56 protein-coding genes, 1 pseudogene and 1 other annotated feature (1 of these 58 only partly in view) are annotated in these 57,671 nt (G+C 38.6%); of the genes and pseudogenes, 19 read left to right on the top strand and 38 right to left on the bottom strand.

What is annotated here, in order from left to right; translation table 11 throughout:
- Positions 1 to 602, bottom strand: a pseudogene (locus tag MKZ18_RS04350) (spore germination protein); it reaches 702 nt to the left of the window's first position.
- Between the two features lie 482 nt (positions 603 to 1,084).
- On the opposite strand from MKZ18_RS04350, the gene MKZ18_RS04345 reads away from it, so the two are divergent.
- Positions 1,085 to 1,762: a DUF421 domain-containing protein gene (locus tag MKZ18_RS04345; protein WP_025908636.1), complete on the top strand. Its 678-nt coding sequence runs from the start codon at positions 1,085 to 1,087 to the stop codon at positions 1,760 to 1,762.
- A gap of 62 nt (positions 1,763 to 1,824) precedes the next feature.
- Here the strand turns inward: MKZ18_RS04345 and MKZ18_RS04340 are convergent, their stop codons facing one another.
- On the bottom strand, positions 1,825 to 2,067 hold the full coding sequence (locus tag MKZ18_RS04340) for a hypothetical protein (RefSeq protein ID WP_061785614.1): 243 nt from the start codon (positions 2,065 to 2,067) through the stop codon (positions 1,825 to 1,827).
- Positions 2,068 to 2,230: 163 nt separating this feature from the next.
- On the opposite strand from MKZ18_RS04340, the gene MKZ18_RS04335 reads away from it, so the two are divergent.
- On the top strand, positions 2,231 to 4,540 hold the full coding sequence (locus MKZ18_RS04335; RefSeq protein WP_061785615.1) for a UvrD-helicase domain-containing protein: 2,310 nt from the start codon (positions 2,231 to 2,233) through the stop codon (positions 4,538 to 4,540).
- 147 nt (positions 4,541 to 4,687) lie between these two features.
- Here MKZ18_RS04335 and MKZ18_RS04330 read toward each other — a convergent pair whose 3' ends face one another.
- From MKZ18_RS04330 to MKZ18_RS04305, 6 genes are all read right to left on the bottom strand, one after another.
- Positions 4,688 to 6,046 (bottom strand): IS1182 family transposase, encoded by a 1,359-nt coding sequence (locus MKZ18_RS04330; RefSeq protein WP_144594447.1) that lies wholly within the window; start codon positions 6,044 to 6,046, stop codon positions 4,688 to 4,690.
- Positions 6,047 to 6,162: 116 nt separating this feature from the next.
- Positions 6,163 to 6,423: a stage VI sporulation protein F gene (locus MKZ18_RS04325; RefSeq protein WP_025908120.1), complete on the bottom strand. Its 261-nt coding sequence runs from the start codon at positions 6,421 to 6,423 to the stop codon at positions 6,163 to 6,165.
- Positions 6,424 to 6,642: 219 nt separating this feature from the next.
- A complete protein-coding gene (locus tag MKZ18_RS04320) occupies positions 6,643 to 6,762 on the bottom strand; it encodes a YjcZ family sporulation protein (protein ID WP_076512614.1) in 120 nt (39 codons plus the stop codon).
- An 82-nt stretch (positions 6,763 to 6,844) separates the two neighbouring features.
- The gene (locus MKZ18_RS04315) at positions 6,845 to 7,024 is read right to left on the bottom strand and encodes a hypothetical protein (RefSeq protein ID WP_025908121.1); all 180 of its coding nucleotides are present in this window, start codon (positions 7,022 to 7,024) and stop codon (positions 6,845 to 6,847) included.
- 70 nt (positions 7,025 to 7,094) lie between these two features.
- Positions 7,095 to 7,253, bottom strand: coding sequence for a hypothetical protein (locus tag MKZ18_RS04310; RefSeq protein WP_167556173.1), 159 nt, complete (start codon positions 7,251 to 7,253; stop codon positions 7,095 to 7,097).
- A gap of 70 nt (positions 7,254 to 7,323) precedes the next feature.
- The gene (locus MKZ18_RS04305; protein ID WP_025908122.1) at positions 7,324 to 7,773 is read right to left on the bottom strand and encodes a hypothetical protein; all 450 of its coding nucleotides are present in this window, start codon (positions 7,771 to 7,773) and stop codon (positions 7,324 to 7,326) included.
- Positions 7,774 to 8,026: 253 nt separating this feature from the next.
- Between MKZ18_RS04305 and MKZ18_RS04300 the strand changes: the two genes are divergently transcribed.
- A complete protein-coding gene (locus tag MKZ18_RS04300; RefSeq protein WP_340842918.1) occupies positions 8,027 to 8,758 on the top strand; it encodes a hypothetical protein in 732 nt (243 codons plus the stop codon).
- A 107-nt stretch (positions 8,759 to 8,865) separates the two neighbouring features.
- Positions 8,866 to 9,723: a hypothetical protein gene (locus MKZ18_RS04295; RefSeq protein WP_340842919.1), complete on the top strand. Its 858-nt coding sequence runs from the start codon at positions 8,866 to 8,868 to the stop codon at positions 9,721 to 9,723.
- Between the two features lie 46 nt (positions 9,724 to 9,769).
- On the opposite strand, the gene MKZ18_RS04290 is transcribed toward MKZ18_RS04295, so the two are convergent.
- From MKZ18_RS04290 to mgtE, 5 genes are all read right to left on the bottom strand, one after another.
- Positions 9,770 to 10,105, bottom strand: coding sequence for a DUF1360 domain-containing protein (locus tag MKZ18_RS04290; RefSeq protein WP_100348003.1), 336 nt, complete (start codon positions 10,103 to 10,105; stop codon positions 9,770 to 9,772).
- Positions 10,106 to 10,168: 63 nt separating this feature from the next.
- A complete protein-coding gene (locus MKZ18_RS04285; protein ID WP_025908126.1) occupies positions 10,169 to 10,642 on the bottom strand; it encodes a CotO family spore coat protein in 474 nt (157 codons plus the stop codon).
- Positions 10,643 to 10,772: 130 nt separating this feature from the next.
- Positions 10,773 to 11,555 (bottom strand): enoyl-ACP reductase FabI, encoded by a 783-nt coding sequence (fabI, locus tag MKZ18_RS04280; RefSeq protein WP_025908127.1) that lies wholly within the window; start codon positions 11,553 to 11,555, stop codon positions 10,773 to 10,775.
- Positions 11,556 to 11,888: 333 nt separating this feature from the next.
- Positions 11,889 to 13,748, bottom strand: a complete 1,860-nt coding sequence (locus MKZ18_RS04275; RefSeq protein WP_025908128.1) for a monovalent cation:proton antiporter family protein — start codon at positions 13,746 to 13,748, stop codon at positions 11,889 to 11,891.
- A 109-nt stretch (positions 13,749 to 13,857) separates the two neighbouring features.
- Positions 13,858 to 15,234, bottom strand: coding sequence for a magnesium transporter (gene mgtE / locus MKZ18_RS04270; protein ID WP_318757735.1), 1,377 nt, complete (start codon positions 15,232 to 15,234; stop codon positions 13,858 to 13,860).
- A 221-nt stretch (positions 15,235 to 15,455) separates the two neighbouring features.
- Here mgtE and prpE point away from each other — a divergent pair, with 221 nt between their 5' ends.
- Complete coding sequence (gene prpE / locus MKZ18_RS04265; RefSeq protein WP_318757734.1) at positions 15,456 to 16,190, top strand: bis(5'-nucleosyl)-tetraphosphatase PrpE; 735 nt, start codon at positions 15,456 to 15,458, stop codon at positions 16,188 to 16,190.
- Between the two features lie 38 nt (positions 16,191 to 16,228).
- Here the strand turns inward: prpE and MKZ18_RS04260 are convergent, their stop codons facing one another.
- Genes MKZ18_RS04260 through MKZ18_RS04245 form a run of 4 tightly spaced genes read right to left on the bottom strand, consistent with a single transcriptional unit; the run spans position 16,229 to position 19,047 of the window.
- Positions 16,229 to 17,131 (bottom strand): RluA family pseudouridine synthase, encoded by a 903-nt coding sequence (locus MKZ18_RS04260; RefSeq protein ID WP_100348006.1) that lies wholly within the window; start codon positions 17,129 to 17,131, stop codon positions 16,229 to 16,231.
- A 15-nt stretch (positions 17,132 to 17,146) separates the two neighbouring features.
- The gene (locus MKZ18_RS04255; protein WP_338157763.1) at positions 17,147 to 17,941 is read right to left on the bottom strand and encodes an NAD kinase; all 795 of its coding nucleotides are present in this window, start codon (positions 17,939 to 17,941) and stop codon (positions 17,147 to 17,149) included.
- Positions 17,942 to 17,999: 58 nt separating this feature from the next.
- Entirely contained in the window at positions 18,000 to 18,641 is a 642-nt protein-coding gene (locus MKZ18_RS04250; RefSeq protein ID WP_025908133.1) for a GTP pyrophosphokinase, read from the bottom strand.
- Positions 18,642 to 18,660: 19 nt separating this feature from the next.
- Entirely contained in the window at positions 18,661 to 19,047 is a 387-nt protein-coding gene (locus MKZ18_RS04245; RefSeq protein ID WP_025908134.1) for a UPF0738 family protein, read from the bottom strand.
- A gap of 303 nt (positions 19,048 to 19,350) precedes the next feature.
- On the opposite strand from MKZ18_RS04245, the gene MKZ18_RS04240 reads away from it, so the two are divergent.
- The 5 genes from MKZ18_RS04240 (at position 19,351) to MKZ18_RS04220 (ending at position 22,535) form a co-directional block, all read left to right on the top strand.
- The gene (locus tag MKZ18_RS04240) at positions 19,351 to 19,941 is read left to right on the top strand and encodes a CYTH domain-containing protein (RefSeq protein ID WP_025908135.1); all 591 of its coding nucleotides are present in this window, start codon (positions 19,351 to 19,353) and stop codon (positions 19,939 to 19,941) included.
- Positions 19,942 to 19,945: 4 nt separating this feature from the next.
- Positions 19,946 to 20,590, top strand: coding sequence for a lytic transglycosylase domain-containing protein (locus MKZ18_RS04235; RefSeq protein WP_340842920.1), 645 nt, complete (start codon positions 19,946 to 19,948; stop codon positions 20,588 to 20,590).
- Between the two features lie 220 nt (positions 20,591 to 20,810).
- Positions 20,811 to 21,221, top strand: a complete 411-nt coding sequence (locus tag MKZ18_RS04230; protein WP_061785625.1) for a globin domain-containing protein — start codon at positions 20,811 to 20,813, stop codon at positions 21,219 to 21,221.
- Positions 21,218 to 22,102 carry a ClpXP adapter SpxH family protein gene (locus MKZ18_RS04225; protein WP_061785626.1) on the top strand — a complete coding sequence of 295 codons (885 nt, stop codon included), beginning with the start codon at positions 21,218 to 21,220 and terminating at the stop codon, positions 22,100 to 22,102. Before MKZ18_RS04230 ends, MKZ18_RS04225 begins: the two co-directional genes overlap by 4 nt.
- Before the next feature lie 256 nt (positions 22,103 to 22,358).
- On the top strand, positions 22,359 to 22,535 hold the full coding sequence (locus tag MKZ18_RS04220) for a hypothetical protein (protein WP_090752849.1): 177 nt from the start codon (positions 22,359 to 22,361) through the stop codon (positions 22,533 to 22,535).
- A gap of 40 nt (positions 22,536 to 22,575) precedes the next feature.
- On the opposite strand, the gene pepF is transcribed toward MKZ18_RS04220, so the two are convergent.
- The 4 genes from pepF to mecA all read right to left on the bottom strand — a co-directional run bounded on the left by pepF (position 22,576) and on the right by mecA (position 28,303).
- Positions 22,576 to 24,396: an oligoendopeptidase F gene (gene pepF / locus MKZ18_RS04215; protein WP_078990186.1), complete on the bottom strand. Its 1,821-nt coding sequence runs from the start codon at positions 24,394 to 24,396 to the stop codon at positions 22,576 to 22,578.
- Between the two features lie 150 nt (positions 24,397 to 24,546).
- On the bottom strand, positions 24,547 to 25,734 hold the full coding sequence (locus MKZ18_RS04210) for a competence protein CoiA (protein ID WP_340842921.1): 1,188 nt from the start codon (positions 25,732 to 25,734) through the stop codon (positions 24,547 to 24,549).
- A 287-nt stretch (positions 25,735 to 26,021) separates the two neighbouring features.
- Positions 26,022 to 27,539 carry a cardiolipin synthase gene (cls, locus tag MKZ18_RS04205; RefSeq protein ID WP_025908143.1) on the bottom strand — a complete coding sequence of 506 codons (1,518 nt, stop codon included), beginning with the start codon at positions 27,537 to 27,539 and terminating at the stop codon, positions 26,022 to 26,024.
- An 80-nt stretch (positions 27,540 to 27,619) separates the two neighbouring features.
- Positions 27,620 to 28,303 carry an adaptor protein MecA gene (gene mecA / locus MKZ18_RS04200; protein ID WP_061785448.1) on the bottom strand — a complete coding sequence of 228 codons (684 nt, stop codon included), beginning with the start codon at positions 28,301 to 28,303 and terminating at the stop codon, positions 27,620 to 27,622.
- Positions 28,304 to 28,624: 321 nt separating this feature from the next.
- Here mecA and MKZ18_RS04195 point away from each other — a divergent pair, with 321 nt between their 5' ends.
- Both MKZ18_RS04195 and MKZ18_RS04190 read left to right on the top strand, forming a co-directional pair.
- On the top strand, positions 28,625 to 29,287 hold the full coding sequence (locus MKZ18_RS04195; RefSeq protein WP_025908145.1) for a TerC family protein: 663 nt from the start codon (positions 28,625 to 28,627) through the stop codon (positions 29,285 to 29,287).
- A gap of 128 nt (positions 29,288 to 29,415) precedes the next feature.
- A protein-coding gene (locus tag MKZ18_RS04190) for an IS3 family transposase (protein ID WP_206833833.1) occupies positions 29,416 to 30,566 on the top strand; the annotation gives its coding sequence in 2 pieces (ribosomal slippage) (positions 29,416 to 29,689 and positions 29,689 to 30,566; 1,152 coding nt in all).
- A gap of 80 nt (positions 30,567 to 30,646) precedes the next feature.
- Here MKZ18_RS04190 and spxA read toward each other — a convergent pair.
- Entirely contained in the window at positions 30,647 to 31,045 is a 399-nt protein-coding gene (gene spxA / locus MKZ18_RS04185; RefSeq protein WP_341344499.1) for a transcriptional regulator SpxA, read from the bottom strand.
- 561 nt (positions 31,046 to 31,606) lie between these two features.
- Here spxA and MKZ18_RS04180 point away from each other — a divergent pair.
- From MKZ18_RS04180 to MKZ18_RS04165, 4 genes are all read left to right on the top strand, one after another.
- Complete coding sequence (locus MKZ18_RS04180) at positions 31,607 to 32,830, top strand: efflux RND transporter periplasmic adaptor subunit (RefSeq protein ID WP_025908147.1); 1,224 nt, start codon at positions 31,607 to 31,609, stop codon at positions 32,828 to 32,830.
- Positions 32,817 to 34,505 carry an efflux RND transporter permease subunit gene (locus MKZ18_RS04175; RefSeq protein ID WP_341344498.1) on the top strand — a complete coding sequence of 563 codons (1,689 nt, stop codon included), beginning with the start codon at positions 32,817 to 32,819 and terminating at the stop codon, positions 34,503 to 34,505. The genes MKZ18_RS04180 and MKZ18_RS04175 overlap by 14 nt, the downstream gene beginning before the upstream one ends.
- Positions 34,441 to 35,907 (top strand): efflux RND transporter permease subunit, encoded by a 1,467-nt coding sequence (locus tag MKZ18_RS04170; protein ID WP_341344602.1) that lies wholly within the window; start codon positions 34,441 to 34,443, stop codon positions 35,905 to 35,907. Before MKZ18_RS04175 ends, MKZ18_RS04170 begins: the two co-directional genes overlap by 65 nt.
- A gap of 152 nt (positions 35,908 to 36,059) precedes the next feature.
- Positions 36,060 to 36,635, top strand: a complete 576-nt coding sequence (locus MKZ18_RS04165) for a GNAT family N-acetyltransferase (RefSeq protein ID WP_061785444.1) — start codon at positions 36,060 to 36,062, stop codon at positions 36,633 to 36,635.
- Positions 36,636 to 36,892: 257 nt separating this feature from the next.
- Here the strand turns inward: MKZ18_RS04165 and MKZ18_RS04160 are convergent, their stop codons facing one another.
- The 5 genes from MKZ18_RS04160 to MKZ18_RS04140 form a co-directional block, all read right to left on the bottom strand.
- Positions 36,893 to 37,810, bottom strand: coding sequence for an ABC transporter ATP-binding protein (locus MKZ18_RS04160; protein ID WP_340842922.1), 918 nt, complete (start codon positions 37,808 to 37,810; stop codon positions 36,893 to 36,895).
- Position 37,811: 1 nt separating this feature from the next.
- Positions 37,812 to 38,882 carry an ABC transporter ATP-binding protein gene (locus MKZ18_RS04155; RefSeq protein ID WP_025908151.1) on the bottom strand — a complete coding sequence of 357 codons (1,071 nt, stop codon included), beginning with the start codon at positions 38,880 to 38,882 and terminating at the stop codon, positions 37,812 to 37,814.
- Between the two features lie 13 nt (positions 38,883 to 38,895).
- Positions 38,896 to 39,813: an ABC transporter permease gene (locus MKZ18_RS04150; RefSeq protein ID WP_025908152.1), complete on the bottom strand. Its 918-nt coding sequence runs from the start codon at positions 39,811 to 39,813 to the stop codon at positions 38,896 to 38,898.
- 6 nt (positions 39,814 to 39,819) lie between these two features.
- Positions 39,820 to 40,755, bottom strand: a complete 936-nt coding sequence (locus MKZ18_RS04145) for an ABC transporter permease (protein ID WP_025908153.1) — start codon at positions 40,753 to 40,755, stop codon at positions 39,820 to 39,822.
- A 96-nt stretch (positions 40,756 to 40,851) separates the two neighbouring features.
- A complete protein-coding gene (locus MKZ18_RS04140) occupies positions 40,852 to 42,486 on the bottom strand; it encodes a peptide ABC transporter substrate-binding protein (RefSeq protein ID WP_340842923.1) in 1,635 nt (544 codons plus the stop codon).
- Positions 42,487 to 43,022: 536 nt separating this feature from the next.
- Positions 43,023 to 43,221, top strand: a binding site (T-box leader).
- 55 nt (positions 43,222 to 43,276) lie between these two features.
- Between MKZ18_RS04140 and trpS the strand changes: the two genes are divergently transcribed.
- Positions 43,277 to 44,263 carry a tryptophan--tRNA ligase gene (gene trpS / locus MKZ18_RS04135; protein WP_025908155.1) on the top strand — a complete coding sequence of 329 codons (987 nt, stop codon included), beginning with the start codon at positions 43,277 to 43,279 and terminating at the stop codon, positions 44,261 to 44,263.
- Positions 44,264 to 44,306: 43 nt separating this feature from the next.
- Here trpS and MKZ18_RS04130 read toward each other — a convergent pair whose 3' ends face one another.
- From MKZ18_RS04130 to MKZ18_RS04115, 4 genes are all read right to left on the bottom strand, one after another.
- Entirely contained in the window at positions 44,307 to 45,056 is a 750-nt protein-coding gene (locus MKZ18_RS04130; RefSeq protein WP_025908156.1) for a YjbA family protein, read from the bottom strand.
- A 196-nt stretch (positions 45,057 to 45,252) separates the two neighbouring features.
- Complete coding sequence (locus MKZ18_RS04125) at positions 45,253 to 46,023, bottom strand: DUF2268 domain-containing protein (RefSeq protein WP_163071184.1); 771 nt, start codon at positions 46,021 to 46,023, stop codon at positions 45,253 to 45,255.
- A gap of 187 nt (positions 46,024 to 46,210) precedes the next feature.
- Positions 46,211 to 47,452 carry a beta-ketoacyl-ACP synthase II gene (gene fabF / locus MKZ18_RS04120; protein ID WP_061785439.1) on the bottom strand — a complete coding sequence of 414 codons (1,242 nt, stop codon included), beginning with the start codon at positions 47,450 to 47,452 and terminating at the stop codon, positions 46,211 to 46,213.
- A 34-nt stretch (positions 47,453 to 47,486) separates the two neighbouring features.
- Positions 47,487 to 48,425: a beta-ketoacyl-ACP synthase III gene (locus tag MKZ18_RS04115; RefSeq protein WP_025908159.1), complete on the bottom strand. Its 939-nt coding sequence runs from the start codon at positions 48,423 to 48,425 to the stop codon at positions 47,487 to 47,489.
- Between the two features lie 277 nt (positions 48,426 to 48,702).
- Here MKZ18_RS04115 and MKZ18_RS04110 point away from each other — a divergent pair, with 277 nt between their 5' ends.
- The gene (locus MKZ18_RS04110; protein ID WP_025908160.1) at positions 48,703 to 48,894 is read left to right on the top strand and encodes a hypothetical protein; all 192 of its coding nucleotides are present in this window, start codon (positions 48,703 to 48,705) and stop codon (positions 48,892 to 48,894) included.
- Positions 48,895 to 49,194: 300 nt separating this feature from the next.
- Here MKZ18_RS04110 and MKZ18_RS04105 read toward each other — a convergent pair whose 3' ends face one another.
- The 3 genes from MKZ18_RS04105 to MKZ18_RS04095 form a co-directional block, all read right to left on the bottom strand.
- Positions 49,195 to 49,389, bottom strand: coding sequence for a ComZ family protein (locus MKZ18_RS04105; RefSeq protein ID WP_025908161.1), 195 nt, complete (start codon positions 49,387 to 49,389; stop codon positions 49,195 to 49,197).
- A 112-nt stretch (positions 49,390 to 49,501) separates the two neighbouring features.
- On the bottom strand, positions 49,502 to 50,377 hold the full coding sequence (locus MKZ18_RS04100; RefSeq protein WP_025908162.1) for an NAD-dependent epimerase/dehydratase family protein: 876 nt from the start codon (positions 50,375 to 50,377) through the stop codon (positions 49,502 to 49,504).
- Positions 50,378 to 50,442: 65 nt separating this feature from the next.
- Complete coding sequence (locus MKZ18_RS04095; RefSeq protein ID WP_062686724.1) at positions 50,443 to 51,180, bottom strand: alpha/beta hydrolase; 738 nt, start codon at positions 51,178 to 51,180, stop codon at positions 50,443 to 50,445.
- 246 nt (positions 51,181 to 51,426) lie between these two features.
- On the opposite strand from MKZ18_RS04095, the gene MKZ18_RS04090 reads away from it, so the two are divergent.
- The gene (locus MKZ18_RS04090; protein WP_025908164.1) at positions 51,427 to 51,615 is read left to right on the top strand and encodes a YjzD family protein; all 189 of its coding nucleotides are present in this window, start codon (positions 51,427 to 51,429) and stop codon (positions 51,613 to 51,615) included.
- 31 nt (positions 51,616 to 51,646) lie between these two features.
- Here the strand turns inward: MKZ18_RS04090 and MKZ18_RS04085 are convergent, their stop codons facing one another.
- From MKZ18_RS04085 to MKZ18_RS04070, 4 genes are read right to left on the bottom strand one after another with little or no spacing between them, the layout of a single operon-like run.
- Positions 51,647 to 53,641, bottom strand: a complete 1,995-nt coding sequence (locus MKZ18_RS04085) for a beta-galactosidase (protein WP_340842924.1) — start codon at positions 53,639 to 53,641, stop codon at positions 51,647 to 51,649.
- 59 nt (positions 53,642 to 53,700) lie between these two features.
- Entirely contained in the window at positions 53,701 to 55,236 is a 1,536-nt protein-coding gene (gene galT, locus MKZ18_RS04080) for a UDP-glucose--hexose-1-phosphate uridylyltransferase (protein WP_340842925.1), read from the bottom strand.
- A 58-nt stretch (positions 55,237 to 55,294) separates the two neighbouring features.
- Positions 55,295 to 56,293, bottom strand: a complete 999-nt coding sequence (galE, locus tag MKZ18_RS04075) for a UDP-glucose 4-epimerase GalE (protein ID WP_061785434.1) — start codon at positions 56,291 to 56,293, stop codon at positions 55,295 to 55,297.
- A 14-nt stretch (positions 56,294 to 56,307) separates the two neighbouring features.
- The gene (locus MKZ18_RS04070) at positions 56,308 to 57,486 is read right to left on the bottom strand and encodes a galactokinase (protein WP_061785433.1); all 1,179 of its coding nucleotides are present in this window, start codon (positions 57,484 to 57,486) and stop codon (positions 56,308 to 56,310) included.
- Between the last annotated feature and the right edge of the window lie 185 nt (positions 57,487 to 57,671).

The raw sequence follows: 57,671 nt of genomic DNA, 5'->3' as shown, positions 1-57,671 counted from the left end.
GGTTTTCGTTATACAACCTATTTTTAAAGACTCCGTCCGTAAGTCAGGACTCTTAATAATCCGCCTTACCAGTGCTAGATTTACTCCTATAGACTCTGTAAACGCAGCTTTTGGACCACGAACAACCATTTCAGTAGTCGATTCAGAAATAGCTCGAGTTTCTCCCCCAGCAGCACTGGCGCTTAGCACTTTATTTATCCCATCTACTAGTAATTGTGTCACCTGTTGTTAAGGATAAAAACACGCCTTCCCACTTATTCATAACGGATAAATCATCCATCCGTGGTTATGATACTTTCCGAAATGACGTCTAAAGCATTATTTACAGTTATATTTGTTTTGCTCGGCTCTTTGGTTATAGAATCAATTAAAGAATCTTGAATAGATTGATTGTCTACAATTCCTTCTATATAAATAATTGCAACTTCTATCTCCAAATTCAGCCCTAATTTTAAATGTCTAACAACTATATCCGAACTGTCACCCATTTTCTGTGCGATGTACTGACGGTTTGCTTCTAGAGAAGATTCTACACAAGAATTAGAATCATTGGCCGTATGCGAATTCTTTTGTTTTTTTTGTTTCTTAAAGAACGAAGGCATGAAATGAAACACCTTTCTTTTTATTTCTATTATCTTAACCTTACAGGGATTTCTTATGTGAGATTTTGCATTTTATATCTTTTTATAAATTGAGATAAAAAGGGAAAGTTACTTAAATGGAGTGTGTAAGCGATGAAAATTATAGGTATTGCTTTTCTAGTGTTAAGCTGTTTAATAATATTTTCCTTGGTTATTGATATTTCTCAACAATTCACTATTCATGAGGCGCTAAACAATGCCATAAGTCCCTTTCGCGTAATGAGCATTGGAGAAACATTTACTCTTTGGTTTCTTGTCTTTCTTTTTTTTGTCCAAGCATTTTATTTCTCCTGGAAGGACAAACGCAAAAAGAAGTAGGTACGCCTTGATGTAGATACAAGTAAAAATCCTCTTTGGATACATGGCTTTTTCATGTCAAATTTCATTGGATAAAAGAGCATTTATCTTTCCATACTAATAAATAAATATGGAAACAAGGTGAAATAATGGAATTTATAAGAATTGCTTCAGAGTTATTTGTAGGCTTTATTTGCTTGTTTTTTTTGACGAAATTATTGGGGCGTGCGACCATCACACAGCTCACAACGTTTGATTTCATTTCAGCGCTTGTGCTAGGTGAACTGGTTGGAAACGCGCTATATGATTCTGAAATAGGTATTGGAAGGATTGTATTTGCTGTAGCTGTTTGGGGCGCACTCATTTACTTTACGGAAGTTATTACACAAAAAAATATTCCTTTTCGTTTGTTTCTAGAAGGACGACCTTCCATTATTATTCGGAATGGGAAGGTTTCTTACAAAGAGCTGCAGCGTAATCGATTAGATATTGATCAACTATTGCACATGCTCCGCTCTAAGAACGCTTTCTCTATTCGTGAAGTAGCATATGCCATCTTAGAAACGGACGGCACAATGAGCGTTTTATTAAAGTCAGACTATGCTGCTCCTACCAAAGGTGATTTTCAATTACCTGTTACACAACCGACTCTTCCAATTGCCTTTATCAGTGACGGCCGTATTTTGACTAAAAATTTAACGGAGTCAGGCTTTACAGAGGAATGGTTACATCAAGAAATCGGAAAGCAAGGAATTCCTAGTGTTAAACAAGTATTATACGCAGAATGGCAGCAAGGCGATGCACTTTTTATTCAAAAGTATTAGCGTTTGTTAATACAGAATAAAAGCATCGCCTTCTTTTTTTTAGATTAACACAACGAGAATGTTTAGGCTTTCTCGTTGATATACGTTCCTTTTGGAACATCTTGCTCAATGAATTGTGGAGCTTTTCTATGCTGATAGCGCACGTAGTTGTTCATGGAAGATAAAGGTAATGTAGAGTTTCGTTTATTTTGTAAGCTCGCAATTGGTTGGACATTTTGCACGGTTAGCGGCGTGTTGTTTTTCAGCTGACTTCTTTGCGCATATTGAATCGATTGATACGGTGTAATAGGTAAGATATAACCCATATTCTCTCCTCCTTTTATAGGTTTTTTCCCGTTTTAACAAGAGATATTCGACATTTTACATAAACAGTTGTTTCACCTTCTACCTATTCGACAGTCATTTGAATATGGTATGATAGTCTTTAGCTGTTTTAACCGAAATGAAACGACAAAGGAGGTCAGCGGTATGCAAACTGCTCTACGTAACGGGAAGAATATTACACTGGACACATTAGGTCGCAACCAGTTTCAACTGATTTATGAAGCAGGAATTCGAAATGAATTAACTTGTGCTCATTGTAAGGAACCCGTTCATCTTGCAATTGGAATCCATCGAGCTCCATATTTTTATCATCGTAACGCTCCTCACGAACGCTCAGAGTGTATGAAACCATCTCCCAAAAAACAACCCGTTTCTGTGCTGGCTTCAAGTGCAAGCTATGAAGAACAAGGAGGATTTCGGATTCCAAAAGGCAGAGCAATTGGGAAAAACGAAGTAAAAAATGAGCCTCAGTGGAAAAATTCTACTTTTTTCACCCCAATTCCTGCTTTTTCAGCATCAAAAGCGGAAGTGAAAGAAACGAATTCACCCTACTTTCATACATTGAAAGAACATCAAATTACGTTAGATACAAATCAGTGGAGCTCAGTTACTCACTCTGAAGGACCTCTTCTAATTTTAGCCGGGGCAGGAAGTGGAAAAACAAGAGTCTTAACCGCTCGTACTGCTTATATGATTCAAGAGCATAAAATTGATCCGCGTTCAATTATGCTCGTAACGTTTACATCAAAAGCAGCAAAAGAAATGAAAGACCGTTTAGCATCTTACCCTGGAATATCACCATCAATTATTAGGCAGATGCTCGTCGGTACATTTCATAGTATTTTCCTTCGGATGGTTGTTCATCATTCGCTTGAGTCTTGGCAAATGAATCGATTGTTAAAATGGGATTGGCAAAAAGAACAGATTTTAAAAGAAGCAGGCCGAGAAATAAATCTGGATGAAAAAGATTTCCCATTTGACCAAGCCATTCAACAGATCAGCTATTGGAAAAATACGCTTTTGGGTGTGAAAGATGTTCGCCCTGTTAGCCAGTGGGAAGAGCAAGTTCACCATTTGTATGTTCACTACGAACAAACAAAACAAACGCAAGGGCTGTTTGATTTTGATGACATGCTAGACGGTTGCTATCAAATGCTTAGAGATAACCCTGAGCTGCTTGTTCGTTATCAAAAGCGATTCCGATACTTTCTAATTGATGAATTTCAAGATATTAATAAAGTTCAGTATGCTATTATGAAAATGCTAAGCGCAGACTCTAAAAATTTATGCGTTGTAGGTGATGATGATCAGTCCATCTATGCGTTTCGTGGCAGTGACCCAAGCTTTATCTTAAATTTCGAAAAGGATTTTCCTGGAACGAAAAAAGTAACGCTTCACCAAAACTACCGCTCTGCTCATTCGATTGTGTCAGCCGCCAATAAGGTCATTGAGCGCAATACGGAGCGTCATACAAAAAATATGAAGGCACAGTTTCACCATGATCATGTGCCAACCTTTTTCTTCCCTTATGATGAAGAAGAAGAAGCCACAATGATTGTGCGAGATATAAAAGAAAAGGTTCAAGCAGGTGCGTCCCCTTCTGACTTTTCTATTTTATACCGTACTCATGCTTCTTCACGTGCGGTTTTTGAACGGCTGTCCCAGTCAAACCTTCCGTTCACCATTGAGCAAGATGCAGATTCATTTTATGAACGTCGGATTGTGAGAACGATGCTTGCTTTTTTACGTCTTAGCTTAGATCCAAACGATAATCAGTCGCTTACTAGTATCGTACAGGCACTATTTTTAAAGAAAACCATCTTAAATGACTTAAAAGCAATGAGCATTTTAAATGACGTATCATTTGTCGAAGCGCTTGGTCACCTAAAGGATTTAAAGCCGTTTCAACAAAAAAAGTTACAAAAGATTATTCCGTTGTTTTCAAGCTTAAAAAAGATGAAGCCTGTTAATGCCATTGAAACCATTTCAAAAGATATGGGCTTTGATGATTTTGTCAAAAAGCGTGGAAATGAAGGAAATGCCATGGAAAAAGGATCAGACGACGTTCGAGACTTAAGAGTTGTTGCACGTAAATTTTCAACTGTCCAAGAACTGCTTGACCACGCAGATCATATGATTGGCATGAACAAAGAAATGAAGGTTTTAAGTAAGCAGTTTAATGAGAGCGTTCATTTAACAACCATTCACCGTGCTAAGGGCCTTGAATATAAGCACGTATATGTTTTAGGTAATGTAGATGGCGGTATTCCTCATGACTACGCGCTGGAAGCGTATCGAAACGGTGAGATTGGTGCATTGGAAGAAGAAAGACGCTTACTCTATGTAGCGATGACGCGAGCAAAAGTATCCTTATACCTATCAGTTTTACAAACACGACGAGGAAAAACAGCGTACCCTTCTCGCTTTTTAAAACCTTTTTTAAAAGCGTATTAGTCATTGAATAATAAAGAGCTGGGGACTCCCCAGCTCTCAGTTTGTCGACAAAAGGGATTCGGAATGGTCTCATTCCGAACCCCTTTTTAGCTTTTTATGGGATTTGAAGCTATTTAATAAAAAGACAGACCTCTTCGAGTTCATCATTTAGGCCATTTTTGGACCTTGCCACGTCCAGTTGGCCATCTTCTTCAGGTTCATGGCAGCGAAAGTAAGCATCGCCTGCATCGACAATTTTTTAAGTCCCCTTAACGTTGTCCAACGCATGCCATGCTTTTCTTTTCCATCTGCGAATACACGCTCAATGGTTTCTTTACGTTTGGCATAAATCTCTTTCACCTCTGCGTGATAGCGAAGATGGTCTGCCTCTTCTACGTATTCCTGCCAAATATGACGCGTCACCACTTTCTGGTGGTCTTTACTCTCCGTACATCTGGCTAAAAATGGGCATGTCGCACAAATCTGTTTTGGCGATTTGTACTCCCGATATCCTTCTTTATTCGTTGTCGAGTAGGCCAAGATCTCACCTGCCGGGCAAAGATAACAGTCAAAGTATTCGTCATACACATAGTCATGTTTTCGGAAAAAACCTTTTTTCGTACGTGGTCGTGTGTATGGCAAGGCAGGGGTCATCCCCTGTTCCAATAAGTAACGGGTAATCGCAGGAGTTTTGTACGCGGCATCTGCGGCGACCGCTTCAGGCTTTCCGACTCTCTCGATGACCTTTCCGACCAATGGCTCTAAAATCTGACTATCATGTGTGTTGCCAGGTGTGACCATGGTGCCAAGCACAAAACCGTTACGATCCGCGGCTGCGTGAAAAGAATAGGCGAACTGCTTCGTCCGTTCATCCTTCACATAGTAACCACTCTCTGGATCGGTGGTGCTTTCTTTGATTTCTTTCTTCTCTTCCTTCTCAAACTTGTCCGGAGGAAATGGTTTTTTTCCGTGATCTTCCCGGTCCTGGTTAATCTCTTCTTGAAGGCGTTCCTGATACGCGCGTGTCTCTTTGCGAACGACTTTCTTTTCAAATTTGCGTTTGTTCGCACTCGCTTTAACATGGGTCGAATCCACGAAAACGTGCTCGGCACTGATTAGCTTTTTCTCGGCAGCTTCCTTTAAGATGCGATAGAAAATCTGTTCAAACAGATCGGTATCTTTAAAACGGCGTTCATAGTTTTTTCCGAACGTAGAGAAATGAGGCACTTTATCGTGGAAACCATACCCAAGGAACCAGCGATAGGCCATATTGGTTTCCACTTGTTCAATCGTTTGGCGCATGGACCGGATTCCAAACGTGTATTGAAGGAAGGTCAATTTAATTAAGATGACAGGATCAATACTGGGACGACCGATTTCTGAATACATGTCCTTCACCAAGTCATAGATGAACGAAAAATCAAGTGCTGCCTCTATTTTACGAACCAAGTGGCTGGCCGGTACCAATTGATTTAACGTAATCATTTCTAATTGATCTCGTTGAATGGGATTATGTTTCGAAAGCATGTCAATCACCTCAAGTTATGTAGTACTTCCATTGTAAAATAAAAAAGACTGTAGGCAAACTGGATTTCTTCCAGTTTGTCTACAGTCTGAGAGCTGGGGACTCCCCAGCTCTTTATTTATTTCTTCTTCTCATTCAGCATTTTAGAAATGGTACTAAAGTCAATGGACTGATTATTGCTAGCAAGTGCTTTGACAATCTGATCTTCTTTTTGTTTTGAAATTGGTTTATTTGCAATTTGAGCTACACGTTTGACAATATTGCGCACGGTTTGTTCATCTTTAAAGTTTGCATTTTGTACGGAGTTCGCTAGCTCGAAAATATCCTTCATATTAACGCCTGTTTTCTTTTCAATATTCTTAAACATATTGTTATCCATTTACATTGCCTCCTTTGGCATATAAAGCTTATGAAACCAAATTGCCTCTAGCCGCCATATTGTGTGAGAAGAAGCGGTTCTGTACGGAATACTCTATCGTATGCAGCAGCTGCCCAGATGGTGACCACTTTCAATCGACGGTTTGTGAGGTACACTATCAAAACAAAGTACGAGTGAACGTTCACTCGTACTCTTCTTTACTATATTCAGTAGAAGGGATTAGTTGTAACAAGCACAACCAATGATAACTAATAAAATAAATAGTACTACGATTAACGCAAAACCACCGCCGTAACCACCACCGTAGCCACAGCCATATCCGCTGTATCCAAAGCCCATAATTACACCCCCTCTGTCCTTCTTCTCTATACAATATGTGAAGCGGAATGGATTGGTATGGGCTTTTGGTCAAGAAATATTTTCATTGTCCAAATGGGTCATCATTATACAAATCATCAATTTGCTTTTCTTGCTTTTGTAATTGACGCTCGTGCTTTTCAAACTGGTGAGATAACTTTTCTACTTCATCCATCTTCTTTTCATGAGAACCAATAATTTGCTCTTCAAAAAACTTCTCTAATTGCTCAAAAAAATCTGCCATGGCATTCACCTCCTTCTATACTATGTATAGAAAGAAAAAAAGTACTGCCAAGATAGGCAGCACTAATGACTTAACGCTTCGGTAATTTAGCTCCGCAGCCACAGCCACCTTGCTTTGGCATTGGCTTTTGCACAGGCTTTGAAGGATATTTTACTGCTTTTTTCATCACCGGCTGCTGATAGTAATGAGGGTGCAGGTGAGGGTATGCTTGATTTTGATTATAATACATCCTATGGTCCCTCCTTTTCACAAAATGCAATCTATGACATTATATTCAGTTTCCAGCAAGAAGTTCAGTATTATTTGTCCATTTTACGCTGCAGCTTTAAAAACAAGTCCTGATTGCTAATTTCACGCTCACGGCTCGCCGACTGCTGCCTCATCTTATGCCTTTGAACGCCACTTAGCTTTTGCTGAAGTTCACTGAGCCCTTGATCAATCGTTTTATCAAATGATGGGTGTGCATTTACAACTTCCTTCTGTTTTGCAGGTTCTTTTGGCTTTACAGCTTCTTTTGCTTCTATCTTTGACTGCGCTTTTTTCTCCTGCTCTTTTTGTTCGTTGATCATTGCTTTTAACCAATCAATTTCTTCAACTAGCTTTTTATTTTTCTCTTTATAACTCTCTAAGTCTTCCCGAAGTTCTTCGTAATTTAGCTCTTCACTCTTATATTTTTGATATTCTTCCTTATAGAACTCTAATTCAGCTTTTAAACTTGCAATATATTCTCTTACTTTTACTTCAGCCACAGCGCTTCACTCCTCCATGTCAGCTAGTTACTCATAAAATTTCTTTCTAGATGAATAACACATTTTCTTAATATGAATATGCTGTAAGTGAGTTTATTATTTCCTTCAAATTTTATGCATAAAGCGAACTTTTCTAAATTCCGCTTTTGTCACGGTCACACAAAACCGGGTCATTCATACACTATAGTAGTCCGATACCTAGTTAACGAACAGCATAAAGGAAGGACAATTACGATTAGGAGGTAAAAAAAGAATGGGAGAACATTTAGAATCATTATGTATTCGCGTTCCTAAAGTATATGATTGGGTGAAACGTGAAATTGAAGTAGCACGTATTTTTAGTTCAGAAGATTTATCATTTGGCGCTTTCGATCCTGCATCACCTTTTGTAGATGTGGAAGTTATCTTAACAGATGAAGCGGGTAACCCAGTTGATCTTAGCGACGAAAATTCAATCGCAGAAGTATTAGAAGTCTCAACTGCTAGAGGAACTGGCCGCAGAGAAAGAGAAATCTTATTACCTGATGGAGAAACAGTAACGCTACACGAAGTAAGATTATCTATCAGTGGTTTCTACCGCATTAAGTTTACAAGAGATGAGTTTGGCTGTGACGATACTGGAGCACCAGCTTGCTTCTTATCAACCGTATTACCATGGTCTACAACACAACGCTTCTACTTATGTGCACCAGAAGGCACGTATCCAGCTGTACGTTTAGATCACTTTGAAGGTCAAGGAAACATTCAACTATCATCAGCAGGTTTATTCCAAGGTTTAGATTTAGACATCATGCTCTGCATCAGTGTGCAAGTAGAACGCTTTGTAAATATTGAAGTTGAAGGTAGCTATTGTCACCCTCGCCCAGAACTTCTAGAAACATTAGGATGCGGACCAACCGTTCATCCACCACAATGTCACGATTTATTCCCTGGCACTCATCATTCTCATTGTGATGATCACGGCGGAGAATACGAATTCGAATAAGTCAATGCATAATCAGAGGAGAATTTTTCTCCTCTTTTTTCATTGATAGCTGTTGATTTGCATACATATGGAATATCGATAGCTACGTCACGAAAGGAGATTACAAGATGTCCCCTTCATCTAAAGATGACTCAATGCTAATGCGCCAAAAGCTCATTCACTATAAATCCGAACTGAAAAATTTTGAAAATCAAATGAGACAGCTGGAAAGAGCGCTAGACCGCGAAAAAGAAAACGCCTTATTTTGGAAAAATAAGCATGCGGAAGCCTATTCAGTCAATGACAAAGATGCGGAATTAGAAGAACTTGAAAAAGAACTTTATCAGCTTAAAAATGAGCACTCCGAACAAGCCATTATCATTGAATCGCTCAAAGAGAGAATTTCTCGTAAACAGCCGATTATTGAAGAGAAAGTGATTGAAAAAATCATTGAAAAGCCTGTTGAAAAAATAGTTGAAAAGCAAGTTAAAGTAGAAGTTGATCGCTTTCAAGCAACTGACATCATCAGTTATTTTCAACACTCTGTCTTGTTACCAACTCCAGATGAGGAAGAAATGATGATTCTTGGAAACGCTGTGGTTACAAATCAAACAAGCAAATCGCTTGTCTCACCAATTATCTGCTTAAAAGTGAAGCCTCATGAGAATGTATCGCTAACGGGAAAGGTTATTGATGAAAAGGAAATTGAAGATTCCACCATTCCCTCATCAGCGCTTCAATGGCAGTATGCCCACCCAAAATGGCGAGAAAAAATAAAGCAAGATGGCGAATACTGGATCAGGCCCACTCGTTCTGCCCAGCTAGCACCCAATCAGCTAATGCGTTTTGAATCGTTTCAGCTTCTCATTCCAAAAGAATTAAACTCATCTTTTGTCATTGTAGAAGGATATTTTTACAGTGAGGAGTGGAAGCAAGGCATTCCTTTCCTCAATAAAATCGTGCTTACTCTTCCAACAGAAGAATAAAAAAACAATCGGCTGTAAGTCGATTGTTTTTTCTATGCCCGTCCATTTATTTCATAAATGATTCAACAATCCCTGCACACCCGGCAATCGCTAAAACAATAATTGCAGGAATTGCAATCTGCGGAAAAAACGTATAGCCTGCATAAACCGCGATTGCACACCACATGCCCGTACACCAATAGCAGCTTAAGAGTTCTCCAATCCACTTTCTAAGCCCTTTTCCTTTTACCGTTAAGTAAGTAATCTCATTTCCTTGTTCATCAGGCTCTGTAACCATTTCATGAAACGGCTTACGAATAAATCCTGTAATCTTATCAAATACAATCAGCCTTGTGAGGCGAAACGTAGCAAAAACGAATAAAAATAAATAAATCCAGGTCATTTTAAACCCACCTTTACTGAAAAAAGCTAACAAGAAAAATTCATTTGTTAGCTTTTTACTTCTTTAAATCTTAACAATTGAAATCGTTACGATATCTTTGACAGGCACCCGATTCGGCTTATCATGTGGAGGAGCTAAAATTGATACTTCACCGTCTACAAATTCCACAATTGTTCCAATAAACGAATTTCCTTCTACACTTATTTCACAAATTGGCTGCGACATATGTTTTGGAAACCCACATAGAAAATTAAGTTTTTCACTAATGTTCATATATTGAAATGCTTTATTTGGTTTTTTTTGCTCTTTCTGTTTATGAACATTTGCAGGTAACCCAGCTTTCTCAGGTTTAACTTCCTGTGACTTTACGTCTTCAATTGGTGAGAAAGTTGGTTCTTCTTTTAAGGGCTCCTGCTCTTTTTCATTTTGCTTCGAGCTATAAAAATATTGCATAGATCTTGTTGTTTGTGCTTGGTTCGGCTGCACAATGTACATTAAAGGCTCGTTGTCTTCGGACCTTGAGCGAGAGTCAGTCATGAAGCATACCTCCCATTGCTTGTTATCGTTCTCTTAAAAATGTATGCTTGCTTGCTAGAAAACTTGTTTCTTTTTTTATAACGACAAAAAAAAAAGAGCGCTACATGCCGTAGCGCTCTTACAAGAACGATTAACGTCCGATAATATGGAAACCAGAATCCACGTGTAGGTTTTCACCTGTAATTCCACGTGATAAATCACTGAATAAGAATGTTGCCGTATCGCCAACTTCTTCTGGAGTCGTTGTGCGACGAAGCGGTGCACGCTCTTCAATTTGTTTTAAAATTGAGTTAAAGTCGCTAATTCCTTTTGCAGATAACGTACGAATTGGTCCTGCAGAAATTGAGTTAACGCGAATACCGTGCTGACCTAAGTCTGAAGCTAAGTATCTTACGCTAGCATCTAAAGAAGCTTTGGCTACGCCCATTACGTTATAGTTCTGAACAACGCGCTCTCCACCTAGATAAGTTAGCGTTACGATGCTTCCGCCTTCTGTCATTAGTTCTTTTGCTTCACGAGCAACAGCCGTAAGTGAATATGAGCTGATATTGTGAGCTAAAAGGAAACCATCTCGAGATGTATCTACAAAATTACCGTCTAAATCTTCGCGATTTGCAAACGCGATACAATGTGCTACGCCGTGAATATGGCCTACTTCTTCTTTAATTTTTGTGAAACATGCTTTAATATCTTCATCTTGTGTTACGTCACAAGGTAATACAAGCGTATCTTCACGCTCTAATGAAGCTGCAAGATCGCGAACGTTCTTCTCTAAGCGTTCTCCCGCATATGTAAATACTAAACGTGCGCCTGCTTCGTGCAGTGAGCGAGCAATACCCCATGCAATGCTTCGTTTATTTGCTACTCCCATAACAACAAATGTGCGATTCTCTAAGGATAAGCTTTTTAACATCTTTTAATATCCTCCTACTTATTACAAGTTATTAGTACCTGGTATTAATATAAGTATAACATAGAAAGAGCAAAAAAAGCTATCATTTATATAGACAAAGAGACTGAAGGTTGGTGAAGTGCTTGCTTCTGAAAAGAGGAAGCTAAATCCTTCTCACTGCGCTACTGGGTCTCAGTCTTTCCTATCGTTCGCGCAGGAGTCACGTATCTTATGCTCCATTTCACTTTTCTTTAAACGTGGTTTCCGAATCAAAAAATCCGAACAATTGAGAGTTACCTCTTAATTGTTCGGATAAATTATTGACTAGGTTACTTCCATCTAAGTCTTATTTCACTAACGAATTTTATATTCCAACAGCATTTTCAGCTCGTTTACATATGAGCGCGATCCCGTTACAATCAGCCGGTCATCTAACGCTAGTTCCGTATCACCGTGAGGAACGATGGAGTCTTTACCTCTAAAGATACGAACAAAGATGACATCGCCCGTAAATGGGAATTTACGAAGTTCTACCCCTTGGTATTTTGGGTTACGCATATTGATTTGATAAAGAGCCGACTCTTGGTTTGTTAAGATATTTAAAACCGTCGGTGACTCAATTAACGCTTTTAATAGTGCTGTTGTTGACAATAGTACGGAGAAGACTTCCACTTGGTTTGCTTTTAGCTTTTCATCGAGCTCTGGCGTTTCAACACGCGCAATGACTCGACCTGTCCCATATTCTTTGGCAGCTAATGCAATCGATGTATTGCGCTCTTCTTCTCCTGTTGTAACAACGAGTACATCCGTATCTAAAATACCTTGTTTTTGTAGATATTCTACATCATAAGATTCAATATCATTAATATTAAAAACAGAGTCAGACGTACGGTTATCCAACTTTTCATTCGACGTATGATAAATCGTTACGTCATACATATTTAAATCAAGATCACGAATTACTGGTAGGGTAAATTGATTCGCACCAAGCATGTTAATCTTAAGTTTCTTCTCATTGATCTCTGGCTTTGGAAACAGCTTTCTAAAGACGATTGGCGTAATAATACACGTAATGACCGCTACTAGAATGAGGGCTCCTGACATCTGTGAATCAATGACACCAATATTTTCACCAACCGTAGCTGCTGCAATAACAAGTGAAAGCGTTGATGTTAATAAAAAGCCTGATGCTAACACTGTTTTTGTATCGTACCAAATGCGCATAATCATTACTGGTAACAGCTTTGATAACAATAAAGCTAAAAGCAATAAAGGCATTAGAATAAGTACTTTTGAATCTCCAAACAGCGACCAAACATCAAGGTCTACCCCAACCATTACGAAAAAGATAGGGATTAAAAAGCCATATCCGAAGGAATCTAGTTTATGCACAAGATTCTTATCTGGAGCAAGCAGTGATACAAGTACGCCGGCTAAAAACGCTCCTAAGATATTTTCCGCTCCAATTGATTCAGAAAGTCCCACTAGGATAATAATAAGCGCAAATACTGCTCGCGTATCAATCTGAACTGTTCCTTTAGACATCGTTTCAAGGAAAGAACGATGCTTAAACTGCTTACCGATAAAGTAGAATAGAACACCGGCAGCAAATAGAATAAGCAGTAGCCATGTGTTTCCTCCTCCCGATTCTGCATAAATTGATGCAAAAACAGCAAGAAGAATCATCGTCACAAGGTCTGCAATAACAGCAATTAGTAGGATTGTTTGCCCAATGGACTTTTTCATAATTTGGGCATCCTTTAAGGTTGGAACAACAACTCCAAGTGAAATGGTTGAAATAATAAGCGTCATTAGAAACGCATTGTCAATAAATCCTGTCCAGACAAAAATATAGGATAATAACAAGGAAACAGCAAAAATAGCAAGAAATACAATGGTTGATACAGCAAACGAATTCGGAATCGTTTTACCAGATTTCGTTTTTTCCTTTTTTTGTCCACCTGCAAATGCAGAAAAATCAATTTCTAGCCCGCTTAAAAACATTAAAAAGATAAATCCGAGGGTAGACAACGTCTCTAACCACATATCTTGTTGAACTAAATCAAATCCACTTTTCCCGATAATTAACCCCATAATAATTTCAGCTACTACGACAGGGATAACGTTGAGTTTAAAGCGATGAAGTAGAATTGGTGTTAAAAAAGCGACCGTAATTACGATGACAAGAGAGGTTACGGATGCATGATGTTCCATCTACTTCTCCCTCCTTTTCCTTCACTTGCTTAGTATAATAAATGCATATTAAGCTAGTGTTAAATTTGAATGTCAAGCATAAAAGGGAATGCTCAATCTGTCAACAACTCTATTTTAAATAACCCATAAAAGTTGTCGCTAATCCGAAATAAATTAAAATACTAATAAGATCATTAATCGTCGTAATAAACGGTCCAGATGCTACCGCAGGGTCAATCTTCAAACGATGCATAAATAGCGGAATAAATGCGCCTGTTAACGTTGCAACAATCAGCGTAGCAAATACAGAAATACCAACTAACGCTCCAAGAATAAAATCACCTTGCCATACATATACAACTAGCGTTACGGCAATACCACAGGAACCTCCTGTAATGACACCTGTTAAAGCTTCTCGAACGAGTAGCTTTAGCTTTCCTTCTTCCTGAATTTCCCCTGTTGCGATACCACGAACAGCTACCGCTAATGCTTGAGTACCCGTGTTTCCAGCCATCCCACCAATCAGAGGAATAAAGATTGCTAAGATGGCTACTTGGTTTAATGTGTCTTCAAAGCGGCCAATTAAGCTTGCCGTCATCATCCCTAAGAACAGAAGAATAATCAGCCAAGGCAATCGCTTTTTAGCTGCGCCGAACGGACTGTTCCCCGCCGTATCGTCCACGTCGCTAATACCCGCAAGTTTGGAATAATCGTCAGATGCTTCTTCGTCCATTACATCAATTACATCATCGACGGTAATGATTCCGAGAAGGTGCTGCTGAAAGTCTACTACCGGTAATGCCAGGAAATTATAGTCCCTCATAATTCGAGCAACTTCTTCTTGGTCTTCCGCAACAGAAACCGCTACAACACGTTCACTCATAACATCACTAATCATCGTTTCTTCATCTGCAACAATTAAGTCTCTTAACGAAATAACGCCTACCAAATGCTTTTGTTCGTCCACAACAAACGTATAATAAATCGTTTCAGCTCCGGGAGCTTCTCTCCTTAAAATTTGCATCGCAGAGCGAACCGTTTGGTTTGCTTTAATAGCGATAAATTCTGTGGTCATGATACTACCGGCCGTGTACTCTTCATAGTGAAGCAGTTCTTTAATTTCATCCGCTGCTTCTTCATCCATAATGGTTAAATAGCTCGCTACTTGCTCTTTATCTAGTTCGTTTAAAACGTCAACGGCGTCATCCGTTGACATCTCAGCTAGCATATCAGCAGCAAACATTGGATGCATCTCTGAAAGTAAATCTTGATAGTCTTCTTCCGGTACTTCTACTTGTTCGAAAATATTAGCCATTTCTTCTGGTGAAAGCATTTCATAGAGCGCAAATCGCAAATCTTCGTCTAGCTCTTCAAAAAACTGGCCTTGATCATATGGATGCATATCTAGAAATTCTTCTCGAAACGCATCAATTTCATTTTCTTTGAGCAAGTTAATTAATTGCTCCTGAAGTCTCTTTTGCTCTTCTCTTTCCATTGATTCAGTCATAAACATTTCCTCCTCTCAGAACAAAACTTCTCTTACTTTATTATGAAATGAACTAGATTTCAACTCATAACTCGTAGTAAAATTTTAAAAACTTCTGTTTATCTAATTATTATGTGATAAATCTTATCGATAGTTTGCACAATATAGAATGAAATTTCTACACCCTAAAAGGTTTATTTTTCAAACGATACGAAATTCATTGGAAAAGAGCGTGAAGAAATGTGAAGCTAGACATAATTGGAGATATTCATGGCTGCTACGATGAGCTTGTAGAATTAACAACTAAACTGGGCTATAGCTGGACCTCTACCTACCCTACCCATCCAGAAAAGAGGCATTTAGCCTTTGTAGGAGACTTGATGGACCGAGGACCTCACTCCTTAAAAGTAATCGAGCTTGTTTGGAATCTTGTCGTCAAACAAAAAAAAGCGTATTACTGTCCTGGAAACCACTGCAATAAGCTTTATCGATTTTTCAAAGGAAATAAGGTCCAAATTAAGCATGGGTTAGAAACAACCGTAGCTGAATATAATGACCTCTCCCAAGCACAGCAGCAAGAAATCAAACATAAGTTCATGGAACTTTATGAGAATGCCCCTCTTTATGTTCACTTAAAACAAGAACAGCTTGTTATTGCACACGCTGGAATTCGGGCAGACTATATCGGACGAAACGACAAAAAAGTAAAAACATTCGTTTTATATGGAGACATTACTGGAGAAACACACCCAGATGGTTCACCTGTGCGCAATGACTGGGCTAAACACTACAATGGGACACCATTGATTGTTTACGGGCACACACCGATTAAATCTCCTAAGCTACGTAACAATACAATCAACATTGATACAGGAGCAGTATTTGGTGGCAAATTAACTGCGTTTCGCTACCCTGAAAAAGAGCTTGTTTCTGTTCCCTCTTCCATGCCTTATGTGGCTGAAAAGTTTAAAGAATAGCATAAGAGCACTACTCGCAAGTAGTGCTCTTATCGTATTTACCCTCTGTTTTGTTGAACTAAACGCTGCATATCCTCAGGAAGCGGTGATTGAAATGCTAGTTCACGTTGCAAAATAGGGTGAAAGAACGTGAGCTTATAGCTATGTAGCGCCTGTCTGCTTATCTTCTCTCTGTTCCCACCGTATAGAGAGTCACCTAGTAAAGGACTTCCCAAATACTCCATATGAACGCGAATCTGATGCGTACGCCCTGTATCCAGCTTCAAGTCTACTTCAGAGAACCCATCGTATTCTTGTATCACTTTGTAATGCGTAACGGCATGCTGACCGTCTGAGCGTACCATTCTTTCAATAATACTATCGTTCTTTCTTCCAATTGGGGCGTCAATTACTCCCTCTTTTTTTGAAAGAGTTCCATGAACAAGCGCACGATATGTACGCTTAATCGCTCTTTGCTCTTGAGCTTGAGAAAATAAGAAATGAACATGGCGGTATTTAGCGACTATTAATAAACCTGAAGTATCGCGATCGAGTCTATTCACTAAGTGAACCGTAGAAGCAATACCGTTTTGCTCATAGTAAAACAGCAGCGCATTGCTTAGCGAATCATTCAGGTGCTCTCGCGTTGGAATACTAGGCATACCAGCGGATTTATTAATGACTAGCAAGTAGTCATCTTCATAAATCACATCTAACGGTAGAGGTGATTTATGAAGATTTTCACTTGGATATTCAGGTGGAAACGTCACTTTCACAAAGTCTCCGATAGTGAGTATATGTCGAACATTTACTTTCTCACCATTTACTTCAATACAACCACCCTTAAACTTGATATCGGTTAATGCTGCTCGAGATATATGATGCCTTTTTAGAAAGTCGCGTAATAAAGAACCGCTAAATGAATCTGTTACGTGCCAACTTAATGTAAATAGCTTGTGCATATCATATCTCTCCACTTAATCAGATACAAATGAATCTCTTACTCGCTGCCAAAACGGAAAAGCTCGGAAGCGCGCGAAACGAATCTTTTCATTCGCAACTCGACACTGAATAGACTTAACATTTTGATGTAACAACGTTAAATGATCGATGGTGATTTGAAAATCTGCGTAATTAACAGGCTTTAATAAAGCCGTATGATGCCCTGGTAACACGAGCGGAGATCCAATTGTACGAAACACACGATTATTAATAGATGCCATTTCAGCAATCTGAATCGCATGCAGTGACGGATGTAAAATAGCACCTCCAAGGGACTTATTGTAAGCCGTACTTCCCGATGGAGTTGATATACATAATCCATCGCCTCGGAATGTTTCAAACTGCTGTCCTTTAATTTCAACATCCATCACAAGTGAGCCTTCAACACTTTTGACCGTGCACTCATTGAGCGCCAAAGAACGAGCTTCCTTTTCTCCGGTTGTGTAACGAATAATAACTTCAAGTAGCGGATATTCAACAACTTGATAAGGTGTTTTCGCAATAGCAATGACTAACTTCTCAATTTCATCCGGTGTCCAGTCTGCATAAAAGCCTAAATGTCCTGTATGTACTCCAACAAAAGCCGTTTTGTCTAACCGGTGCTGATAATGGTGAAAAGCATACAATAGCGTGCCGTCTCCACCCACTGAAATGACAATGTCTGGTTCATCTTCGTCGTGCTCTAAGTGAAAATCTAATAGGTATGTTTTCATTCTTTCCATTAATGTATTTGAAACTTGATCGCCCCTGGACGTAATAGCAAACTTGATATTACTCACCTTCTTCCCCCCTATCTGTGTTGAAAAACCTGATTTGACTTTTTATTCTTTATTCATTTTCTGTATTCTCTACTTCTTTTTTACGCGAAAAGAAAACCTGAGCTTCTTGTATTTCCCCTCGAATCTTTGACATCTCTTCATCTAGTTGAAAAGCTGCTTCTGATGCTCGCTGAAGTCGTTCTTTTATCTCTTGAGGGAAATTGCCACTGTATTTATAGTTTAAAGAATGTTCAATCGTGGCCCAAAAATTCATCGCTAACGTACGAATTTGGATTTCTGCTAAAATTTGCTTTTCTCCGTGTATGGTCTGAACAGGATAGCAAATCACCATATGATAGGAGCGATATCCACTTTCTTTTTGATGAGTAATATAGTCTCGCTCTTCTACTACTTTAAAGTCCGTGCGCTGCCTCAGAATTTCAACTACTGCTTTAATATCATCTGTGAATTGACACATCATGCGCAGACCTGCAATGTCCTGCATCTCTTCCTCTAAACGCTCTAAAGAAATGTTTTTTCTTGCCGCTTTATCTAAAATACTAGCAATGGGTTTCACTCGGCCCGTCACAAACTCAATTGGAGAGTGCGTAGATCTCATATCGTATTGAGAGCGCATGCCTTTTAACTTTACTTTAAGTTCTTCTACCGCTTGTTTATACGGTGCTAAAAATAAGTCCCAATGCCTTACCATTGCTATCCCCCTCACCTTATTATCTGCTTTTTTTATCTAAGAAAATTTCTTCTACTCTTGCTACCATATCATCTCCGTAGTTTACATTTCCTTCAATGTTGCTGATTAAGTCTGTTAACTCTTCTTTCATAGCCGTTAGCTCAACGACTTGCTTATTAACTTCTAAGAACACCTTTTTATCATCTTGTAAAACGTTCTTTAAATGTGGCCACATATTGTCACTTAGTCCAACATACATAAACTGCTCGTTGACTTCCACAATGTATACAAATGACATATTGTCAGAATCAGCAAGCACTTGCTTCATATCTTCAATCTGCTCGATTTGTTGTTCAATAGCCTCTGCCTTTAAATGTAGTTCATCTTTCTTCATCACACAGGTTGTGATTTCGATTCGATTTTGCATATATATACTCCTTCCAACTATACAATTCGTTCTTATTTTAACACATTCAAACGTGGTTTAATAAAGCGAAACGAAATCTATTCGGGTTTTCTATTACTTTCTGTTCCATCCCTTTTACAGAACGCCTATCGATTCGAGATATTAACGATACAAATTAACCATTTTATGATAGATTATAAATGAAATCTTATGACAGTGATGCATCTGTTTTGCATCTCATAAAGAGGAACATATCTATGCTAAACATTATAAAACATCTTATTATACATCCTTACAGATACAGCATAAAGGAGCTTATGTAGCATGAAACAAGAAATTGAAATTGAATTTAAAAACTTAGTAAATAAGAATGAATTTAAAAAGTTACTAGCTTATTTCCAACTAACGGATCGCGACTTTATCATGCAGGAAAATCATTACTTTGATACAAATGACTTTCAGCTAAAAAGCGCAGGGGCAGCTTTACGAATTCGAAACAAAAATGGAAAGTTTGTTTTAACTTTAAAACAGCCCCATGAGCATGGCTTATTGGAAACGCACATAGATCTTACAGAATCTGAAGCACAAGAACTAATGACTGAAACAAAGAATTTTCCAACTGAAATGACAGCAGCTCTCCAAAGACTTGGCATATCTTCATCACGCTTAGCTTACTTTGGCACACTTAAAACATACCGAGCAGAAATTGAATACAAAAGCGGTTTACTTGTATTTGACCATAGCTTTTATTTGGATACTGATGATGTAGAAATTGAGTATGAAGTTCAAGATGAAACACAAGGACTTCTTGCATTCGAGAGCTTACTTCAAGACTTTAGTATCCCTAAGCGTAACACAGCGAATAAAATCAAACGTTTTTATGATCGCAAATATCAATTATTAAGTGAGGAATAAATCAATGGATGTTCAAGCTTATCAAACGTGGTTACAGCTACAGACCTTGCAAACATTTACGGCAAATCGACCGACAGCTTCACCTGCAACACTTTTAACTCCGTCGATATTTGCAAACATTTTGGCACAATATATATCTGAAGAGAAAAACGCTAATGAGCAAACAGCTCAGCTCACTTCTAGATCTAATGCGTTGCCCTTACAAACGGATGCGGCTCCTTATTTGAATACATCGGTTCAAAAAAGCAGTTCGCCTACATCAACAATCACTGGCTCACGCTTTGATGATCTGATTAATGAAGCGGCTTCGAAATATGATTTAGACCCTAAGTTAATTTCAGCTGTGATTAAACAAGAATCTAATTTTAACCCTAACGCCAAAAGCTATGCAGGGGCACTAGGATTAATGCAGCTCATGCCCGCAACGGCTAACTACCTTGGCGTTCAAAATGCCCTTAACCCACGCGAGAACATTTTAGGAGGCGCAAAGTATTTACGACAAATGCTCGATAAATATAACGGGAACGTTAAGCTTGCTCTTGCTGCTTATAATGCCGGGCCAGGAAACGTCGATAAATACGGTGGTATCCCTCCTTTTAAAGAAACACAAAATTATGTTGCTAAAATTACGTCTACCTATAATGCGTAGAAAATAACTCATCATTTTCGGAAAGGGTATGTGACGGAAAGTTTTTTCTATAAACCCTGCTATTTTTTCACTTATTTCTTTATCTAGCTACCCTATCACCTTTTCTGTTTGAAGCGGATAGTTTGAGATAAATAAGGTACACTGCTAAAATTAAGAAAAACGATGGTACTACTCCACCACACTTGATGGAGTACATTTCTAGGATAAAGGAGTTATCAACATGAAAGAAAAAGTCAAATCTCCCTACGAACTATTGGGCGGTGAACATACGATTTCCAAACTTGTTGATGCTTTTTATAACAGGGTAGCTAGTCATCCAGATTTAGCCCCTATCTTTCCAATAGATTTAACGGAAACAACACGAAAGCAAAAACAATTTTTAACACAATATTTAGGCGGGCCGGCTTTATATACAGAAGAACATGGACACCCTATGTTACGTGCAAGACATTTGCCTTTTGAAATTACGCCAGCTCGCGCAAAAGCATGGCTTCATTGTATGCATGAGGCAATGGATGAAATTGGATTAGAAGGTCCGTTACGAGATGAACTTTATCACCGGCTCATTCTGACTGCTCAACATATGGTTAATTCACACGAACAGAACGATGAGAAAGGATTTTCACATTGAAGAATTTACACAGCGAACATCAATCATTGCGACACCTTTGTCAGGGTTCTAATCAGAAGCCACTGGAAATTTACGTATTTGTTGATCCACTTTGTCCGGAATGCTGGGCACTAGAGCCTATCTTGAAAAAATTGCAGATTGAGTATGGAAATTGGATTACTCTTAAGCATGTTTTAACCAGTAATTTGCAGAAGCTAAACATTGGTACAAAAAAGAAGTTTGAAGATATGGCCAAGACATGGGAGCAAACTGCTTGTCGATCCGGCATGTCTTGTGACGGTAATCTTTGGCTTGAGAATCCAATTTCAACACCATTTGCAGCATCGATTGCAATTAAAGCTGCGGGTTTACAGGGAAAAAAGCAAGGCATTCGCTTTTTACGAAAACTTCGCGAAGCATTATTTTTAGAGAAACAAAACGTTGAAAAAGAAGATGTGCTTGTCAAGTGTGCAGAAGAAATCGGACTTGATGTCGAAGAATTTGTGCGAGACTTACACGCTGAGCATGCTACAAAAGCGTTTCAATGCGATTTAAAGATTACATCAGAAATGGACGTAACCGATATTCCGACCCTTGTGTTTTTCAATGAAAAAGTTGAAGAAGAAGGAATTAAGATTTCTGGGCATTATTCATATGAAACGTACGTACACATCATTTATGAAATGTTAGAAGAAGAAGAAATCAATCCTCATCCGCTTCCACCTCTGCGATCGTTTTTAGCTTATTTTCAATTTGTCGCAGCAAAAGAAGTAGCCGTTGTTTACGATATATCCATTGAGCAAGCTGAGCGAGAACTGAAAAAACTTCAGCTTCAGCGCCTTGTAGAACAAGTTCCAGTGAAATACGGTACGTTTTGGAGAAGCTTAGAAAAAGGATGTTAAAATACAAAAAAGACTTGGCATTTGCCAAGTCTTTTTTGTTTGTCCTAAGACAACAAGGGGATGGGAGAAATTTTTCACGGTCAAACAAAGGGGTATATGTTTGTTTTGTGATAAACTTCACGATTATTACTATAGCAAATTATGTCGAGTTTTGACAACCCTTTTTTGATATTTTCATGATTTTTTTTAAAAAAAGTATATTTTGGTGCCTCGATTCATATAGTTCAAGCATGACAAGCAAGCGAGGTGACCAAACATGAAGCTCATCGGAGTGATCATCAGCATTGCAATTCTCTGTTTTTCCTTTGTCTTTTATCTACTGTCGTTAATGAAGCTTGCACCGCTTGTGATTGCTGCTCCTCTTTTACTTCTATCTCTGTTCATTACTATTATGCTTCTTAATTCATTTAATCGATTTCGAGGATTTAAATAAACAAAGCTTTGCGGATGCGCAAAGCTTTGTTTATTTAAACTTAGTTTTTCTCTAACAAACGTTCCATCTCTTCAAGCTTTTCTTTAAACACTTCTAATGCTTCTTTGATTGGTTCAGCAGTTGTCATATCCACTCCTGCGCGTTTTAACACTTCGATTGGATAATCAGAGCTTCCAGCTTTTAAGAAGCCAAGGTAACGCTCAACAGCCGCGTCTCCTTCTTCAAGAATTTGCTTACTTAGCGCTGCAGCTGCGCTGAAGCCTGTTGCGTATTGATACACATAATAATTATAGTAGAAATGTGGAATTCTTGCCCACTCTAAGCCAATCTCTTCATCAATGACTAAATTATCACCAAAGTACTTTTTATTTAAATCATAGTATAACTTTGTTAGCAGCTCTGGTGTTAGCGGTTCACCATTTTGAGCCCGAACGTGAATTTCATGCTCAAATTCAGCAAACATCGTTTGACGGAACACGGTACCGCGGAAGCCTTCTAAATAATGATTTAATAAGTATAATCGTTTCTTTTCATCGTCGATTGTTTTCAATAAATAATCATTTAATAGGGCTTCGTTACACGTAGATGCGACTTCAGCGACAAAGATTGAATAATCACCGTATGGGTAAGGCTGTTCTTTACGCGTATAGTAACTGTGCACTGAGTGACCAAACTCATGAGCTAATGTGAAAAGATTGTTCACATTGTCCTGCCAGTTCATTAAAATATATGGATTTGTTCCATATGTTCCAGAAGAATAAGCACCGCTTCGCTTTCCTTTGTTTTCGTGCACATCAACCCAGCGATTTTCAAATCCTTCTTTTAAAATGGAAATGTACTCTTCTCCAAGCGGCGCCAAACCTTTTAATAAATAATCTTTTGCTTCGCTATATGGTATTTCCATTTTGACGTCTTGCACAAGCGGTGTATACAGATCATACATGTGAAGCTCATCAACACCTAACACTTTCTTTCGTAGGTCAATATAGCGCTGTAATAGAGGCAGATATTCGTTTACCGTTGCAACTAAATTATCATATACCTCTTCTGGAATATTGTTTGCGCTTAGAGCTGCATGGCGAGCTGATTCGTAGTTACGGACCTTAGCGCTAAAGTTATCTTTTTTAACCGTTCCGCTAAGAGTACTCGCAAATGTATTTTTAAACTTTCCATACGTATCATAGACGGCTTTAAACGCTTCTTCTCTAACGCGTCGATCACTGCTTTCTAAAAACCGAATATAACGACCGTGGGTAATCTCCACTTCTTCCCCGTTTTCATCTTTAATGGATGGAAACTCTAAATCAGCATTATTCAGCATACCGAACGTATTACTTGATGCTCCTAGCGCTTCAGATGCCTGTGCTAGAATAGCTTCTTCACTCTCAGAAAGGATATGAGGACGCTCACGATTCACTTCATCCAGCGCATGTGCATATAGCTGTAAATCCTTGCTATCTTTTAAATATTGTTTTAGCGTTTCCTCATCTACTGCTAATAGTTCAGGCGTGACGTAAGATAACGCACTCGCAATTTCTGTATACAACATTTTAATTCGATCATTTAATCCTTGATAGAATGAGTTCGTTGTATCTTGGTCATACCTCATATGTGCATATGTATAAAGCTTGCTGACCCGCATTGTTAGTTCATCTTGCTGCTGAAGTGCTTTAAAAAGCATGTCTGCTGATTCTCCAAGCTTGCCGCGATATTGTTCCATTTCCGGAACTAAGGCTTTAACAGCTTGAAATTCTTTCTCCCACGCTTCATCCGTTTCAAAAATATCTTCTAATCTCCATGTATCTTCTACTTTAATTTCACTGCGATTTGGCAGCTTTTTCACCGTGGATTGTTCACTCATATTAACACCCTTTCATCTTTTACTCCGTCTCTGTTACTAATTTCGCTATATAGAAGACGAATCCTTTTTTATTGTATGTGGCTTTTCAAAAATTAGTCAGCCTGTAAGTACGCCCAAACAGTGCTTCTATTTAAGCGTACTTATTTTCTGCTAACGTGTCACTTCTTTTGCTTGGTCTAACCATTTTTTCATTAATAACCCATCTTCTAAGAATGCATCTGAGCTGAGCATAGGAACTGTATACCCTCTCTCGATTCGATAAGAGTCATACGTAACAGGAGAAAAGAATTTTAGCTTGCATAGTACTTCTACGTACTCTAACAGCGGCTTTTCAATTGTAGACTGCATGAACGGAACATATCGTAATTTAATTAACTTTTGGCGAACCCGAGCGCTAAACTGCATATATAGCTGCTTAAGATTCACTATTTCTCCTACCTTTTTCACTTGCATGATATCAAGCAATAGCCAAGTTTGCCATATGACAGCCGGTGTTTCAATCATAAAAGCAGAAGGAATTGGAAAACCGGCTTCAGAAGGAAAATGAGTGGGTGGAATTTGAAGGGTATAGAGCTTTTCTAAAAAATGTTTATATTGTAAGCCCGGATATAGCATGTATGTTGTACGGAAGTTCCTCTTTTTTTGAATCCACCCTTCATGATAAGAAGGAGACGTATGCAAAGTAAGCCATTCTGAAAATGTATGAGAACTAGGTGTGAGAATTTTCAATTCAGCAAAAGCAATTTGGGAGGAAAACGGAATGATATGCTCAAGTTTGATTAACTCATTTGTGAAGGGTGAAAAATAATAAAGAGTTGGCGATTGGTCGGTGAGAGTGAGGTACTGCCATTCTTGAGGAGATAGGCGAAAAAGTGAGGTACCTAAGCGTTTTAATCGCTTTGCGCCCATTATCCAAAAAGGGTGATACCCTTGCTTTCTATAGCCGCTTGTTCGCTGAACGAACGCTTCAGTAGACAATGAAGCACACTGAAATTCAAATGCATAAGCTGCTTTTCCTACTTCAACAAACAAATCTGGACGTTGTTGGATTTGAGGCAAGTAATGCTCTAACTGAGCTGAGGTATGAGTTTGTAACCAACGAAACAGCTGGAGCTTTCCTGTTACGTGATAATCGCTCTCTCCTTCCTGGTCAACTGTACACTCTTTTTTTCGATGCGCAAAATGGGAACAGCGCTTTACTCCTACGCGAAGCACAACAGATTCATTACAAGCTGGACAATAAAAAGACCCCGTTTTTTGCAAACGCCGAAGCTCTGCCTCTGTAAAGCCACTGGCTAATGAAACCAAGCGATTATGGACTGTTTTTGCGACGAGCAATGGCTAACACTCCTTCCTTATTGAATTCTTACTGTATATTCGTTAAAGGTTAGCAAATCCCTTCTTTTTGTAAAAAGAGTTTGAGACATAACAAAATGATGGCTTCTAAAAGACGAACACTAGCTGTTCCCATCTCTTTCCCGCAGGAGTCGAGTGTCCTACGCTCCATTCCACCCTGTTTCCAACATTGTTTTCACAATCAACCAAAAAACCTGAACGATTAAAAGTTATGAACTCTCAATCGTTCAGGTATAGTAGAGGCTGAATTACTTATGTCTCAGTCTTTCTTAGAGTAGAGGTGATAATAATCGAGATGTTGACTCGAAAACTCTCTGCAAGATGGGACGCTTTTGAAATTGATCTAAATGAAGTGACGAAGACACCTCTAAGTCCTGCATATACTCATAAACGAGCTTTTGAGTACTTGCTGTTTTATAAAGAAAAGCATTCACTTCAAAGTTTAAATGAAAGCTTCTCATATCCATGTTGGCAGTACCAATCGATGCAATTTCTTTATCCACAATCACAATTTTACTGTGCATGAAGCCTTTTTCGTATTCATACACTTTCACTCCTGCTGCTAGTAACTCTGGAAAGTAAGAGCGTGAAGCATGAAAAACGATTTTTTTATCTGGTTTTTTTGGTACAAGTAACCTAACGTCTACTCCGCTAAGCGCTGCTACTTTCAGCGCTGTGAAGATATCTTCATCAGGAATAAAATACGGTGATGCAATCCAAATTGATTCTCGCGCTGACGTAATCATGGAGAAAAATAAGTGTTTAATAACTTCCCATTCTCGGTCCGGACCTCCAGCAATCATTTGAACTCCCCCGCAGCTCTCCTCATCAACATCAATTAAGTCTGGTGACAAATAGGTTTGGGTTAACAGCGTTTGACCCGTCATATAATACCAGTCCTGTAAGAAAATTAGTTGTAAAGAGCGCACCGCTTCGCCACGAACCTGAAGATGCGTGTCACGCCAAAAGCCAAAGTGTCGACTTTGACCAAGATATTCATCCCCAATATTTAACCCTCCGACAAATCCAATCGTTCCGTCTATCACTACAATTTTACGGTGGTTTCGAAAGTTAATTTTATTGTTTAACAGCGGCAAGCGAACAGGTAAAAATGGTACCATTTCTACGCCTGCTTCTCGCATTTCGTGAATGTAGTGCTTAGAAAGCTTAAAACTTCCAACGGCGTCGTACAAAAAGCGCACATAAATACCCTCTTGTACTTTTTCAATCAAAATATCTTTAATTTTTTGTCCTAGGTCATCATGTCTGACAATGTAATATTCCATATGAATATGGTGACGCGCATGCTGGAGAGCTTCAAGTATTTCATCAAATGTTTCGTCACCATTCGTGAGTGCTCGCGTATCAGACGCAAATGAAACGGGAGCTTTCCCGAGCTGAGTAGCTAATGTTAATAACTGTTTACGTTTTTCACCAAAGCGCTCAACCTGCTCATCAAAGATTGAAGAATCTCTTTCCATCTTCAATAAAACCTGCTCATCTAGCTTCGCTTTTTTTGCAAACAATCGTCTCTTTCGAATGTTTCGCCCAAACAGTAGATAAAAGAAAAAGCCGACAACAGGAAAACTTCCTAAAACGACAAGCCATGTTAACGTTTGGGTTGGGTGACGATTTTCAAGTGAAATAACTAATCCAATAAAGATCACGCTAATGGTAATCAGCAAGCTCAGAATCCCAATAATTTGACCACTCAAATACTCTTTTGTCAAAACAAGAACGACAACAAGACCTGCAATAAACACAAGTAGCTGTAAACGATTTTTCAATTTTATTCACCTATCCTACTAATGAACATGCTGTTCGTTCATAATAAAGACCGATTTCACATACATGAAATCGGCCACTTTTATCTTAACGGAAAATGAGCCTTTAATTGTTCTAATGCATTATCGCTCATTAACTGCTTTCCATATTCCATTAAACGGTGCACAGTTAAATGAGACTCGTTTCCATACTCTAAAATAATGCTTAATATATTATCAATCTCAGTGACGAAGTCTTCATCATCTGTAAATTCTACATATAAATAATATTTGCCTTCAAACACATACATATGATTGATTAGCTCATCTAATTCTAGATGGTGGCTTAACATGATTAAATCTTCTAAGTCACGGAAATGAGCCACAAAATGCAGGCCTTCATCTTCAATGACATCCTCTTCAAGCTCATCCTTTTTCTTTTGGTTGGCTTGATGCTGATCTAACAGCGCTTCAACTTTTCCGTCTACAGGGATATCAATTTTATCATTTTCGCCAACTGGTACTTCGAATTTTTGACCATCTTTTGAAATTTGAGCTCTTGTTACAATAACTTCTAAGCCTTTTTCAAGCGCATGTACCTGAATCCAAAGCGGACCTTCTGCTACGAACTCTTCTTCTTGATGAATTTCATCCATCATCTCCCAAAACAGTTCCTCGCTTCGTTCTCTGCTAAACCAAATTTCATTTCGGTCAAATCCTCGTTCTTCAATATCAACGTATGTGACAAAAAATTTTACCGTATTTTCATTAATGCGTTCGATTTCCATTATCATCTCTCCCTTCGGAAAAATCAGTGAAGGCAATACGGTCTTTCTTTCTCATTACCTTAACGAAATAAGGACTATTTTCCTTTATGTTAAAGCAATACTACATGGACTTTACAAATTTGTAAAGTATTCTAACTCCACGTAAACAAGCATAGAATCTTTCTGTACACCTCATATATCCATTCTATGATAAAATCCTATGGAAGGGAAATAAAACACTCTGTTAACCATGCGAGCCGGTGCAACCTTAACATGATACGACTGAAGGCTCAATACTGCGTAATAGTACAAACTGTTACACAAATCGGGGGGCGACGTATATTGGACTTGGAACTACTCACCTCCATCCTACTCATTATCGGTATTGATATCGTACTAGGTGGAGACAATGCAATTGTAATTGCCCTTGCTAGCCGAAACCTCCCTGAGAAACAGCGCAACAAAGCAATCGTTCTTGGTACAGGGCTAGCTGTTGTAGTTCGTATTTTACTTACTATTTTAGCTGTTTATTTATTAACTATTCCTTATTTACAACTAATTGGTGGAATTTTATTAGTAGTCATTGCATTTAAGCTGCTCGTTTCAAATGAAGACGAATCCTCCAATATTAAGGCAAGTGCTACATTAGGCGCTGCGGTTCGCACCATTGTATTTGCTGACCTTGTCATGGGCTTAGACAACGTCATCGCCGTAGCTGGTGCAGCTCATGGGAATATCTTACTGGTGATTATTGGTCTTTTCGTTTCTATTCCTATTATTGTATGGGGAAGTAAGCTTATCCTATACTTAATGGAACGTTTTCCTCTACTTATTTATGCAGGAGCGGGTATTCTAGCTTACACAGCAGGAAATATGATTCGACACGAAAAGAACCTACACGGCTTCTTCGCCAATAATCATACGCTTGAAACATCAATTCCAGTCATCACTGTCATCTTGGTCTTAGCGAGCGGACTATTAATTAATAAATTTCGCTCACAATAAGCCTAATATAGGAGCAAGAAAGCCTTCATGTTATGGGACTGACCCCATAAAGTGAGACAAATAAAAAACACCTTTAAGTTGAAAACTGGGTATGTAGTACCTAACAATCACTTGGAGGTGTTTTTTCTATGGGAACAAGAGTCAGTTATCCAGTCGAAATAAAGTTAAAAGCGATTGAAATGAGGTTAGCCGGTGTACCTGTAAAAGAAGTCTTATCACAACTAAACATTCGGAATCCTACCCAATTAAAAACATGGATGAAGTGGTATCAAAATGGGGATGTACACCGGTTGGAACAGCCAGTAGGCAAGCAATATGCCTATGGAAAAGGTCCTGATTTTGAAAACGAGACAGCTAAGTTAAAGACTGAGAACCGACAATTAAAGCAACAAATCGAGATTTTAAAAAAGTACAAGGAATTGGAAAGGAAGTGGTACCAGAAATCGCAGTGAACCTAGTGGAAGAGTTAAAAGAACAAATCCCTATTTATCAAATCTGTTTCCATCTTGGTATTCCTCGGTCCACTTACTACCGTTGGAAGCAGCATAGTCAACAGGATACACGAAAGAAATGGATGGAACAGCAAGTGGGTGAACAATGTCGTGCACACAAGTTTCGATATGGCTATCGGAAGATCACAGCTGTACTCAAGCGAACCATGAAGATTAACCACAAGTTTGTGCAGCGTACCATGCAGAAATACGGTTGGCAATGTCGCGTTAAACGGAAGAAACGGCAGCGAACAGGGCAACCTTATCAGGTTGCAGAGAATGTATTAAATCGTGACTTTCGAGCTGAACGCCCTCTTCAAAAGCTTGTGACCGATATTACGTACTTGCCTTTTGGGCCGAAACCATTGTATCTTTCAAGTATTCAAGATTTATTTAACGGAGAAATTATTGCGTATTCCATTGGTGATTGTCAAAATGTCGCGTTTGTTTTAGACACGCTTAACCAACTCCCTTCTCTACCGGAAGGGTGCACGTTGCATAGTGATCAAGGCTCTGTGTACACATCGTATGCTTATCAACAAACAATTAAAGAGAAAGGCATTATCATGAGTATGTCCCGAAAAGGGACGCCTGCAGATAATGCCTCAATTGAATCGTTTCATTCCTCACTAAAGTCTGAAACGTTCTACCTTGACGAGTTGACATACACTACGACTACCATCATAGAGCAAACCGTCAAAAGCTATATTACGTATTATAACCATGCCCGTATTCAAACAAAATTAAACAACCAGTCTCCTGTACAATACAGAAAACGGGTTGTTTAAAAGGTGTTTTGATTCCTGTCTCAAAAACAGGGGTCAGTCCCTTATACATGAAGGCTTTTATATTATATCTAATGTTCTATTTAACCATTAACAAGGCGTTGAGCTTCACGAAGTTGGAAAGTACGAACTTTACGAGGTAAGAAACGGCGAATTTCATCTTCGTTATATCCAACTTGAAGGCGCTTTTCATCAATGATGATCGGGCGACGTAATAAGCCTGGATTTTGTTGAATTAGTTCATATAAATCTTGAAGAGGCATTGCGTCTACTTGAACATCTAATTTTCGGAATGTCTTAGAACGCGTTGAAATAATTTCATCTGTTCCATCTTCAGTCATTCGTAAAATTTGTTTAATTTCATCAATTGATAAAGGCTCTGAAAAGATATTTCGTTCTACATATGCAATTTCATTTTCTTCTAACCATGCTTTCGCTTTTCGACAAGACGTACAACTTGGTGATGTATATAATGTAACCATTTAATCCTTCACTCCTTCTATCATAATCGGTCATAATGGGCAAAAAATCTTAGCCATAAGTTATTTTTCTTTATACTAACATCGTGCTGTTTTTATGAAAAGTTAACGATTGTAAATAGTTAATGACTGATAATGAAAATCGATATTATTTTATAATTACTTTAAATAAGATAATATCTATTTTGCATTATACTACAATTTTTATTGAAATGGTATCCTTATTTTATTGTGCAAAACCATTTTTAAAATCTGTCACTAATTATTTACCACACTACTAATACGTTTAAACATCAAATTAAGTTTCAAATTTTTTATTTGTTCACTTTTTTGTCAAACTTTTATTTGTTTTTTTTCATCAAAGATCAACAGTTTGGATTTTTTCTTAGATGAGCACCTTATTAGGCGAAATAATAGGAAGATACGTGTATATTAAAAGATAGGTATTCGTCAATTTTTGCATGACTTTTGTCAAAAAAAATCATAATTTTATAAAAGATAATAGGCAAACTGAGACGATGTAGTTTATTATGAAGAAATTTAGGCCAACGAGGTGATTCACACATGAAAATCTTGCAGCTTAGCGCTGTTGCGACTGTTTTATTATTAGCCGCTTGTGCTCCGCAAGAAATTACTACCGAAGACACGAAAGATAACGTACCGGTAGTAGAAACAGCAAAAGTTTCAAAAAGTGACTTGGTTAACACCACTGAACTATCGGGAGTAGCGATGCCTTCAAAACAAGTCCCTATTGTAACGGCAAACCCCTTAAACGTAGAAAAAGTCCATGTTAAAGTAGGTGATACTGTCCAAAAAGGTGATTTGCTTGTGTCTTTAGATGCTTCCGAAGCAACTAAACAGCTTAATGAAGCTAGACAAGCGGCTGCTGATATTAGTAAAGCGGTTAAAGAAGCAGAAGCAAAAGCTACGCCTGATCAATCCCAAGAAATTCAACAGGCTCAAAAGGAACTTGAAGCTTCAATGAACAAATCAGAATCTTTGCTAGAGGAAGCTCAAAATGGAGATGTAACCTCTTCTGATTTAGTGCAAAGCGGACTCGAAATTTCATTAAATCAAGCAAAGTTAGCTCAAAAGTCTCTGTCACAGATTTCATTAACTCCTGATATGCTTCCGCAGTTAAAGCAGCAACAACAACAAGCAAACCAAGCAGTTGCTCAGGCTGAGCAGATTGTTGCATCTACTCGTCTAACTGCTCCAATAAGCGGAACGATTGCGGATGTCAGTGCTGTTGAAAATGGAATTGCCGCTCCTAGTACTCCACTTATGACGGTCATTGATCAATCCAATGTGGATGCTACCTTTCAAGTTAACAGCTATCAAGTATCACAATTAAAAGCTGGAAACCAAATTAAACTTACATTTGACGGGGTAACACAAGAATTTACTAGTAAAATTTCAACCGTGTCTCCTACCGCCAATCCTGAAACTGGACTGTTCACAGTAAAAGCACCTATTGAAAATGCAAAGAGTCAAGTAAAAGGTGGCATGAAAGCAACTGGAGAAGTAACAATTGATTCTTTATCAGATGCGTTAGTCATTCCATCCAGCGCCATCTCGTACGATGAAGAGCAAGCGTATGTATATATTGTTAATGGGAAGAAAGCAGTTAAGACTCCTATCACATTAGGATTTGCAAATGACGACCAGTATCAAGTTGTCGATGGTCTAAAAGCAGATGATGTCATTGTGACTGATGGAAAAGATCAGATACAAGACGGCAATGAAGTAAAGCAACGAGCGAGTGAAAAACAAGATGAAAATAGTTAAGCTATCCGTTCTTCGCCCTGTTGCCATGTCAATGGTTCTTGTTCTTCTTCTCATTCTTGGAGGCGTTAGTGGAAGAAACATGCCCGTTGATTTATTTCCTGAATTAACGTTTCCCGTAGCTGCCGTTACAGCTACATATGACGGAGCAGGTCCAAAAGAAATTGAAAACCTGCTTGCAGAACCACTTGAAAGTTCTATGAGTACGCTGCCTAATGTTGAAAGCGTACGATCTGTCTCTCAAAACGGTGGCGTACTCGTGCTTGTTTCGTTTACGTGGGGAACCGATATGAACTTCGCTACGTTAAATATGCGCGAGCGAATCGACATGGCACGCGAAGCTCTACCTGAAGGTGCTTCCCTACCGCGAGTCATGCGCTTTGACCCAAGTGATCTACCGATTGTTCAGCTCTCATTAACAAGTGAAAATGAGCAAATTCTAGAAGATTTAAAACAAATTGCAGAAGAAGATATTAAAGCTGCTCTAGATGGTGCTGATGGTGTTGCTTCCGTTACGGTATCGGGTGGAGCGGAAAAAGAAATCTTACTAACGCTTGATCAGCAAAAAATGTCTTCTTATAACTTAACGTTACAAGACCTTCAACAAATTATCGGATCAGAAAATTTAAACTTACCTGCTGGAAATGTTCAAGATCAAAATCAAAACTTACCAATAAGGATTACGGGACAATTTACTTCAATTGAAGATATTAAAGAGCTCCCGATTCCTACACAGTCTGGTGTTATTAAGCTCGAAAATTTAGCAGAGATAAAAGAAGCTTATGCAGACGCTGACCAACTGAGCTACCTAAATGGAAAAGAAGCTGTTGGAATCTCTGTCTTAAAACAATCAGGGGCAAATACTGTTTCCGTAGCAAATGAAATTGATGACAGGCTGAAAGAGTTAAATCAAACGCTTCCTGAAGGTGTAAAAATAGATACGATTTTGGATCAGAGTGATTTTATTAATCAGTCCATTAAATCCGTAACGTCCAACATGATTGTCGGAAGCATTTTAGCATCAATTATCCTTTACCTATTTCTACGAAATCTTCGTAGTACCATTATTATTGGTCTTGCAATTCCACTTTCAATTGTCACAACCTTTGTATTTATGTACTTTAGCGGTCAAACGCTTAACTTACTCACATTAGGTGGACTAGCACTTGGAATTGGGATGATGGTAGATAATGCCATCGTTATTCTTGAGAATATTTTCCGACTTCGAAAGCAAGGGTTATCAAAGAAAGATGCAGCTATTAAAGGAACAAATCAAGTTGGGACAGCAATCATTGCTTCCACTCTAACAACTGTTGTTGTCTTTCTTCCAATAGTATTCGTAGATGGACTGGCTGCGCAGCTCTTTAAGCCGTTAGCTTTAGTTATCAGCTTTTCATTGCTTGCGTCTTTATTTACAGCTTTAATCATTGTACCTCTGTTTTCTTCACTGTTCCTTAAGTTATCGACACGTGAAAAAGAGCAAAGTAATACAGATGGAAAGTTGTTTGGTAAAGTAAAGCATTTTTATAAACGAAGATTAGACACCGCTCTACGCCATCCGAAAAAAAACAGTTGGTGCAGTTTTACTTCTATTTGCTTTATCCTTTGCAGGAATTCCTTTTATCGGAACAGAATTCCTTCCTGCCCAAGATCAGAGCACCGTTTCTGTTACAGCTAAGCTACCTCAAGGAACGGCTTTAGAAGCAACTTATGAGAAAACGGAAGAAATTAATGAAATTCTTAAAGATATTCCAGAGGTTGACTTATCATCCGTTACCGTAGGTGGATCGAATAACTTTTCAGGCTCCGCTGGATCGAATACAAATCAGGCTACTTATAACATCTTATTAAAACCTGTAGATGAGCGAGATCGTTCAGATAAAGAAATAGCTGATGAAATCCGCAATAAGCTTAACGACATTCCGAGCGTTGATGCAACCGTATCATCTAGTGAAGGAGGCTTTACCGGAGATCCGATATCTCTTGAAATTTCAGGCCCTGATTTGGATGAATTAGTGAGAATCTCAGATCAAACTGTCGATATTTTATCTGAAATTGACGGGGTAAGAGAACCCGAGTCAAGCTATAACGATGGAAATCCTGAAGTTGTGATTTCAATCAATCGTGATAAAGCATCACAATACGGAATTGGAAGTGCACAAATCTCCAGCACGATATCAGAAGCTACACAAGGCGTTGTCGCTAGCCAGCTTGCTCGTGACGGTGAAGAGCTAAACGTTCGCTTATTAATTGATCGAAAAGATACAGCTTCAACATCTGACTTAGAAAATTTATTAATTAAATCGCCAACTGGTACAACGGTTCCGCTAAAAGCGGTTGCTGATATATCAAGGGGACAAGGTCCATCGCAAATTACGCGTGAAGATCGATTGCGAGAAATTCGTGTCACAGCAGACATTATTGGACGTGACCTCGGAAGTATTACAGATGATATTGAAAAGCAGCTAAAAAGCGAAATTTCATTACCAAACAAGCAATATAAAATTGTATTTGGTGGTCAGAATGAACAGATGAATGATGCGTTTTATAAGCTTTCACTTGCACTTGCTTTAGCAGTAGTTCTTGTTTATATGGTAATGGCAGGACAGTTTGAATCTTTCTTGTATCCATTTATCATTATGCTTTCCGTTCCCCTAACTTTTATTGGAATCATAAGCGGTTTGCTAATTACCAATCAACCTTTAGGCGTAGGCTCTTTAATTGGAATTTTAATTTTAACAGGTATTGTTGTAAATAATGCCATTGTATTAGTCGATTACTTACAGCAGCTTCGTAAAGAAGGCTACGAATTAAAAGAAGCGATTTTACTAGCAGGTCCAACGAGACTTCGTCCGATTTTAATGACAACACTTACGACGATTATCGGCTTAATTCCTCTTACGCTAGGTATTGGAGAAGGAACAGAACTACAGCAGCCAATGGCCATTGTCATTGTATTTGGCCTAAGCTTTGCTACTATTATTACGCTCATTTTTATTCCAGTCATTTATTATCTAGTTGAAAAGCGAAAGTTGAAAAAGAAAGCGAAAAAAGAACAAAAACTGATTGAAGAAAGTTAATCCCCTTCCCTTGAACCACTCATTTTGATGGCTAACAATTTAGTCCCCGTGATGAGTGGTTTTTCTATGTTTATTGTCGTTTATTTTAAAGAAAAACGGGTAATTCTAAAAGGAAAACAAAGTGAGTCACTCAGTCCCAAAGGAGGGGTATTATGAATTGGTATGAAAAATTAAGTCAATACTTTCCTATAGAAGAAATGAAATCGAAGAAGCATTTAGAGCTACTATTAAGTGAACAAAGTGAAATTTACAACAAAGATGAAGGTCCTCACCACGTCTTGATGTATGTCGAAACGGATGAGTTTATCTTTGTTGATTACTTATTTGTATCAAAGGATGCACGAGGACAAGGGTTAGGTGGAAAATTAATCAACAAGCTTAAAGATCATCAAAAGCCAATTATTTTAGAAGTTGAACCCGTTGACTATGCTGATTCCGACAGTGAAAAACGTCTTCACTTCTACAAAAGAGAAGGTTTTAAGCACGCGACTTCTATTGGTTACAAACGTCGATCTCTAGCGACAAACGAAGTCAATCAAATGGAAATCCTCTACTGGTCTCCTACTGAAGAAAGCGAAGAGAGTATTTTAAACAGCATGAAAAAAACGTATGAATTAATTCATACTTACAAAGATAAAGAAATTTATGGTGAAAAATACCAACCTGTTGACGAAGTGTTAGTACTAGATAAAAATCGTGAAGATATCGATATTCTATCTGAACTATAATCTTTCTAAAAGGGAACTATCCAACAATTGTTCACTTTTTATATTTATACAAGATATAGAATAAAAAATGGAAAAATATTGATTTTAAGAAGTTTTATATGCATAAAGAAAGCGATATTATAAATTTCTGAAAATTTTTAATAGTATTTAATCCTACTTTCATGTATAATATTTTTAAAGTAAGATGTCAGAGTAAATGACATGATTTTCTAGTCCTATATAATCAGAAAAAACGACCTCTTGTGAGATCGTTTTTGTCAACTCGTGTATTTAGCAAACTCAGTTTGTGAGCAAGATACGTAGTGTCCTGGTGATACTTCACGAAGTTCAGGCTCTTCACCATCGTAATTATGAATACTTGGATCATATACTTGACGCAGACGCGTACGCTCACTATCCGGATCTGGCAACGGGATTGCTGACAGCAATGCTTTTGTATAAGGATGAATGGGGTTACGGTATAGCTCTTCGCTTGTCGCAAGCTCTACAATTTTACCTTGATACATTACGCCGATACGATCGCTAATGTATTTTACCATTGAAAGGTCATGGGCGATAAATAAGTATGTTAATCCACGTTCACGCTGTAGCTTCTTCATTAAGTTAACAACCTGAGCTTGAATTGATACATCAAGTGCTGAGATTGGCTCATCAGCAATAATGAAGTCTGGCTCAACAGCTAGTGCGCGAGCAATTCCAATCCTTTGGCGTTGGCCACCACTGAATTCATGTGGGTAGCGGTTTGCGTGCTCTCGGTTTAATCCTACTGTTTCAAGAAGGGATTGAACCTTTTTCATACGCTCTTCTTTGCTTTTTGCTAAACCGTGAATATCAATTCCTTCTGCAATAATATCAGCTACCGTCATACGTGGATTTAGTGATGCGTATGGATCTTGGAAAATCATTTGCATTTTACGGTTGAATTTCTTCAGTTCAGACTTTGACTTACGACCGTGAACATTTTCACCGTTAAATAACACTTCACCATCCGTTGCGTTATAAAGGCGAATAATAGTACGACCCGTTGTTGATTTACCACAACCAGACTCTCCTACAAGACCTAATGTTTCCCCCTTGTAGATGTCGAATGTCAGACCATCAACAGCCTTAATCGTTCCTTTTGATGTTGGAAAGTGCTGCTTTAAATTTTTAATTTCTAGTAACTTTTCAGCCATCTTATTCACCGTCCTTTCGAGATAAAACTGGTTTTGTATAAGCTCCTTTTACTGGACGCATACGGCTTGTCACAGATGCTGGCGGTTCTACTTTTGGTGCATCTGGATGTAATAACCATGTTTTCGCATAATGCGTATCCGATACTTGAAACATTGGTGGTTCTTGCTCAAAATCAATTTTCATCGCATATGGATTACGCGGAGCAAACGCATCACCTTTTGGTGGATTCGTTAAATCTGGCGGTGTTCCCGGAATTGCAGCCAGCTCTTCTTTTGTATCGCTGTCAAGGCTAGGCATTGAAGCAAGTAGTCCCCATGTATAAGGATGCTGTGGATTATAGAATACTTCATCCACTGTACCGGTCTCGACGATTTGACCGGCATACATAACGGCAACGCGATCCGCAACGTTAGCTACTACTCCTAAGTCATGCGTGATGAAAATAATAGATGTATTTGTTTTCTTTTGAATATCTTTCATCAATTCTAAAATTTGAGCTTGAATTGTTACGTCAAGAGCTGTTGTTGGCTCATCGGCAATTAATAGCTTTGGATCCGATGCCAATGCCATTGCAATTACAACACGCTGTCTCATACCACCACTGAATTCGTGAGGATATTGGTTAACACGCTGATTTGGAAATGGAATACCAACAAGCTTTAATAGCTCAATCGCACGCTCTTTTGCTTGTGTTTTTGACATTTTAGAATGCTTAACAAGTACTTCAGCAATTTGACTACCAACTTTCATCGTTGGATTTAAAGATGTCATTGGATCTTGGAAAATCATCCCGATATCTTTTCCACGGATTGCCTCCATCTGCTTATCTGTTTTCTTTACAAGATCAATACCGTCAAATAAAATTTGACCTTTATTAATTCGACCTGGTGGCATTGGAATAAGGCGCATAATTGTTTGTGATGTTACACTTTTCCCTGAGCCCGATTCACCTACAATTGCGAGCGTTTCACCCTTATCTAAGTGGAAGTTAACACCTCGCACAGCTTTAACTTCTCCACCGTATGTTTGGAATGAAACTTCCAAATCTTTTACATCTAATAAACGTGACATAGGTTTCACTTCCTTACTTACGTAGTTTTGGATCTAATGCATCGCGCAGTCCGTCACCAATTACGTTAAATGCTAAGATTGTTAAGCAAATGAACGTTGCTGGGAAGAATAAACGCCATGGATAGTATTCTAATGCTGGTAATCCATCCGAAGCCATTGTTCCCCAACTTGCAAGTGGTGCGGGAACACCTAGTCCTAAATAACTTAAGAAAGCTTCTGTAAAAATTGCTGATGGAATTGTTAACGTCATTGTTACTAAAATTGGTCCCATCGAGTTTGGAATTAAGTGCTTAAATAGGATTCGTTTTGTATCGGCTCCAAGCGTTTGAGCTGCCATCACGTACTCTTGGTTTTTCAACTGTAGTACTTGTCCGCGAACGATACGCGCCATGTTAATCCATCCAGTGATGGTCATCGCAAGAATCATTGTACCTAAGCCTTGCTCTAACACAACCATTAAAAGAATAACAAGAAGTAAATATGGAACACCGTATAAGATATCTGCAAAACGCATCATTGCTTCATCTGTACGTCCACCGCGGTATCCAGAAATGCTTCCCCAAATAACACCGATGAACAAATCGATTAAAGCAGCAGATAAACCGATAAATAACGAGATTCGTGCACCTTCCCATGTTCTTGTAAACACGTCACGACCAAGGTCATCTGTTCCAAACCAATGTTCCGATGAAGGTGGTTGGTTCGTATTCATTAAGTCATTTGTTTTGTAGTCATAAGGCGTCATCATTGGCCCGAAAATTGCCATGAAAACTAATAGAGCTAGTAATACAACACCAAACATCGCTAATTTATTTTCTCGAAAGCGTAAGCCTACATCTTTCCAAAACGATAAACTAGGCTTTGAAATCTTCTCTGCTTCGTTTGCATCAACTGATGCTGGTTCAAACATATTTTTTGGAATTTGTTGCATCGCTCGTTACGCTCCTTTCTTTCCGCCGCTTAGCTTAATACGTGGATCAATTAATCCGTATAGAATATCAACGATTAAAACAGACGCTAGTAATAAGATACTATAGAAGACTGTTACGCCCATGATAACCGTGTAGTCACGGTTTGTAATGCTTGTTACGAAGTGAAGACCTAAGCCTGGAATACCAAAGATTTTTTCAATAACGAAACTTCCTGTTAAAATACCCGCTGTCAGTGGTCCAATGTAAGAAACAACTGGTAACATTGCATTTCGCATCGCGTGCTTCACCGTAATAACTGGTTTACTTAAACCTTTTGCTTTTGCTGTTCGAATATAATCATTATTTAGAACTTCAAGCATACTGGAACGCGTTAACCTTGCGATAAACGCCATTGGAGTAGATGCTAAAGCGAGGGCTGGTAAAAACGTATGTGCCCATGATTCCCAACGTGCAACCGGAAATAATTCTAGTTTCATAGCAAAGATATATTGTAATGCCGTTGCCATGATAAAGCTTGGTACCGATATTCCAAGTACTGCAATAATCATCGCCGTGTAGTCCTGCCATTTATTATGTTTTAAAGCGGAAATGACTCCTAACAACACTCCAAATGCAAGCGCTAATAAAATAGCTTCCATTCCTAGCATAAATGAAACTGGAAAGCCGTTGCTAATTAAATCATTGACCGTTTGGCCCTTGTATTTAAACGATGGTCCGAAATCAAGGGTTGCAACAGATTTTAGATAGTCGAAGTATTGAACATATAGTGGTTGGTCAAACCCGTAAAATTCATTTAGGTTTGCTTCAATTTCTGGCGGAAGCTTTTTCTCTGCTGAGAATGGTCCCCCAGGTGCTGCTCTCATTAAGAAGAACGTTGCTGAAACAATAAGGAAAAGCGATAAGAACATGTACAACAAACGTTTACTAATATATTTAAGCATCGACAAACACCTCCATAATTTAACATTTTTCGCTCTTTAAACAGAAAAGTATATGGGGGTAAGAGATCACCCCCATATACTTGTTAATGCTAGTTATTACTCAAAGTGAGCCCATTTGAACTGTACATCACCTGTAGATAATACAGTAACATCTTTTAAACTATCGCTTTGAATCCAAGCATCAGTGTAGTAATAGATTGGTGCCGCCGGCATTTCATCCATTAAGATTTGTTCTGCTTGTTTTAAGATATCTAAGCGTTTCTCAACGTCCGTTTCACCGCGAGAAGCATCGATTAGTTTTTTGTACTCAGCATTTTCCCAGAACGTATCGTTGTTTCCGCCGTCTTTATCTTTGAACATTTCTAAGAACGTAATTGGATCGTTGAAGTCACCAATCCAGCCCATACGTGCAACTTCGTAGTTACCTTTTTGTAACTCATCAATGTAAACGTTCCACTCTTGGTTGTTTAATTCAGCTTTAATACCTAAGTTTTTAGTCCACATATCTTGAATTGCTTGTGCAATCTTTTGGTGGCCTTCATCTGTGTTATAAGAAATCTTAATTGCAGGTAATTCAGACATACCTAGTTCTTTTAAACCTTCGTCAAGAAGTTTCTTCGCTTCTTTAACATCAGCATCTTTGAATAGTTCGTTCTTTTCGTCACCATATGCTTGTGGCGGAACCATTGCTAATGCTGGAACTTGCTCAGCTTTTGTAACGTTTTCTACAATCGCTTTACGGTCGATTGCGTAAGTTAATGCTTTACGAATTTTTGCATTGCTTAAAGCTTCTTCTTGAGTGTTAAACTTGTACATGTAAGTACCAGTTTTCACTTCAATGTTTAAGTTACCTTTATCTTTTAACTGAGGAATTGCGTCAGTTGGAAGTTGCCCAATTGGGTTACCTGCCCAATCTAACTCATCTTTTTCAAACATTGAAAGCTCAGTGCTTGGCTCGTTAATCATATACATGTTAATTTTATCAAGTTTTACTGCATCTTTATCCCAGTAAGTATCGTTTGCTTCTAATACGATTTCATCGCTATGCTTCCACTCAGACATTTTAAAAGGTCCGTTTGATACGTAGTTTTCACCAGCGTCTGTGTACCATTTGTCATTTGCTTCAGCAACTTTTTTGTTAACAGGGAAGTACGTGTAGAATGCTGTTAACTCTAAGAAATATGGAGTTACGTGATCTAACGTTACCTCTAAAGTTTTATCGTCAACGACTTTAATACCCACATCATCAATGTTTCCTTGACCTTTGTGTGCTGCTTCTCCACCTTTTACATAGTAAAGCATTTCAGCATACTGTGATTCATTTTTAGCATCTAAAACCCATTTCCAAGCATATTCGAAATCTTGTGCTGTTACAGGGTCACCGTTTGTCCATTTTGCATCTTCACGAATTTTGAACGTGTAAGTTAATTTGTCTTCACTTACGTTAATTTTTTCTGCCATTGCTTCTGTTGGTTTACCGTCTTTGTCTAAACGAGTTAAACCTTCAAATGTTTGACGTAATACGTTACCAGATACGCTATCATTTGCTAAACCTGGATTTAAAGAGAATGGTTCTGTTTTAATATTTACGCGAAGCGCTTGTTCTTTTGAACCGTCGCCGCTACCGCCTTCTTTGCCGCTCCCAGAATCGCTACCGCCGAATCCACACGCAGCCAAGAAAAGACTCATTACCAGCAGCATGCTGAAAAGAATGGATAATCTTTTCTTCATTGAATCTTACCCCCCATTGGAATTGTATGACTGACAAACATAATTTTTAATCATTTTTCAATACAAAATAGTCAGAAAGTTTTTCACCTGGTAGAGCATTAAAGCCCCTGTAGCAAAAAGAATGCCTTAATTCTTAAAACGGTGGTACATGCATGTATATGTATGCCATTCATTAAGAAAAGACGTGCTACCTAGTTGTAATAAAACATTTTCTATTTTATATTTTCTGAAAAATTAAGATATTGTAATATCTTTGTAAAAAATATGTTTGTTACGCCTATTATAAATATTTTAAAAATTTATTGCAATACTATTATTTACTGGTATTTTTTTGCTACCCCCTACAAAAGCCGGTTTTATAAGGATTATGACTTCTTGTCAGACATCTAAAATCTTTTTTGTAGAATAGGTATTGCAATAATGTTACAAAAAATATAGCATAAAATGATTTACTTGCAAATGTTTTTTTTCAAGATTTCGGTTTAATTTTTTTAAAAATCGCGTTATAATGGACTACAAACTGAAAAATTTCATACTGTAAAGCGATGAAAAAGAATAGTACATAGTTCCTTCATTTTTAGAGAGTTTGTGGTCGGTGTAAACAAACAATGAAGCCTATGGAATGGACTTTGGAGCTTTCAAGTGCAAAGCTTGAACGCTAATTGGCGTTATGTAAATGAAGATGATTACTTTGTAATCTAATTAGGGTGGTACCACGGTTTATGCGTCCCTAGCTCCGGCTAGGCTTGCATAAACCTTTTTTATTTTCAAAAAAGAAAGGAAGTACGTTATGCAAACTATATTTTCAGGCATACAGCCAAGCGGTACAATTACACTAGGAAACTATATCGGAGCAATGAAACAATTCGTCGAGCTGCAAGATGATTATAACTGTCATTTTTGTATTGTTGACCAGCATGCTATTACAGTACCGCAAGATCGACTAGCTTTACGAAAAAACATTCGTAGCCTGGCTGCGCTTTACATTGCAGTCGGCATCGACCCAACAAAATCAACGCTCTTTATTCAATCAGAAGTTCCAGCTCACACTGAAGCTGGATGGATGCTTCAATGCGTTGCTTATATCGGTGAGCTTGAGCGCATGACGCAGTTTAAAGATAAATCTGCTGGAAAAGAAGCTGTTTCAGCAGGATTATTAACATATCCACCTTTAATGGCAGCCGATATCTTACTATACAAAACAGATCTAGTACCTGTTGGTGAGGACCAAAAGCAGCACTTAGAATTAACGCGTGACTTAGCTGAACGTTTCAACAAAAAATACAATGATATCTTTACTATTCCTGAAGTGCGTATTCCGAAGGTGGGAGCGCGTGTGATGTCTCTTCAAGAACCAACGAAGAAAATGAGTAAATCAGATCCAAACCAAAAAGCGTTCATTACCATTTTGGATGAGCCAAAAGTTATTGAAAAGAAAATTAAGAGCGCTGTTACGGATTCAGAAGGCATCGTACGTTTTGACAAAGAAAACAAGCCTGGAATTTCAAACTTGATGAGCATTTATTCAATCCTTGGAAATGTATCAATTGAGGAAATCGAAAGAATGTATGACGGAAAAGGATACGGTGACTTTAAAGCCGACACAGCAAAAGTTGTTGTCGAAGCACTTGCACCAATTCAGCAGCGTTACTATGAGCTAATTGATTCAGAAGAGTTAGACCAGATACTAGATGCTGGTGCTGAAAAGGCAAATTTCGTCGCTAATAAAATGCTGCGTAAAATGCGCAATGCTATGGGATTGGGACGCAAACGATAAAACAAACCATAAAAAAGCTGTGCAGGAAAACTGCACAGCTTTTTTAGTTTACTTTTGGCTCTTGCTCAATCTCCCAAAGCTTTTCAAAGAAAGGTTGTCCTTTAATAAGATGCTCACATAATTGACGATGCTTCGATGACCACCCTCGCTTTGTTTCTTCATAGAGCTTAGACCAAACGTCTTCAAATGACATGATTTGAATATCTTCGTATTCCGTTGGATTCCACTCTGTATACCAATAGCGAATTTGAGCTGTGTTTTTCGTTGTATGTAGTTGATCTAATGCCATGAACAACAGCTGCTTTAACTGGCGCTCTTTTCGAGTTAGCCCGCTCATTGTTACAGGTGATGGCGATAAAATATGATATTCTTTGCCAACTAATTCAGATTCTGTAAATTTATAATCGATTACTTCTTGATCAGCAATCATTTCATACACAAGCTGTTCCTGTCTTGGAATAAGCCTGCTTTTACGAATTGGAATTTGATATCCCATTGTATCCACTGCTAGGATATTCGTTCCATCTGTTACAATAAAGCAATACTCTACTTGCGTACGCTCATGATTTTTCCGAATATAAGCTTTTTGATAAACATCTTGTAGTAACTGTTGAGGTAATTCGGAAAGATCATTTTCAATATAACTGAATAATAAAGGACTTACCTTTAACAACGGCGCTTGATCTAGCAACTCCACACAATCATCTTTTCGCCATTCATGAAAATGACAAACATTGTAACCATTTTCTTCGCCTTCAAACCAATTAACCCATACATCATGAAGATATAGCATTTTTTACCCCTCACTTACTAACTGTTTGTTACCCCTCAGTATAGGCAAACAAAGGAAGTTTTATTCCAAAACATACTATTTTCTTTCTAATTTTTTCAAAGCTTTTTGTATCTCTAATTATTTTACTTTTTTCGAGTTTCTACTATTATATATGTGTTTGTCAGACCTTCTGACAAACACATATATTGATTTCATGTTAAAAGGTTGATTTTCTTAAAATTTCTTCTGATGTAAACTGAAAAAATTTTTGTGTGTCATACCCAAACTGCTGAGACACTTTACTAATCATTTGATACCCAATATTGTATCCTAACATTGTTGGGTACCACTTATGGCCATATAATAAATCATCGTATTTTTTATCACGAGGTGTTAATTCTATATATCCCTCTACATACTTGTTCCAAAACCTTTTTACTTCTTCATACGTATAATAAGATGTCCAAGGTGCTAAATACGCCTTTCCACAATGCTCTTTTACGGCTAATTCAGCTAAGCCTTCCATCAGCATGGCATCTAATAAAGTAATGGTTCGATCACTTTTTTTCATCTGCATTAACCGACAAACATGATGATATTCGTGTGTTAAAACAGAGAGAACTTCTTCATCAGTCGTTTGATTAGTTAACAGTACAAAAATTTTATCTATAAACGCCACTCCTGCTCTGCCATGAAATTCTCTTTGCATTTTATGATTATGAGGATTGCTTGGCAGTAGAAATACCGGCACATCTGGTCCTCCCCACTCATGCTTCAACAGCTCAAATTTCCTCTTTACCTTTTTCCAAAGAGTATGTCTCTTTCCTATCTTTTCTAATTCAAGCATAAAGGTTGATGAAGGTGGACACATTCCATATCCGACTAAAACATCTAAGAATTTGTCTTTTGATAAATCTTTAAAATAACGCTCAAGGCGGGTTACAACTTCTTTTTCTTTTGTCCATTTTAACGTAGCGACAACCGGCATTATATCACCTTCAATTTAAATTACTGTCGCTTTCATCTTATGTAGGAGACGTTTTTTTGGTTTCTGTATTTTCAACATAAAAAAAGCTGTTTTACCCATGTAAAACAGCTTTTTTATGTTGACGAGAACCTTACAGGTTTCTCGTCAATCTGAAAAGCGCAGCGGATTAGCCGCTGCGCTTTTTCTATTAAGCTTCATATTTTTTAAAGATAATCGTTGCGTTATGGCCACCAAAGCCTAAAGAGTTACTTAATACTGCCTTCACTTCTTGCTTTCTAGCTTTATTTGGAACATAGTCTAAATCACACTCTTCATCAGGCGTCACATAGTTAATTGTTGGTGGAATAACACCATCAGCAATAGCTTTTACGCTAAAGATTGCTTCGACACCACCAGCTGCTCCTAGTAAATGACCCGTCATTGATTTTGTTGAGCTGATCGCTACTGATTTAGCATAATCTCCAAACACTTCTTTAATCGCCATTGTTTCAAACTTGTCATTATACTCAGTGCTTGTACCATGAGCATTAATGTAACTGATATCTTGTGGCTCAAGACCTGCATCAGCAATAGCTTTGTTCATTGCGCGAACGCCACCTTCTCCTCCTGGAGCTGGCGCTGTAATATGATGCGCGTCGCCTGTAGAACCATAGCCAACAATTTCTGCATATATGCGTGCACCGCGTGCTAGCGCATGTTCAAGCTCTTCTAAGACAACAATTCCTGCACCTTCACCCATGATAAAGCCATCACGGTCTTTATCAAAAGGACGACAAGCTTTTTCTGGGTCGGGATTCGTTGATAGCGCTTTGTTTGCACAGAATCCAGCGATCGACAGCTTTGTAATTGGTGCTTCTGTTCCGCCCGTAATCATCACATCAGCATCTCCGCGCTGAATAACTTTAAATGCATCTCCGATTGAGTTTGTACCAGTTGCACATGCCGTCACAGTACAAGAGTTTACCCCTTTTGCACCTAGAGCAATTGATACTTGACCAGTAGCCATATCCGGAATCATCATTGGAATAAAGAATGGGCTTACGCGACGCTGACCCTTTGAAAGCAATGTTTCAAACTGGTTTTCGAACGTTTCCATTCCTCCAATTCCAGATCCGATCCACACTCCTACGTTTGGTGCAATTTCGTCTGTAATGGTTAAGTCCGCATCTTTAACAGCCATTTTGGAAGCTGCTAACGCATACTGCGTAAAGCGGTCCATTTTGCGTGCATCTTTTTTGTCGATAAATTCCTCAACATTAAAATCTTTTAATTCCGCAGCTACTTTTGCAGGAAATTCTTCTGGATTTAAGCGAGTTAATGGGCCAATACCTGATACACCCGCAACTGCATTTTCCCAAGTTGTGTCCACGTTATTTCCTAACGGCGTTACCGCTCCAAGACCTGTTACAACAACACGTTTATTACTCATGTTAGCTTCATCTCCTTCAAGAAATTATCTACAATTATCTTCCCCATCTAATTGCGATTGCACCCCATGTAAGGCCACCGCCAAAACCTACCATTACGAGTAGATCATCATCTTTAATTTTACCTTGCTCCAATTCATGCACAATTGAAATCGGAATTGACGCAGCAGATGTATTCCCATAGTATTGAATCGTTTTTGACATCTTTTCTTCTGGTAAATCTAATCGCTGTCTTGACGCTTCCATAATGCGAATATTCGCTTGGTGTGGGATTAAGAAATCCACGTCTTCTTTTGATAACCCAGCTTTATCAAGAACATTAATAGCTGACTCACCCATTTGGCGCACCGCAAATTTAAATACTTCTCGGCCGTTCATGATGATATGATCATGTTCATCTTGATACAGATGCTTTCCACCCGTACCATCTGAACCTAGTTCAAATGATAAAATGCCTCGACCTTCTGATACAGGTCCAACAACAACCGCACCAGCACCGTCACCAAATAACACGGCCGTATTACGATCGTTCCAATCTGTAATTTTTGAAAGCTTTTCAACACCAACCACTAAGACATTCTTATAAGCATTCGTTTCAATGAACTGCTTTGCGGTAATAACACCGTACATAAAGCCTGCACAAGCTGCGCTCACGTCATAAGCTGCTGCTTTTTTCGCCCCTAGCTTTTCTTGTAGCATACAAGAAACCGTTGGAAACGGCTGGTCGGGCGTCACGGTTGCGACGATGATCATATCAAGGTCTTCAGCTGATATATTTGCATTTTCTAGTGCATTTACTGCCGCTTTATACGCTAAATCAGATGTATCTTCATTATCTGCAGCGATTCGTCTTTCTTGGATACCCGTTCTTGTACGAATCCACTCATCTGAAGTATCAACCATTTTTTCAAGGTCAAAGTTTGTTAAAATTTTCTCTGGTACATAACGCCCAATTCCAATTACACCAGCGTTCATATTCTTCACTCCTTTTATAGAAGATGTGGGAACTACACACCTTAACGCGACTGCCTTTATGGAACAAAGCAGCCTTTTTTGATCAATCCTCGCTACTAAGATGATCGTTTCTATATCTTTTACAGTTTATATAATCAAATATTATGAGTTGGTACTAATTTTACTTCATTTTTTATTTTTTGTCTATATAGGTGTTTGTCCTAGTCGAATTTAATGGCTTCTACATATAGTGTTTATACGCAATGTTTTTACTCTTACCAAGAAAGGATGAGACAACATGGCGCGCAGACGCTCACCTGACTTTTTCTCACAAGTGATGTTTGGTCGTTCTCCTAAGCAAGAGGAAGAAAAAGTAGACTGGGAATCCTTGCTTACTCAAATTGATGAGATTATCGTTTCAATCGATGAATTGGCTCCCCTACTGCTTGAGCTTTCTCCACTCCTTGATCGCTTCCTCGACAAAAAATAAGTTTGGGACATAACAAAATGATGGCTTCTAAAAGACGAACAATAGCTGTTCTCATCTCTTTGGTTTGTCTCAACACCTTCGTTCCATTGCGCTACGGCCACTCGCTTTCCGCGGGGAGGAACCTGAGCTTCCTCGCTGCGCTGCGGGATCTCAGTTTTCCCTCTCTTTCCCGCAGGAGTCGAGTGTCCTACGCTCCATTCCACCCTGTTTTCACAATCAACCAAAAAACCTGAACGATTAAAAGTTATGAACTCTCAATCGTTCAGGTATGGTAGAGACTGAACTACTTATGTCTCAGTCTCATTTTTCATTCTGCTCTTTTAACGCATCTTCTTTACCAAGTTCATAAGCATCATTCATTACTTTTGTTAAAAGCCCTAAAACTGGCTGAACGTGCTCCATAGAAAGCTCTACGCCTGTTTGATCTAAAATCTCTTTTGCCTCTGGTAAATACTTCATTGCGATTTGCATAAACTGCATTTGTTGTTCCATCATTCTTTCTCCTTCATATAAAGAATCTGTTCTTTCGTCTCACATTTTATATTAGCGATTATTATGCAAAAGTACAACCAGTATAGCTTCTGTTTTTAGTAAGTCATCACTATGACTAGAAGAATGTTCTCATATGCCTTCTTTGAGCGCGAATCCCCTCTTTTAAGGTTGTTTTTGTTTCATAGTTTAAAAGTGTTTTTGCTTTTTTACTATACTCATACGCTTCATGTCGACTATTTTCCTCTACGTAATCTTTGTTCAGTAACTGTGCACCATCTTCCCACTTTTCTATTTTTTGATCAAGTAAGTGAATCACTTCGTTTCCATTTGCTCTTTCTTCTTTACATTTTAAAAAAGCAGGTACAACATCTTCAATATACGCAATATAATCGGTACCTTCTCTTATATCCGCTGGCTTTTGATTGCTTAATAGCTGCGAATAGTACATAGAAAGCGGCTGCCATGGGCCATACAAGTTTGGTATTCGGACAATAATGCACATTAATCCTTTTTCGCGATACTTATCAATAAGCTGCTCAAACTGTAGAAAAAGGCGCCCTTCACTATTGTCAGGTTCAGGCTTCGTTTCTTCTCTTACTTTTAGCTGTTTTTTTCCAAATACGCGTAAAGATGACGTAAAGATTAGCTTGGTATGAGTCTGAATGCATTTTTTTACTACATCACGCAGCGTTTGATATGCATTATTCATCTCTTCTCGTAAAAAATCATCATGATAAAAGTCGCCACCGTCAAAGTATGCAAAGTATACAGCATCTGTTTCAGATGTAATCATCTCTAGAACATCACGATCCGTTCGCTTTTCAAAATTAGCATTTCGTCCTAGCAGCAACCCCATTTCATTTTGCAAACTCGTTTCTGAAGTATGAGCTTTATGAACAGATCCGCTTACTTCTTCTCCATTTTCTAATAGCGCCGTACAAAGGTGGAACCCCAAAAAGCGGTTCGCTCCTATCACTACAAAATTCCCCATTTCTTCTCCCCCAGTCTTATTCAGAAAAAAAGCTCCTATGATATGTATAATCATAGGAGCTCTCCTTATAACACTTTTTCATTTAGTTTATAAAATTGTAAAAGCGAACGTTCAAACAAATATTTTTTTTCCATTAGATAAAGCGACAATGAAATCGGTGATTGTAAGCTTAAGCGATGCTGCTCATACTGCTTACTGTGAATAAGCGGATAGTGGGTGACTTCATTAGCAGTCGTCCAAATTTTCACAGGCAGTGTAGACGTTAATTGTTCACATGTAGGATACTGAGCAATCATTTTCGCAACTTGTTTACGCTCTACATCATAGGCTACCGTCATATCTCTTGTAAATTGCTTGTAAAAAAATTTATTCTGTTTCTCATGACTAGCATGCGTATGCAAATCAATACACGGGTTCAAAAGAGCTACCGATCGAATAAACGTTTCTCCGCCTTCCATTAACTGCATGGCAAGCAATGCTCCCATACCCTCGGCTAAAATATGAATGCGTTTATTTAAGATTTCTTGTTTCATAACCAAGTGATATAACTGTTTGGCTAAGCGGTTGGCTTTCGGGCTGCCCCAATGGCGTCCGTATAAGTTTGAATAAAAAACAGTATAGCCTTCATCTTGTAAATATTGCAGCAGTTGAGATCTGCCACCGTGCTGAATCCAAAGACTTGTAGAGCTTTCAACAAAGTGGTCTTTATCACCAAGTACTAACACACCGAAACCATTCGGCTTTTCTGGTACATGTACGACATTCCATTGAGTATCTAGACTAAAAAAACGTCGATGCATCATGACTGATCCTCCGTATAAAAAGCTACTTTCCTTTCATACAGCTTATGACAAAGCGTCACAATGTGACCGATTCGAATGCCTATTTATTCATGAGTTTATCAATACGCTATACATTTTTTTAAACAAAAAAGGACTCTGTGTATAAACGCACTGAATAGAAAATACTATTCATAAAAAATTCAATTTCTTCTTTGTAAACGCTATGATAAAATAAAATCAAACTGTACTGTGAATGGGGTGAAAGTTGTGCGCATTATTGCTGCTTTATTTTGGGGATTTTTATTAATTAACATGTCGGTTTATGTTATTTCTTCTATGTCTGGTCAAGCGTTTGATTTTGCAACCGCTTCGATTATCAGCGTGGTATTTACGCTGTTAGTTGTTGTACTTGGTGAAGCCGGTGTTCCAAACGAACCTATTGACACTCATCATTAAAAGAACCGCTAGCTTTTGCTAGCGGTTCTTTTTATTCGTTAATTAACACCACTGCTTGAAGCGGCTTCAGCATTAATTCACCTTTTACAAGCTCATTTGTTGCGGCAGTCTTCCATGTTCCATCTGGAAGTTCAACTGGTGTTGTCTCTGTTGTTGAATGATTTAAAAAGCTATAGAATTGACCTCTTTTTACAACTTCAACTTCACCATTTGTTTTAAATGTGTCTACTTGCGCTTCAGCTAAGATATCATCATATAATCCATCTAACATAGCATCTTCAAGCGCTGTACCGATATAATAAACAGTGCCTTTCCCAAAACTATTCTTAGTTATAGCAGCAGTGCCTTCATAGAAACAACCTTTGTACTCTGCCAGCACTTCAGCTGTTGTTGGCTCAATTAAGTCACACCAAATCGTTGCTGTTGACTCTTGCCCTTTTATCGTACCTTTTGTGCCTACAACCATATTTTGTTGTGATGTTTGTAGGGATTCATATTCATGAATTTGAATACCCGTAAACTCTGATAATGCACCTGGAAGCGTTTGTCCCGTGACAAAATTGTTTTCTTCTTTTACACCTGCACGGTAAGATAAAATAGCTGTTCCACCATTTGAAACAAACTGCTTTAACTTCTCCGTAAACTCACTATTTGTTAGGAAGTAAATTGGCACGATAACCGCTTTGTAGCGCGCTAAGTCATCTGCAGCCGTAACCAAGTCTGTTAATACGTTTGCACTATGCACAGGGCGATAGAAGCGAAGAAATTCTTGCTTGTAAGCAAATGCATCACTTTGAGGTTGAATTCCCCACGCCCATGCATTCTCAATATCATAGTAAGCTGCTACTTCCGCTTCATATGACGCATTAATCCACTCATCACCAAACGTTTTTAGTTCTTGAATAACTTCTTTTACTTCCTCATACTTGCTCTTTGGTAACCCATCATGATCTAAAATCCCATGACAAAATTCTTCTGTCCCGAACTGAGCTGCACGCCAGCGGAAGTAAACGATTGCTTCTGCTCCTCGAGAAATCGCTTGATACGTCCACAGCTTAATATGACCTGGACGCGGTAAGTAGCCAATACGACTCCACCCTTGCGCTCCCGATAATTCTTCCATTACCCAAAAGTTTTTTCCGCCTTTTGCAGAGCGACATAAGTCGTGCTGCTGAGCGATTGCTGCTGGCTTAATTGGTTCAGCTAAACCGCCCCAGACAGGGTAATTATCAAACGAAACAAAATCTAAATCCTTTGACATATCCCATTGATTGATGGCTTGATCTGTAAATACAAAATTATGCGTAATGAATTGATCTTTACGAACAATGGAGCGTAAGATATCAACTTGAAGCTTATTATAAGCCGTATAAGCATCTGCACAGAAGCGGTCAAAGTCTAAAAGAAGGCTCGGGTTATGCTCTTGATAAACTTTACGCGGCGTTGGAATTTGTGACCAGTCCGTATACGTTTGACTCCAAAATACCGTTCCCCACTGCTGATTCAACTCATCAAGCGTCTGGTATTTTTCTTTTAACCAGCATTGAAAAGCAGCGCGATCAAGGGCTCCATAGCTACGATCTGACTTTTCATGGCCATATTCATTGTCTACCTGCCAACCGATGATGTCAGGGTGTTGACCATACTTTTCTGCCATTTTTGTTACGATTTTTTTCGTAAACTGATGGTATTTTCCACTATTAACCGTGTAATGTCTACGCGCTCCAAAGGAAATAGTTACTCCGTTTTCATCAACCGGTAAAATTTCTGGATAGCTATGAATCATCCAAGCTGGTGGCGTAGCAGTTGGTGTACCAAGCACTACTTTGATTCCGTTACTTGTTAATAGTTCGATAGCTTCATCATATAGTGAAAAGTCATATACTCCTTCTTCGGGCTCCATTAACTGCCAACCAAATTCAGCAATACGCACAACATTAATACCTAGTTCTTTCATTAAGCGTACGTCTTCTGCCCATCTTGTTTTAGGCCATTGTTCTGGATAATAGTCAACACCAATATACATATCTTTCAGTCTCCCTTTAGCTGTTTATTTATCAAATGAATGTAAGAATATTTTCTAGGTTATTCGCTACGTGCCGTTTGTTTTTTTAACTGCTTTGTAAATTGATGAAAAGCTTCTTTCCCCTGCTCGTCTCGCTTGAATACACCAGCATGCTCTAAAATCGTCATAAATGTGGTACCAAGCTCCTTACGAATAATTTGCTGGACATTTTCTTTAGTAAAGCCTTCATAGCTTTCTCGGAGCCGTTTCATCCATGCTTCATGCTTTTGAATATGTGCATGCTCATCTCGAATTGTACAATCTCCGTTAACCAAGTATTCACTGACTAGACGCATTTCTTCTTGTAAGCGACCCGGTAATACCGCAAGTCCCATCACTTCAATCAACCCAATGTTTTCTTTTTTAATGTGGTGGACTTCTTGATGAGGATGGTAAATACCATCGGGATGCTCGATACTCGTTCGATTATTTCGAAGAACAAGGTCTAACTCAAATAATTCTCCTCTTCTTCTCGCAATTGGGGTTACCGTATTATGCGGCGTTTCCCCCGTGAAAGCATGAACCCCAACGCTTTCATCACTGTACTGCTGCCATGTTTTATATACATGATTAGCGCATTCCACTAGCTCCTTTTTATCAGTGCTCTGCAAGCGGATAACGGACATCGGCCACTTGACAATTCCCGCTTTAACTGTCGGATAGTCTTCCATTGTAAAAGTTGCTTCTACGTGTGCTTTAGCCATTGGAAACTCATGATTTCCACCTTGAAAATGATCGTGAGTTAAAATGGATCCTCCTACGATGGGCAAATCTGCATTTGACCCCAAAAAGTAATGCGGAAATTGGTCCGTAAATGATAGTAGACGTTCAAACGTAGCCGATGAAATTTTCATTGGCGTATGTTCACCGGAAAAGACAATCGCATGCTCTTGATAATAAACATAAGGTGAAAACTGCAGGTACCACTGCTCTTCTGCAAGTTCAACAGGGATGATGCGATGGTTTTGTCTAGCTGGATGATTAACACGTCCCGCATAGCCCGTATTCTCTTTGCAAAGCAGACAGTTAGGATATGAGCTCTCCTTCAACGTCTTGCTCGCAGCAATTGCTTTTGGGTCTTTTTCTGGCTTTGATAGGTTAATCGTAATCTCTAACTGACCATACGGTGTATCAGTCAGCCACCCCTCATTTTTAGCAATTCGATTTGTTCGAATATAGTGAACATCTTTTGAGTATTGATAAAAACCTTGCGTAGCTTGCTGCGCGCCTTCTTGTTGAAATGTTTGATAAAAACGGCGATTAACCTCAGATGGAAGCGGCACAAAACTACTCATGATTTTTGTATCTAGTAAATCTCGGTACGTAATGGTATCTTCTATTAGATTGTGTTCAGCCGCCCAATCAAGCATTTTCTCTAAAATACCAACTGGATTTTCATAGGTTTCTTGGCTAACAGCCGCTGGGATATATTCATCGAGCTGCAGTATTTCTAACAGCTTATTCCGAACAACATCAACGTCCCATGCTGTTATAAGCTCTTTTTGCAATCCGTATTGAATAAGTCTTTGAATTTGTTCATGAATGTTGACTGACATACAATCTTCCTCTCTTCTCGTTCCGTAATCTATGGCTAAGCTATTTTCTAACAGCTTTTTATCGCTGAGGCTGTTTATACCCTTCCGGATGTGCTTGAAACCATTTCCATGCACTTTCAATCATTTGCTCCATTGACGTATAGCGTGGATTCCAACCCAGTTCATCCATTGCTCTTTGAGAAGATGCTACTAGTTTGGCTGGGTCTCCCGCACGTCTCGGCGCAACGATAGCTGGAATGGAATGATTCGTCACTTTACGCGCAGCATCAATTACTTCTTTAACTGTAAAGCCGTTTCCGTTCCCTAAATTGTAGGTACCGCTTGTATTGTCAAGCGCTAACTTTTCAAGCGCTAATACATGCGCATCAGCTAAATCTGTTACGTGAATATAATCTCGAATGCACGTACCGTCTTTCGTATCGTAATCGGCACCAAAAATTGAGATATGCTCACGTTTTCCAAGAGCTACTTGTAAAATGATTGGTATTAAGTGTGTTTCTGGCGTATGATCTTCCCCTAGCTTCCCATCCATATGAGCACCTGCAACGTTGAAGTAGCGAAGAACAACATAACGAAGTCCATACGCTTTCTCTGACCATTTCAGCATTTTTTCAATTGCTAGCTTCGTTTCACCATAAGGGTTTGTTGGCTCTGTTGGATCATCTTCTAAAATTGGAAAGTTCTTTGCTTCTCCATATGCTGCAGCCGTGGATGAAAATACAATGTGCTTAACACCATGTTTATTCATCACTTTTAACAAGCAAAGTGCGCCGTACACATTGTTATCGTAATATGTTAAAGGATCTGTTACGCTTTCTCCAACAAGAGAATCCGCTGCAAAGTGCACAACCGATTCAATCTCGTTTTCCTGAAAAACTTCATCTAAAAACTCGGTATCTCTTAAATCGCCAACATATAAACGTACGCCTTCTAAAATCGCTTCTTTATGACCTTTTTGAAGGTTATCAACAACGACTACGTCTTTCCCTTTATTCAATAACTCTGCTACCGTATGGCTACCGATATAGCCAGCTCCTCCGCATACTAATACAGCCATTCTTGCTCCTCCTTTTATACCGTTTCCAATGCTAATTCTCGTGCGCCTTCTCCAACTTCAACAACGTAAAAGTTTGCTTGTAAGCCTGTTGCTTTTGTATAAGCAGCGCTTACTTCAGAAATAAATGAATCGACCTTATTTTCTTTCACTATACTAATTGTGCAACCACCAAACCCTGCTCCTGTCATTCGAGAACCAATCACACCTTCTTGAACCCAAGCAGCTTCAACTAATGCATCCAATTCTTTTCCCGTAACTCCGTAGTCATCTCGTAGTGAGCGGTGAGATTCGTTCATTAATAAACCAAACCCTTGCAGATCACCGTTGTTCAGCTTTACCACAGCTTCTTTTGTTCGTTCATTCTCATAAACTGCGTGTTTTGCACGCTTTTGATTCGTTGGGTTTTTAATCAAATGTTTTAACTGCTCAAACTGTGCCTTCGTTAGATCGCCTAATGACTCAAGCTCATAATTACTTTTTAAGTCTGCTAATGCTTGATCACATTCAGAACGGCGTTCATTATATTTGGAGTCTGCTAGCCCTCTTCGCTTGTTCGTGTTTGCAATTACTAACACTGCATTTTCTAACTGAAGCGGGCTGTACGTGTAGTCAAGTGTTTGGCAATTTAACAGAATTGCCTTATCCTCTTTCCCCATTCCAATTGCAAATTGATCCATGATTCCACAGCTAACGCCAATAAATTCATTTTCCGCTTGCTGTGACATCTTAACCATCTCGACCATATCAATATCTAATTCTTCTAATTGATTTACTAAAACAGCCGTTGCTAATTCGATAGACGCTGAAGAAGATAAACCAGCACCATTTGGAATATTGCCATAGAATAACACGTCAAATCCATTTCTTAGTTCATAGCCATTTTTAACAAATGTGCTAATTACTCCTTTTGGATAATTGGCCCAATCATGTTCTTCTTCAAATACAAGCTCATCAAGCTTGTATTCTATTACACCTTTATCCTCAAAGTTTGCCGAGTACATACGAACCTTCTGATCGTTTCGCTTGTGCACAACTGCGTATGTTCCAATACTTAAAGCACATGGAAATACGTGCCCTCCGTTATAATCTGTATGTTCACCAATCAAATTAACGCGTCCTGGTGCGAAGAAGCAACGAACGTTTTCCGTTGTTTGAAAGATTTCTTGAAACTTTTTAATTAATTCACCTATCATGTCACATCACCTGTTTCTTTTTTATATCGTTATCGCCAAACTGTAAACGTATTCATGCCTCTATTTTAAAAGCGTTAAGCACGTTTTCTCAATGGTAAAAATAATCCCTGTAAACGGTAATTTCTTGCTAACAAACTTACAATTATGAACACCCACTGCTAATAAAAACAGTGGATATCTTTTGA

This window comes from Priestia sp. FSL W8-0001 (assembly GCF_038050335.1).
Classification (GTDB): domain Bacteria; phylum Bacillota; class Bacilli; order Bacillales; family Bacillaceae_H; genus Priestia; species Priestia flexa.
Note: the sequence above shows the minus strand (reverse complement) of the source record. Positions and strands in the feature narration are given on the sequence as shown.

Coding starts and splice junctions, on each gene's coding strand:
- MKZ18_RS04105 (WP_025908161.1), bottom strand. CDS start 49,389: ATGATGGAACAACAAATGCAGTTTATGCAAATCGCAATGAAGTATTTA.
- trpS (WP_025908155.1), top strand. CDS start 43,277: ATGCAAACTATATTTTCAGGCATACAGCCAAGCGGTACAATTACACTA.
- MKZ18_RS04275 (WP_025908128.1), bottom strand. CDS start 13,748: ATGGAACATCATGCATCCGTAACCTCTCTTGTCATCGTAATTACGGTC.
- MKZ18_RS04125 (WP_163071184.1), bottom strand. CDS start 46,023: ATGCCGGTTGTCGCTACGTTAAAATGGACAAAAGAAAAAGAAGTTGTA.
- MKZ18_RS04240 (WP_025908135.1), top strand. CDS start 19,351: ATGAAACAAGAAATTGAAATTGAATTTAAAAACTTAGTAAATAAGAAT.
- MKZ18_RS04245 (WP_025908134.1), bottom strand. CDS start 19,047: ATGCAAAATCGAATCGAAATCACAACCTGTGTGATGAAGAAAGATGAA.
- fabI (WP_025908127.1), bottom strand. CDS start 11,555: ATGTTAAAAAGCTTATCCTTAGAGAATCGCACATTTGTTGTTATGGGA.
- MKZ18_RS04260 (WP_100348006.1), bottom strand. CDS start 17,131: ATGCACAAGCTATTTACATTAAGTTGGCACGTAACAGATTCATTTAGC.
- MKZ18_RS04145 (WP_025908153.1), bottom strand. CDS start 40,755: ATGCTTAAATATATTAGTAAACGTTTGTTGTACATGTTCTTATCGCTT.
- MKZ18_RS04150 (WP_025908152.1), bottom strand. CDS start 39,813: ATGCAACAAATTCCAAAAAATATGTTTGAACCAGCATCAGTTGATGCA.
- MKZ18_RS04085 (WP_340842924.1), bottom strand. CDS start 53,641: ATGTATATTGGTGTTGACTATTATCCAGAACAATGGCCTAAAACAAGA.
- fabF (WP_061785439.1), bottom strand. CDS start 47,452: ATGAGTAATAAACGTGTTGTTGTAACAGGTCTTGGAGCGGTAACGCCG.
- pepF (WP_078990186.1), bottom strand. CDS start 24,396: ATGAGTGAACAATCCACGGTGAAAAAGCTGCCAAATCGCAGTGAAATT.
- MKZ18_RS04155 (WP_025908151.1), bottom strand. CDS start 38,882: ATGTCACGTTTATTAGATGTAAAAGATTTGGAAGTTTCATTCCAAACA.
- MKZ18_RS04070 (WP_061785433.1), bottom strand. CDS start 57,486: ATGATAGGTGAATTAATTAAAAAGTTTCAAGAAATCTTTCAAACAACG.
- MKZ18_RS04095 (WP_062686724.1), bottom strand. CDS start 51,180: ATGATGCATCGACGTTTTTTTAGTCTAGATACTCAATGGAATGTCGTA.
- MKZ18_RS04175 (WP_341344498.1), top strand. CDS start 32,817: ATGAAAATAGTTAAGCTATCCGTTCTTCGCCCTGTTGCCATGTCAATG.
- MKZ18_RS04115 (WP_025908159.1), bottom strand. CDS start 48,425: ATGAACGCTGGTGTAATTGGAATTGGGCGTTATGTACCAGAGAAAATT.
- MKZ18_RS04340 (WP_061785614.1), bottom strand. CDS start 2,067: ATGGGTTATATCTTACCTATTACACCGTATCAATCGATTCAATATGCG.
- MKZ18_RS04110 (WP_025908160.1), top strand. CDS start 48,703: ATGGCGCGCAGACGCTCACCTGACTTTTTCTCACAAGTGATGTTTGGT.
- MKZ18_RS04235 (WP_340842920.1), top strand. CDS start 19,946: ATGGATGTTCAAGCTTATCAAACGTGGTTACAGCTACAGACCTTGCAA.
- galE (WP_061785434.1), bottom strand. CDS start 56,293: ATGGCTGTATTAGTATGCGGAGGAGCTGGCTATATCGGTAGCCATACG.
- MKZ18_RS04325 (WP_025908120.1), bottom strand. CDS start 6,423: ATGGATAACAATATGTTTAAGAATATTGAAAAGAAAACAGGCGTTAAT.
- galT (WP_340842925.1), bottom strand. CDS start 55,236: ATGTCAGTCAACATTCATGAACAAATTCAAAGACTTATTCAATACGGA.
- MKZ18_RS04165 (WP_061785444.1), top strand. CDS start 36,060: ATGAATTGGTATGAAAAATTAAGTCAATACTTTCCTATAGAAGAAATG.
- MKZ18_RS04250 (WP_025908133.1), bottom strand. CDS start 18,641: ATGGTAAGGCATTGGGACTTATTTTTAGCACCGTATAAACAAGCGGTA.
- MKZ18_RS04315 (WP_025908121.1), bottom strand. CDS start 7,024: ATGGCAGATTTTTTTGAGCAATTAGAGAAGTTTTTTGAAGAGCAAATT.
- MKZ18_RS04320 (WP_076512614.1), bottom strand. CDS start 6,762: ATGGGCTTTGGATACAGCGGATATGGCTGTGGCTACGGTGGTGGTTAC.
- MKZ18_RS04310 (WP_167556173.1), bottom strand. CDS start 7,253: ATGTATTATAATCAAAATCAAGCATACCCTCACCTGCACCCTCATTAC.
- MKZ18_RS04100 (WP_025908162.1), bottom strand. CDS start 50,377: ATGGGGAATTTTGTAGTGATAGGAGCGAACCGCTTTTTGGGGTTCCAC.
- MKZ18_RS04300 (WP_340842918.1), top strand. CDS start 8,027: ATGGGAGAACATTTAGAATCATTATGTATTCGCGTTCCTAAAGTATAT.
- MKZ18_RS04285 (WP_025908126.1), bottom strand. CDS start 10,642: ATGACTGACTCTCGCTCAAGGTCCGAAGACAACGAGCCTTTAATGTAC.
- spxA (WP_341344499.1), bottom strand. CDS start 31,045: ATGGTTACATTATATACATCACCAAGTTGTACGTCTTGTCGAAAAGCG.
- mgtE (WP_318757735.1), bottom strand. CDS start 15,234: ATGACTGAATCAATGGAAAGAGAAGAGCAAAAGAGACTTCAGGAGCAA.
- MKZ18_RS04335 (WP_061785615.1), top strand. CDS start 2,231: ATGCAAACTGCTCTACGTAACGGGAAGAATATTACACTGGACACATTA.
- MKZ18_RS04230 (WP_061785625.1), top strand. CDS start 20,811: ATGAAAGAAAAAGTCAAATCTCCCTACGAACTATTGGGCGGTGAACAT.
- MKZ18_RS04330 (WP_144594447.1), bottom strand. CDS start 6,046: ATGCTTTCGAAACATAATCCCATTCAACGAGATCAATTAGAAATGATT.
- MKZ18_RS04290 (WP_100348003.1), bottom strand. CDS start 10,105: ATGACCTGGATTTATTTATTTTTATTCGTTTTTGCTACGTTTCGCCTC.
- MKZ18_RS04140 (WP_340842923.1), bottom strand. CDS start 42,486: ATGAAGAAAAGATTATCCATTCTTTTCAGCATGCTGCTGGTAATGAGT.
- MKZ18_RS04180 (WP_025908147.1), top strand. CDS start 31,607: ATGAAAATCTTGCAGCTTAGCGCTGTTGCGACTGTTTTATTATTAGCC.
- mecA (WP_061785448.1), bottom strand. CDS start 28,303: ATGGAAATCGAACGCATTAATGAAAATACGGTAAAATTTTTTGTCACA.
- MKZ18_RS04130 (WP_025908156.1), bottom strand. CDS start 45,056: ATGCTATATCTTCATGATGTATGGGTTAATTGGTTTGAAGGCGAAGAA.
- MKZ18_RS04295 (WP_340842919.1), top strand. CDS start 8,866: ATGTCCCCTTCATCTAAAGATGACTCAATGCTAATGCGCCAAAAGCTC.
- MKZ18_RS04220 (WP_090752849.1), top strand. CDS start 22,359: ATGAAGCTCATCGGAGTGATCATCAGCATTGCAATTCTCTGTTTTTCC.
- MKZ18_RS04160 (WP_340842922.1), bottom strand. CDS start 37,810: ATGGCTGAAAAGTTACTAGAAATTAAAAATTTAAAGCAGCACTTTCCA.